Source organism: Nocardia australiensis (assembly GCF_020733705.1).
GTDB classification, from domain to species: domain Bacteria; phylum Actinomycetota; class Actinomycetes; order Mycobacteriales; family Mycobacteriaceae; genus Nocardia; species Nocardia australiensis.
In genome coordinates, this window is sequence record NZ_JAJFZM010000001.1 from 1897081 (window position 1) to 1954118 (window position 57038).

A 57038-nucleotide genomic window follows, 5' to 3' on the forward strand; every position below is an offset into this window, starting at 1 on the left:
CGCGGTACTCACCCGTAAAGGCACCCAGGACGCGACCGCCGATGATGGCGTTTTCGCCGATACCGCAAAGCTCGTCACCGAGGCGCTGCGCTGATTCGCGCGCTCAATCACGTTCGCGCAGTGTGGGATCGAGCCCATTGAGGATCAAATTCAGTTGCCGAACCGGTCGGCGGCGATCGCGGCCACTGATCCACCACTATCGGACGAAACCCCGCTCCGCCCCTGGCCATTTCGGTCAGGCGTGGAGTGGGGTTCGGTATTTTTACCGGCTGCGCCGGGGCCGCATCAGAGCAGGCCCCACCAATACAGCAGGCAAGCCAGCACCCAGACCACTACGGTGTCCATTTGCTGCTCCAATCTCCTTGGCGCCCTTGACGACCATCATCCCGCCAATCGCGGCAGTGCGGTGGCAACTCGACTCGTTCCGGCTGCTCACATAGCCTCTACCTGCACCTTTAACCCTACAAGATCTTCTTAAGGGCGTGGCAAGACCCCGGCCGCATTGTTTGTATCAACACCGGATCACACCGGAAACAAACTTCCCGGACTTGATGAGGACGCACTGACGATGATCGGCAAACTGACCACCGCCCTCGCACTGACCACCACCACCGCCGCCGTCATGTTCGGGGCGGGCGCCGCCGCGGCGGAGGCCACCGGTACCCCCGGCACCGCGCTCACCGGCCAGGCCACCTGCACCCATAAGAACGACCGGATCGAAATCGAGATCGCCGCTCCCGTCGTCTACGCGCAGGCCGGCTACCAGCCCGGCGAACACCAGTTGGTTCGCTACCGCACCGTTATCTACGATGCCGCGCAGGGCACGCTGGCGGGTGCGGGCGAGTGGGAAAAGGGCAAGGCCACCGACACTCAGCCCGCCGAGATGGACAGCACCGACATGAAGGTGCTGCGCAACGACCCGAACCGCTACCGGGTGGTTCAGCAGGTCGAGTGGCTGGCGCCGGATGGGGAGAACGCGGTCGCCAGGACCGACCTCTCCCCGTCGGGATATCTGATCAAGGACGGCCGCACCGTCCTGGGCACCTTCGAGTACTGCCAGTAGGCGGCGACGGGGGAGTAGGCCACCACCGGGGGTGGGAACCGGGCGCGACCTGTCTTCGAGGGGTTGGCAGGTCGTGTCCGGGGGTTGAAAGGCCGGCCGGGCCGGTCCACGAGGGGGACAGGTCCGGCCGGCTTTCGTTTTTTGGGGGCAGGCACTTCGGATGGCTCTTCCGGAAGCTGACCGGCGGACGAGGCATGCGCCGGTGCCGAAGGTAACCAATCGGTGCACGCCGACAAATCCCCGTCCCAGGTGTGGGCCGGGCCGGTGTACGACGTTGGCCGGCCCGGCCCTTTCATTGTCCGGCAGCGGTATCGATCACCGTGCGTTTGCGGAACCGATTGCCCGAGTGGCGGTTCCGTCGTCATGATCTCGAATCCGTTGTAAGCCGAATACCTTGGCTAACCGCTGCGGCTGGCGCACACTCGTAGTAGCAGTGTTCGCGGTGAGAGCGGGGGCCGATGAGAATCCAGCCACGGCAACAGCTTTTGGATGTCTGGCGCGCGGTATTGGCCGCCTGCTACCACGACGGGACCTGGTCCTGGGGTGGACGCGACGGGTCGAACTCGATCAGCGATACCGAGCAGATGCTGTGCCTGCTGTATCCGGCCACCGAGATCGAGGCGTTCGCCCTCGACAGCCCGGACGATATGGCTGAGGACATCAAGGCCGCGCTGGCGCCGCTGGGTGAGGAGACGCGGATCGGCGGGGTTATCGTCGGCGTGCTCGAGGATTACATAGCCCGCTACACCGGGGCCGACGGCGAGCCGACTTTCGCCGCGGGCGGCTATCTGCGCTCCGTCGATGATCGCGCATTGACACAGCGGCAGCTCGAACTCGAGGTTGTCGATTCGTACTCGATGTCGCTCACCCTGTGCATCGCGGCGCTGCGGTTTCTACGTTTGTTCCAGCGCTTCGTCGACGGGCAGGTCCGCAGGGAGGCCAAGCAGCTCTCCGAGCGTATCGACATCCTGCGCCCGCAGATCAGCAACCGGCTGACCGGCGCGATGACCGGTCTGGTCCGTAGCTTCGTTGTTCACACGCCGGAGCCGAAATCCGATGCGGGGCAGGCCATCCTCCGAATGGTCAACCAAACGGGCGCGCCCGACGATCAGGTGATCGCCGGGCTGGCCCGTCCGCTCGAACCGGTCCGAGTGGAGCTGGCCAATGATGTGAAGCTGGGCCAGACCACTGACATCGACCTCGCCGATGACCTGCTGCTTTTCGAATGTGGTTGGAGTTGGGGCGTCGACGCGAAGGCGTCGAAGATCGACTTCATCCAAACCAAGGCGAGTAGCCAGCCCGGATACGCCGCCTCGCGACCCGATTTGTATTTCACCATCGTCGCCCTCGACGGCATCAACGATCTGATTTCGCAACGTGCCCGCGAGCTGGAGTTGCTGACCAAAGAGCAGCAGCAACTGGCCGACGCGCTTCGGCTGCGCTGGAATCTGACCCAGCGCTACTGGTCGATCGTGGCCAGATACGGCACCGGCCGGTGGCCGTTGGAGGACATACCGTGGCGAACATCCGATGGTGAGGAATCCGACTACTACAGCCTCGCGGTGTCGGCAATGCTGCTCCAGGACCTGGTAACTCGGCAATCTACCGACGAATTGATCAGAGCGGTCGCGGTTTTCGACCAGTTGGGCAGGCGCGGGCGAATCATCAGCCGGGTCACCAGCGAGGATCCCGCAGGCACACTGCATTTTCCCGGTATTCGAATACCGCTGCCCGGCAGCGAGACCGTCGATGACGGACCGCCGCTGGTGTGGATCGTCCCGGACTTCGCGACGATGTTGTTCAAGCGCGCGCTGCAAGCGGCTCGCCTGTCCACCGATGTCGCTACTCGCGACCGGCTGATCGCGCTCGCGGAATCCGCGATGGACCATCTGGATGGGCGAACGCTGCACGGCGGTCATGCGGCCGGTCTGTGGGACGACGCGGCGCGGGTGTTCGGCGCCTCGATCCCCGGCGCCGCGCAGGCGAGTCGATCTGTGCCGCTGCAGGTCGAACCGTCCTGGTATCTCACCGAGCGGGTCGTGGAGTGCCTTGTCGCCGCGGACCGAACCTTCCGTGAACAGCCGCTGTCGCCGCCGTCGATGATCAGTCGTGCGGTGGAGTTGCTCAATGAGGCCGAGCATCTGCTCAACCAGGAGAAGCTGGAGGTCAGCGACGAGGACGTGTCGCCGAAACTGTCCGCGCTCAACCGCATCGAGCAGCGCCTGGATCGGGCGCGGCGAATGCTGAATGTCCGGCCCGGCACCGCGTTCAGCCTGGCCACCGATGCGCTGCGGGATCTCGACGAGCTGGCCTACGCCCGCCAGGACGCGACGAGGATTTACTGAGCATGATCGTGTTCTCGACCTCGGACAAAGGCGGCACCGGTAGGTCGGTGACCAGCTGCAACCTCGCCTATCGACTATGCCTGACCGGCAAGAACGTCGCGTATGTCGACTTCGATTTCGGCTCGCCGACCGCGGGTGCGCTATTCGAGATCAGCGCGGTAGAGCGCGGCGTGCCCTACGGAGGTATGCACTCCTACCTGCTCGGCCAGATCGGCAGTGCGACACGGTTTGACGTGCGTTCGGTGACCGATCGAATCGCGTTGCGCACCTTCGCCTCTCGATCCGGGAAGTTGGTGCTGTTCCCCGGTGACGAGGGCGGCGCCGAATTCCTCACTGTCGATGACGATGTGGTGCGGCGCTGCGCGGAACTGTTGCTGGCTCTGGAACAGGAATTCCGGGTCGTGATCGTCGACCTCAGCGCGGGACGCTCCGGTGCGCTGGATATCGCGTTGCGGGCGACCGCGAAGGAGCAGTTGCAGCGTCGAACGGTGCGCTGGCTCATCTTTCATCGATGGACGCGTCAGCATATTCTCGCGGCGAGCGGCCTGGTGCACGGACCGCACGGGTTGCTGCACACCGGCAAGGAATGCGGCCACGACGAGGCGGCTCTGCTCGAATCGATCCGCTATGTGCGCACCGCGGTGCCCGCGCCGGGGGAACAGGGGATTGCCGAACGTCCCGCGCAGGCGACCTGGTTGCTGGAACAGGACACCGCGCTCAAACGCCTCGCGTCGGCGAACCAACTCGGTGCGAGCACCGTGCTCGGCAAGACGCCGATCGAGCCGGTGCTGCAATGGCGCGAACAGGTAATCCTGGATTCGGATGTCAACGCTCATATCGCCAACGAGGCCACCGCCACCGCATATGTGGAACTGGCCCGCAGGCTAGTGGATGCCGCGACGTGGGAAAGGTTCTGATCTGTGCAGAACGCGATGGGTTACAGCGAGCAGACCGAGCACTCGCAGATCGCGAACGTTCCCTTATCGCACTTGTCGATCGAGGTCGGCCACTTCTATCTCAACGACATCATCAATGAGGCCGACCAGGTCAAGGCGGAGTTTCGCCGGATGGTTCCGTTGGTCGCGGCCTTCATCGAATCCGCGCGGGTCGAGTTCGGTCCCGAGGCCAGGGTCAGTACCTGCTATCTGGTCGATGATTATTTCCAGCCCGACACCGATCCGTCCGAAGTGCTCGGCAACCTGCTCGACGCCGCGGCGGATTCCGGGCTGATCATCGACTATTTGGCCCGGGAATCGGGGTGTTGGGAGACACCGAGTTTCGCCGACGGGGTGCCGCTTGGCGAACCGATTCGGCTGGCCGAGATGGTCGCTGCCAGGATTGTCGCGGAACCGACCCCGCCTTCCAACGGCCGTCGCCCGCCCACCGCCGAATCCGGCTGGCTGTGCAATGGCAGGCGTTCCTCGGATGACGAACCGGCACAGGCCATGCGGGTGCAGCCGTATCAGCCGCCCGAGGAATTCGGCCGCCGCGAACATTCGATCTTTCTCGACGTGCAGTTGTGGAGTCGGCGCACCGAAACGGTGAACGGGCGTCCCGAGACCCGCACCAGATGGTCGTGCCCGTTCCTCGCCTCGGTGTGGCAGTTGTTGCGGCTGGGGATGCTTCGTTACGAAGGGGCCGCGGTGGTGGCGCCGTATCAGTGGCACTCGGGCATGCGGTGGCCGAGACGGTGGCCGGAAGTACCTGCGGTGGTCCAGCTCAATCCGGATGCCGCACCGTTCGCGGCGTACAAGACACTATCGATGTTGCCGAAACGCTATCTGGGCATTGAACATTCGGTACGGCTGATTCTCGATCACATCGATCTCGATGACGATGTGGTCACCCAGATCATCGAATGCGGTGCGACCGACAGTGTGCCGGTGACAGTGCCGCGCAAGGTCACCGAGCGACTCGGCCACCTACTCTTCGACGGGTCATGAGATGGCGACACCGCTGGTCGCCCTTGGCGAGGTCCGCACCTGTCTTGTCCCTGCCTCCGCGGCCTTGAACCGCGCGGAGGTGGACAAGCTCCTGGCCCTGGTACCGGGTAGGCGAGTGCTGTGGCGGGCGCGCCCGGTCACGCTGGCGGCCTCGCCGACCACGGCAATCGGCGTCGACTGCGATCTATTGCTCGACGCCAGCGGCGAGCGCACCCAGCAGATCGTCGGCACCGTGGCCTCGCGTGCCGTGGTGTTCGGTGGTCGGGTACTGCAAAGTTCGGTGCACACCAGCGTTTTCCGGGCGAGCGAGCGCAGGCGGCAGACCTGGTCACACTATCTGAGCCGGGTCGGGGTGACCGAACTGATCGGCACCATCGGCGATCGGGGGCGCGTCTGCGAGGAGTTGACCGAGGGCTATCTGGCCGGCCCGGCGACCGCCGACACTCTTGATCTCGGTTCGATCAGCGATCGACTGCTCGCGAGGATTCGCGCGGACGAGCAGTTGGATCAGGATGCGCCGATCCAGGCGCGCACCACCCGGTTGCGCTGGACTGCGCAGATCGGTGGCACCGCAGGGCCCGCGCTGGCAATGCGGCTGGAGGACGAGACCGTCCGTTCGGTCCGCATGATCGTCCGAAGCGTCGACGATCTGCCTGCGGCACAGCGCTTCTGCGAGGACCTCGCGGCTCACGATTGGCTGCTGACCAGTACCGACGACGCGATCGATGAGGCCGATCGGTACCCGTCGGCCAGCCAGGACCAGATGGATATTCTCGCTCCGGTGCTCGCGCATCTCGCGCATCTGTGGATGCCGGGAGCACACACTCCGGCGTCGGTGCGCTCCCTGTGGAAGGAGTTGCAGAACGATCCGGGTTTCACCAGGCAGTGGACTTCGAAAGTTGGGCAGTTGCGAGACCGGATCAACGTGGCGACGCTGGATACCTTGCGCCACGCCAAGATAACCACCACCGATTGGTGAGCCGACTAGATCCGGAACCACCGGCGCACCAGCAGTGCGAAGAACACCGACAGCGACACGGTGCCGGCCCAGGGCTCGATGGCGAACAACACTTGACCGGCACTGTTCAGGTCGGCGATATCGCTCGCGCCGAGCGGGTTCAGATAGCTGGTCACGGTCATGTAGGTGATATCGGCCGCCGGGACGCCGGTCACCAGCACGATCGCCGTAGTGAACAGCACCAGTTGCGCGGCGATCCAGGCGAATAATCGGAATGGCCGATATCCGTAGCCGCACAATAGGTTCGAGATTGCCCGGCCGATCCGTCGGCGGCCGAGCGGCAATGCCATGCTTCGTGCCCGGGCTAGGGCGAGCCCGCATCGATCCTCGGCCTGGTCGTCCTCGTTCTGCCGGTGCAAGCGCATGGCCCGCCGATACGCCAGTGCCGCGTGTTCGGGCAGACCCGACCCGATCAGATCGCCGCCGAGCTTCTCATAGGTGTCGGCCAGCAACGTGCTCTGCGTGCTGCTGAGCCGGAGCGGGCCGCGCTGCTCGATCTCGGCGGCGAGCAGCGCGGTGAGCATCCGCGTCCGTAATCCGCCGTCCTCGTCATCGGGCGAATCCGGATCGGCGGTGTAGAGCCTGCGGAACACTAGGCTGTCGCCACGTCGTCGAAGCCCGGGTGGGTTGTATTCGACGAGCACCGTTTCGACATGGAGATTGAAGGAGTCGAGCATGACCTGCTCGGTGGGCCTGGTCCCGATGCGCTGTCGCGCCGGTTGGAAGTAGTGGTCGACTTCCTTGGCGTACACGCCCGCGTGCCGCTCGATCCGATTGATCATCGAATCCACGAATGGTGAATGCTCCGGTGGATCGAGCTCGAGCATGCGGTGTCCCCCGTGGATCGTGCGCGGCGCGTGAAAGTGCGCCGATCACAACGATACCGGTGTCAGCGGGTGAGGTCGCAGACCAGCAGATTGCGTGGTTCGTTCTCGCCGTAATAGTCGTCGTAGTGGCCGGCCAATACGAAACCGGCGTCCTCGTACAACCTGTTGGCGGTGTCGTTGGTCGGACGGACGGTGATGAAAACGCGGCGCGCGGATCCGTCCCGGCATCGGTCGAGCGCCATGCCCAGCAGCACGCGACCATAGCCACGGCCGCGACTGCCTGCCGTCAGCGCGAAGCCGACCAGCCAGGCGCGTTGCCCCAGTGTGACGGCTACCTGGACGTACCCCACCACATCGCCATCCTCCTCGACGACCAGCCAGTCCATGCCGTGTAAATCGAACAGCGTGCGTAGCACGTGATAGGGGTAGGCGTGTTCGCCGAATGCCTCGATCTCGATCGCCGCGATACCGACGAGGTCGGCCAGGGTCGCCGTGCGGAACTCGGCATTCGTCATCCGTGGTTGTGGCGTGCTCCCTGGCGCTGTGGCTTGGGTCATAAACGTCAGCCTATTCTGCCGTCGGACGGCCGCTGCTCAATACCTCGCCGATGGTTTCAAGTCTAAATCTCGGACCCGGATTTCGCCGCCTAGCTGCGACGTTCGGATCGAACATAGACACAATTGCAATTCTGTCTTATCGTCAGAACATGTTGCCCCAAGAGTCTCGTAACGCGCCATTTTTCGAACTTCGATCGGGCGCGACGTGGAAGTCGCCATGGGGGATGTATGCCGCACTGCGAGAACAAGATCCGGTGCATCACGTGGTGCCCGAATCGCGTCCGGAGCACGACTACTGGGTGCTGACCCGACACGAAGATGTGTACGCGGCGGTACGGGACACCGAGACGTTCTCCTCGAGCGACGGACTCACGGTGGAATACGGCGAGCTGGAACAGATCGGCCTCACCGACAATCCGCCGATGGTCATGCAGGACCCGCCGGTGCACACCGAGTTCCGCAGGCTGGTAGCGGCCGGGTTCACGCCACGGCAGGTCATCGAGGTCGAGCCGGTAGTGCGCCGGTTCGTTCGCGAACGGTTGGATCAGTTGGCCGAGCAAGGCGGCGGCGATATCGTCAAGCAGCTGTTCAAGCCGCTGCCGAGCATGGTCGTCGCGCACTACCTCGGGGTGCCCGAGCGCGATCGCGGGCGTTTCGACGGATGGACCGACGCGGTCGTCGCGGGCAGTATCGATGCGAGTAACACCCAGGCGCAGCAGGCTTCGTTCGAAATGCTGGGCTATTTCGGCGAACTCATCAAACGCCGCCGCGCCGACCCGGGCGATGACACGGTGTCACTGCTGGTGCAGTCGGGTATGGCGGCCGACGACACGGATGTGCGCGGCCTCGTGCAGATCCTCGCCTACACCTGGACGATGGTCGCCGGCGGAAACGATACGACCACCGGATTACTGGGTGGCGCAGTGCAATTGCTACAACAGCAACCCGATCAGCGGGCCGCGCTGGTCGCGTTCAAAGACCGGATCGGTGTCGCGGTCGAGGAACTCGCCCGGCTGACCTCGCCGGTCCAGGGTTTGGCGAGGACCACGACACGGGATGTGAAAATCGGCGACACCACCGTGCCCGCCGGGCGCAAGGTGCTGCTTGTCTACGGTTCGGCCAATCGCGATGATCGGGCTTACGGCCCCGACGCCGAGGTGCTCGACATCGATCGGAATCCGCAGCGGATAATGACTTTCGGCAACGGACCGCACCACTGCCTCGGCGCGGCCGCGGCCCGGATGCAGGCTCGAGTCGCACTGGAGGAGCTGTTGGATCGCTTTCCCACCTACCAAGTGGATATCGACGCCGTCGAGTACGCGTCAGGTCCGTACGTGCGCAGGCCGACGATGGTGCCGTTCCGGTGCGCGGCATGAACGGTGACTGGCTGGCCGAAGGCCGCGCGGAGCTGGCGGCCGAGCGCATCCTCGACGCGGTGCGCATGCTGTTTGTGGAGAAGGGCGCCAGCGCGGTCGGAATGGCGGAAGTGGCGGAGACCGCAGGTTGTTCCAGGGCGACGCTGTACCGCTACTTCGACAATCGACAGGCGCTGTATGTAGCGTTCGCAGGTCGCGAGGCGCGGCAATTGATCGAGCGGGTCTGGCTGAACCGATCGATCAATAGCGAGGCAGGCCGTGCCGACCAACTACTCGACGCGATAGCGTCGGTACTGGCGGAGGTGCGCAAGACGCCACATTTGGCGGTCTGGTTCGAGCCTGCCAACTCCGGAATCGTTGCCCAACTGTCGAATTCGTCGGATGTGATTGACGCGATCGGTGCGGGTTTCGTGGCCGGCTACCGTCCCGCCTTGACCGATTCCGCGGCACGGCTGCTGGGGCAGTGGATGATTCGGGTCGTGGTGTCGTTGCTTACGCTCCCCGGTGGTGGTGAGGACGAGGAACGCGCGATGCTGCGCAACTTCGTGATGCCGTTCCTGCTCGACGACACGACGACCATCGAGTGATCCGGCCATGAAAGTGCCTGGCGCAGTTCGAATGGTGGCTAGTTCTGTTGTCCGAGATAGGCTTTCCAGCCGCCGCATGTTCGGCTGATAACCGAACGACCATCGGACAATTCGATACTCGCCAATGCCATCAGTGCGGGCAGCGCCGTGCGGAAACGGCCGAGGCCGGCCGCCGAAGCTCACCGACGATGGGCGCACCGAGGCCGTCGCCGTGGCGAACCAGTCCGGGTTTCGGTGGCGCCGTGTCCAGGGCGGCGAGCCGGTAGGCGTCGGTGGTGCGGATTTCACCGGCGAACCTGGCTCCGAACTTCTCGAGCTGCCAATACAGCGGCTGGCCACGCAGGTGCACGCCGAAACGGCCACCTCGGTGCCCCCGTCCACCAGCGTCGGCGTGTCGACACCTGACAATGCGGGCGGCATCGATATTGGATACCAAAATGGCCTCCGGCCTGATTTCTCAGACCGAAGGCCATTTCGTTCGTCTCAACCAACGAGTCGGGGTGACAGGATTTGAACCTGCGACCTCTTCGTCCCGAACGAAGCGCGCTACCAAGCTGCGCCACACCCCGTTGCCGAGCCTGAGATAGCTTACAACAGCGCGAGTCCAGACGTTAAACCGGCAGGTCAATCAGCCTTGGTAGGGGCGGACGCTGGTGAAGATTCGCTGGGCGGTCGCCACGTCGACGGCATTGGGCACGCCAGTGTCGGCGGCGATGACCATGACAAGGCTGCCGTCCTCGGCCGGGGTCGCGTAGGTGTAGATCGAGTACTCCGTCGCGCACCCCGGTACGGCTGCGGCGATGGTTCCCCTGGTCTCGGCGAAGATGCCGCGCTGGGTGCCGTCGAGCGAGTTCAGCGGTTGCGCGGCGCCCGGCGTCGCTGTGGTGCTGTGGTAGGCGAGTATTGCTGTACGGGTGCCGATTTCGGTTGCGGCGGTTGCTGAATCGGTTGTTTTGGAGCCGGTGAGGAAGGACATGGTGCGCGTCGAGCCGGGGCAGTAGGATTTGCCTTCGCGCGCGACGCCCTTGCCGGTGATGGTGTCGGGTGGTGAACCGAAACTGTCGACGGAATCCTTGGGTGCCACGATCCAGTCGGCGGGCACGTCGTAAGCGGCGCCGCTGCCAGGGGCGACGACCACCTGATAACCGGCCACATGCGGGGTCTGCGCGGCGGTCGGCTCCGCGCCGCTGTTCGATAGCGCATGTGCGTTCGCTGAGGGGGTAAGCGCACTCACCAGATACGGCGAGGAATCCTGCGCGTGATTGTCATCGGAGCTGCCATTGGCGGCGATGACCGCCACTATGGCGCCGCCCGCGACGACCACCGCCGCCATTGCGGCGCCCAGCCGTGTTTTACCCCGGCCGCCACTCGGATTTCTGTGCACACTGGACAGGAATTGGTCGATTGATGGCGCCGTGATGTACTGACCGGAAGCCTGCTGCGAACCAAGGGTGGGTTGGGTGGGGGCGGCAACCCGCCCTTGGTGCTGCGCAACGGGATTCGGCTGCCATGGCAATGCCGCGCCGGGGTGTACGCGGTCGGTCGATTCGGTAGGCGGCCGCTGGTCCGGTGGTACTGGATGGCCGGTGCCCGATGACGCCTGCGTGCGGAAAGCTGGTTGCCACTGCGAGCTCGGGCCGGATGCTCCCGGCTGGATCGGTACGTTCGGCTGATCCAGCGCTGCGGGCCCCTCCAACACCTTCGGATCGTTGCGCCGGTCGTCGAATCCACTCACAGTTGTTCCCCTGCCTGACATTTCAGTCTCGGCAAGCGACCCTAGCGCGCAATTGCCTCCGAGGTCGAAACACCCTTCCCCGCATCGGCAATCGGCCGTTTCGGTGGGGCCGCGACCAGCGTCACCAGGGTTGCCTCCGGGCGGCAGCAGAAGCGGTACGGTGCCCACGGCGAGGTGCCGAGGCCAGCGGAGACATGAAGCTGGGTATGCGCACCCCACTTCGACGAACCCTTCACCCGCGCGCGGTCGATACCGCAGTTGGTCACCAGCGCGCCGTACCCGGGCAGGCACAGTTGGCCGCCATGGGTATGCCCGGCCATAACCAGGTCGTAGCCGTCCTCGGCGAACCGATCCAGCACCCGCGGCTCCGGTGAATGCGTGAGGCCGATGCTCAGGTCGGCCAGGGGGTTGGGCGAGCCCGCTACCGTGTCGTAGCGGTCGCGCTGCAGGTGCGGATCGTCGACGCCCGCGCTCGCGATTCGAATGCCGGCCACTTCGACGTCACGACGGATATGGGTCAGATCCAGCCAGCCGCGTTCGGTGAACGCCGCACGCAGGTCCTTCCAAGGCAGCGGCGCGCCGTACACCCGCCGATGGTCGGACTTGAAGTACTTCATCGGGTTCTTCGCCACCGGCGCGAAGTAGTCGTTGCTGCCGAAAACGAAAAGGCCCGGACGGGAAAGCAACCCACCCAGGGCCTGCACCACCGCAGGTACCGACTTCTGGTGCGACAGATTGTCTCCGGTATTGATCACCAGGTCCGGCTCCAGCCGGTCCAGCTCGCGCAGCCACTGCTGCTTGAGCTTCTGACCAGGCATCATGTGCAGATCGCTGATGTGTAGCACCCGCAGGGACGCCGAACCCGGCTGCAGAACCGGCATCGTCGCCTCACGCAAGACGAAGGCATTTCGTTCGATCAGCGAGGCGTAGCCGATTCCGGCGACCGCGGCCCCGGCGGCTCCCAACGCGGTTCGTCGGATGGCGGAGGTCGAGATTACGGGCATTTGCCCAGCATAGGTGACCCCGCTCAGGAACGCCGAGTGTGTTTACGCACAAGCGTCCGGATGTCCCGCCCGAAACCGGACCGCGCGGCAAATGTAGTGGGCCGAACCAGTGGAAGCGGCTACCGTGTGGCACATGTCGGAACTCAAATCGCAGCTGCGCGCGGATATGACCGCCGCGATGAAAGCTAAGGACAAGCTGCGCCTGGCCACCCTGCGGATGCTGCTGGCCGCCATCCAGAACGCGGAGGTCGCCGGCGCGCAGGCGCGTGAACTGTCCGACGCCGAGGTCATCGTCGTGCTGCAAAAAGAGGCGAAGAAGCGCAGCGAATCGGCCGAGGTCTACACCCAGGCCGGTCGCGGTGAATTGGCCGCGAACGAGCATGCTGAGGCACGGATCATCGACGAATACCTGCCGACCCAACTGTCGGACGCGGAGGTCGCCGATGTCGCCGACACAGCGATCGCGCGGGTCGCGGAGGAACTCGGGGAGCGGCCAGGCATGCGTCAGATGGGGCAGGTCATGAAGGTCGCGACCGGGATCGCCAAAGGCAAGGCCGACGGTTCGCGACTGTCCGCCGCCGTGAAAGCCCGCCTCTGACCCCCATCCTGTGGAAACACCGCCGCCCCGGACACACTGTGTCCGGGGCGGCGGTGTTTTTGGCTATCGACCGGGTATCGGGATCGGTATAGGAATCGGAGGCAGCCGCGGCGGCGGCGGTAGACCGGGGAATCCGGGCGGCGGCGGGGCGGGTGCCGGGCCCGGCGGTGGTGCGGCCCGTTCCGTTCCGTCGCTGATATAGATCGTGATCACCGAGCCCGGAATTGCTGATCCATTCGGCGCGGTCCCCATCACGGTGCCTTTGGCTTGCGAACCGACCCCGGTCACCGGCGAGACCTGGAAGCCCGCGGCCACCAGCTTGGAGGTCGCCTCACCCTGCGTCATGCCCGCTACGTCAGGAACTTGCGCGCCGTCCGAGCCGCGGACATATTTGTCGTCCAGTGGTGGCAGCCCCGGTGGCGGGAATTCGGACATTACCGGTTTGATCGCATTGAAGAACGTGCGCGCGGGTTCATTACCGCCGAACAAGTTTCCGTCGCCACAGGGACGCAGCGGGAACGAGCAGATCTCGCCGGGAGTCGGGCTATCACCGTAGACATAGGCGGCGGCGGCCAGCGCGTTGGTGAACCCGAGGAAGGCCGAGGACCTGTGGCTTTCAGTGGTACCCGTCTTCGCCGACATCGGGAAGTTCCAGCCGGCCGCCTGCGCCGCGCCCGCGGCGGTGCCGCTCACGTCGTCCTTGCTCATCGCGTTGGCGAGGGTGTTGGCCAGACCGGGATCGATGACCTGTTCACAAGCCTGCTGCGTCAGCGGCACCGTTTTGCCGGAGCGGTCGACGACTTCCTTGATCGGCGACGGCGGGCACCAGCGGCCACCGGAGCCGAGCGTGGCGGCGACATTCGACAGTTCCAGCGGGTTGATCGCGACCGGACCGAGGGTGAACGAACCCAAGTTCTGTTCCTTGATCATGTCCGCGAGGTTCTGGTTGCCGTGCCCGGAGCTGCCTGGCTCGGTGTAAGAGCGCATGCCGAGCCGGATTGCCATATCGACGGTCGGAGTGACGCCGACGGCCTGGATGAGCTTGACGAACGCGGTATTCGGCGAGGTGGCCAGCGCCTCGGTGACCGACATCGGCGACTTGTATTTGCCCGCGTTCTCCACGCAGTAGGTGGCGGCCGGGCAGCCGCGGGCGCCACCGTTACCCATGCCCCTCGCCTCGAACCGGCCGGGTACATCGAGTTGGGCGTCGATGCCCAAGCCCTTTTCCATGGCAGCGGCGGTGGTGAAGATCTTGAAAATAGAGCCCGCGCCGTCACCGACCATCGAATACGGCTGCGGTTGTACTGTCTCGTTCGCATCCCGGTTGAGGCCGTAGGTTCGACTGCTCGCCATCGCGAGCAGTGGATGCGAATCCTGTCCGGGGGCGACCACCGACATGACCTGCGCGACGTCCTCGAGGTTCGGGTTGGCCGCCTCCGATACCGACCGCTTCACCGAATCCTGTACGGCGGGGTCGAGGGTGGTCTTGATCAGGTAGCCGCCCTTGTCGATCTGCTCGCGGCTGATGCCCGCGTTGGCCAGATACTGCAGCGCGTAGTCGCAGAAGAAGCCGCGGTCGTTGGCCGCGATGCAGCCGCGCGGCAGGCCCTTGGGCTCCGGCAGCACACCGAGCGGTTCGGTCTTGGCCTTGCGAAATTCTTCGGCGCGGCTGGGGATGTTCTGGATCATCGTGTCGAGCACGGTGTTGCGCCGAGTCGTCACGCCTTCGGTGTTGGTATAGGGGTTCAGCTTGGAGCTGGACTGCACCATGCCGGCCAGCATCGCCGCCTGGGGCACGTTCAGGTCGGCAGCGTCGATACCGAAGTATGTCTGCGCCGCGTCCTGGATGCCGTAGGAGGAGTTGCCGAACGGGACGAGGTTGAGATACCTGGTGAGGACCTCGTCCTTGGTTAATTCCCGGTCCAGGGTGAGGGCCATCCGGATCTCGCGGATCTTGCGCGCCGGCGATGTCTCGATGGCGGCGCGGCGTTCGGCGTCGGTCTTGGCCACGACGAGCAGCTGGAAGTTCTTTACATACTGTTGGTCGAGCGTGGACGCGCCCTGCTGGACCTCACCGCTGCTCGTGTTGGTCAGGAACGCGCGCATCGTGCCCTGCCAGTCGACGCCCGCGTGCTCGGCGAAGCGCCTGTCCTCGATGGAGACGATCGCCAACTTCATATTGTTGGAGATCTTGTCGCTGGGGACCTCGAAGCGGCGCTGGTCGTAGAGCCAGGCAATCGGCGATCCGTTCGCGTCGACCATGGTCGAGACGGCGGGGGCGGTGCCCTCTACTAGTTCCGAGGACACGTTGTCGACGGCGTCGGCGGCACGGTTGGACACGAACCCGAAACCGCCTGCGAGCGGGAACAGCAGCCCCGCGATGAGCACTGCGGCCAGCGCGCAGCTGCCGGCCAGCCGCGCGAGCGTTTGTGTGATCGGCACGATGCCACCCTACGGGGTGTGCGTGCGGCGCTCGCCGTGGTGTTTGTCAGTCCGTCAGAAGTGACGATTCCAGAGCCTGAATGGGCGTGTCGTCGGACCGGTTCTGGCGTGTCGCCGAAAGGGCGACCTGCGTGTCGAGTCGACCGCCCGGTTCTCTATCACGGTTCGAGGGACGGTCGTACCAAAAAGTCTCGAGACGGTCTTGCGCTCGGGGTATACCTTTACCTAGATTGAGAGCTCAGTGTGATAGAGCTAACACTCAAAGTGGAATGTGGTGCGGTTCGCAGCGGGGTTTGGGTTTGCTGCGACGCTGACACGCGATTCTGGAGCGCCGTGACCGGTGTTCGGACTGCAAAGGGGCACACCAAATGCATATGACAACCCCCATCGCTCGATTGGACGTAGAGCAGGCCGAAGCAAGGATCGCCTGGGTTGCCCAGGCGCGATGCAAGGAAGTGGATCCAGATCAGCTGTTCGTTCGCGGCGCTGCCCAGCGCAAAGCGGCGACGATTTGCAGGCACTGCCCGGTGTTGATGCAGTGCGGAGCCGATGCGCTCGACAATCGGGTCGAGTTCGGTGTGTGGGGTGGGATGACCGAGCGGCAGCGGCGTGCACTGTTGAAGCAGCACCCCGAGGTGACGTCTTGGTCGGACTTCTTCCAAGCTCAGCGCCAGCATCAGGTGGCGATCTAGTCCCGTCGAATCCGAACCGAGCCCGTGGCAGCGGGCTCGGTTCGGCGTTTTACGGGCATATCAATCGGATATAACGACCGGCGCGGGCGTCGGGGTGCCGGTGAGTTGATCACCGACCACCTGTAGCGCCTCGAGGTCGGAGACTTCGAACGGCAGCGCGGTCACCGAGACGATCGGGACTCGCGGGTGCGCGCCGGTAAATCGGTGCAGCAGATGCTGTTCTCGCTTTGCGGTAGCGACGCGCTGAGCGTGGATCCGCAATACCGACGAGGTGATCGGGTCGGTCTCGGCCAACTGATCGGCGGCTGTCAGTGCGTGGTCGGCAGGCAACGAGCTCAGCGCCGGATGGGTTCGGTTCAATACCAATCCGGCCAGTGGCATGCTCTCGGTCGAGAGCCGGTCGACGAAGAACGACGCCTCTCGTAGTGCGTCCGGTTCGGCGGACGCGACCACGAGGAAATGCGTGCCCGGCCTGGACAACATCGCGTAGGTCCGGTCGGCGCGGTCCTGGAAGCCGCCGAACAGCGACTCCAGCGACTGCAGGAAATTCGACGCGTCCTTGAGCATCTGACCGCCGACGATGGTGGAAACTCCACGAACCGCCAGGCTCATCGCGCCGGTCACCAAGCGTGTGACGCCCCGGCCGGGGGCCATGATCACCCGGATCATCCTGCCGTTGAGGAAATTCCCCAGCCGCCTCGGCGCGTCGAGGAAGTCCAGCGCATTTCGCGACGGGGGAGTGTCGACCACGATCAGGTCCCACTCTTTGCGCGCGGCGAGCTGGCCGAGCTTTTCCATCGCCATGTACTCCTGCGTTCCGCCGAAGGAGGACGCGACGGTCTGATAGAAGGGGTTGGCGAAAATCTGCTCGGCCTTGTCCGGGCTGGTGTGCTCGAGCACCATGTCGTCGAAGGTGCGGCGCATATTGAGCATCATCGCGTGCAGTTCGCCGGTGACCTCGGGTCTGAGGGGGACCCGCTGTGGGGCGTTGTCCAACTCGGCGACGCCAAGTGACTGGGCCAGGCGGCGAGCCGGGTCTATGGTCAACACCACTACTTTGCGGCCTTGCTCGGCCGCGCGCAGCGCGATCGCCGCGGCGGTGGTCGTCTTACCGACGCCGCCGGAGCCGCAGCAGACAACGATGCGGGCGGTGCGATCCGCTATGATCTTCGAAATATCTAGTAGCGCAGCGACATTCGTGCTCGGCGTACTCATCGGACTCCCTGCGCGCTCAGCTGTTCGGCCAATTCGTAGAGACCACCGAGGTCCATCCCGTCGGTGAGGGCAGGCAGGTACATCCGGGACACATCCACCTTGGCGAGTTCACCCGCGCTGTCGTCCTGCGCTCGCAGGGTGGCCGAATGTTCGACGGTTTCGGTGATCAGACCCTGGAAGTCCTGGTCGGACAGCGAGATTCCGGCCTCGGCGAGCCCGGCGCGGATGGCGTCGGTGTCGATATCGCCCTCTGCGGCGCGATTGCGCACCTCGGCGGGCAGCAGCCCTTTGCTCGCCCGATTCACGATGACCGTGCCGATCCGCAGGTCGGCGGCCTCTAATTCGGCGATCGCGTCGGCGGTTTCCTGCACCGGCAGCGCCTCCAGCAGCGTGACCAGGTGAATCAGCGTCAGATCGGAATGCAGGAGTTTCGAGACGCCCTCGGCTTGCGAGGCGACCGGCCCGCCCTTGGCTACCTCCGCCATGGCCTTGGTGACATCGAGGAAGCTGGTAATTCGGCCGGTTGGCGGCGCGTCGACGACGATCTCGTCGTAGGCGAGCTTGCCGGACTTATCCGTGCGGACCGCGCATTCCTTGATCTTGCCGGTCAGTATCACGTCGCGCAGGCCGGGGGCGATGGTGGTGACGAACTCGATGGCGCCCATCCGGCGCATTGCCCGCCCGGCGAAGCCCAGGTTGTAGAACATATCCAGATATTCGAGAAAAGCGTGCTCGATATCGAGTGCGAGCGCGACCACCTCGCCGCCACCGTCCGCGGTGGCGATACGGGTTTCGGTGGGCGGCAGCGGCGGCAGATCGAACAGCTGCGCAATGGACTGCCTGCTCTCCACCTCGACCAGGAGTACTCGCCTGCCACCGGCGGCAAGCGCAAGCGCCAATGCCGCGGCCACCGTGGATTTCCCAGTCCCCCCTTTTCCGGAAACGTAGTGTAAGCGGGCCTTTTCCGCACGTGCCGGCCAACCCGTTTCTGGCCCCGGCTCCGCCGAAATGGGCACTGCTGTTGGTACTCCCACGATCGCGAGCCTATAACCCGGTCCGAGGTCGCGCCCGAGGGATAGGGTTACTGGTCTGTTTTTGAGCCCATCTGTGCCAGACAGTGAGATCCCGTGGTCGTCGAGCCGCAAGCGCGGTAGCTCGGACACCGCTATACGCTCACCGTTATGAGTGATGTGACCGTGTGGGAGTACGCAACCGTTCCGCTTTTGACGCACGCGACCAAGCAGATCCTCGATCAGTGGGGTTCCGACGGTTGGGAGCTGGTGACCGTGCTTCCAGGCCCGACCGGCGAACAGCATGTCGCCTACCTCAAGCGACCCAAGTAGAGAAGGGATATCAGCAGTGACTCAGTGGGAGAAGAATCTCGCCCAGCTCGGATTGACCCTGCCTCCGGTCGTGGCACCGGTCGCCGCGTATATCCCGGCGGTCCGTACCGGTTCGCTCGTCTACACCTCCGGTCAGCTGCCGTTCGTGGACGGTCAGCTGTCGGCGGTCGGCAAGGTCGGCGCGGAGGTGACCGTCGCGGCGGCCAAGGAAGCCGCGCAGCTGTGCGCGCTCAACGCCCTGGCCGCGGTGCATGACCTGGTCGGGCTCGACGCGGTGGTGCGGATCGTGAAGGTGGTCGGATTCGTCGCCTCCGCACCGGGTTTCGGTGACCAGCCGGTCGTGATCAACGGCGCCTCCGAGTTCCTCGGTACGGTATTCGGTGACGCGGGCGTGCACGCGCGTTCGGCCGTAGGCGTGTCCGAACTGCCCCGGAACACCCCGGTCGAGGTCGAACTCATCGCCGAGGTGCGCTAAACAGGTTCTCGGACACCGACTTCGATCGACTGGGGTAATCCGATGACGCTGACTCATCCCGCGTACGGGCAGCTGCGGCAGGTGACGCCGACCGCGTCCGTCCTGCTCGCCGACAATCCGGGGCAGATGACCCTGGATGGCACCAACACCTGGATTCTGCGCGCGCGGGGTGGGTCGGACTGTGTGGTTATCGATCCGGGCCCGAAGGACAAGACACACAGCGAGGCGATAGCCAGGGCCACCGAGGGCAATATCGCCCTTACGCTGGTCACCCATCGCCACCACGATCACACCGGTGGCGTCGACCACCTGGTCAAGCTCACCGGCACCCCCGTGCGGGCGGGGACACCGGAATTCCTGCGTGGTTCGGACGCGCCGCTGATCGATGGCGAGGTGATCGAAACTGCCGGATTGCGCATTACCGTCCTGGACACCCCCGGGCACACCAAGGACTCGGTGAGCTTCGTCCTCGATGACGCGGTACTGACCGGTGACACGATCCTCGGCAGCGGAACGACCGTACTGGATTCCAGCGACGGCGCGCTGGCGGACTACCTCGCCTCGTTGGACCGGCTGGTCGAGGCGGGTTCCGGGCGCGCACTACTACCCGCGCACGGACCGGACCATCCCGATCTCGAGCCGGTGGCCCGCTACTACATCGCACACCGTAAACAGCGTCTCGACCAGGTTCGCGAGGCACTGCGGGAGCTCGGACCCGATGCGGGCGCGATGGCGGTGGTGCGGAAGGTCTACGCCGACGTCGACAAGCGACTGTGGCTCGCAGCCCGCAGTTCGGTGCAGGCGCAGTTGGAATACCTGCGCGCCGAACAGGACCGATAGTCGCGCACAAACGCCCGCCCGGCGAACGCCGGGATCCAGTCGGAACGAATGCAGTCGTTACGACTCGATCCCGAGTTCCGCCAGGACAGGCGAAAGTCGTCCCGAACGATGGGGTCGGCTCAGCGCGCGCGCCGGGCCAGTCGCTCGGAATCGGAGATCAGCACGCTCTTGCCCTCCAGCCGCAGCCAGCCACGATGCGCGAAGTCAGCGAGTGCCTTGTTCACGGTCTCGCGGGAGGCGCCGACCAGCTGGGCGATCTCCTCCTGGGTGAGGTCGTGGGTGACCCGCAACGCGCCCGCCTCCTGGGTGCCGAACCGCTGTGCGAGCTGCAGCAGCGCCTTGGCGACCCGGCCTGGGACATCGGTGAAGATGAGATCGGCCAGGTTGTTGTTGGTACGACGCAGGCGACGTGCGAGAACGCGCAGCAGCTGCTCGGCGATCTCGGGACGCTGGTCGATCCAGGACTTGAGTGCTTCGCGGTCCATGGTGACGGCGCGAACCTCGGTCACGGTTGTGGCGGTCGACGTACGGGGGCCGGGGTCGAAGATCGACAATTCGCCGAACATATCCGACGGCCCCATGATGGTCAGCAGGTTCTCTCTGCCATCCGGGGAACGTCGGCCGATCTTCACCTTGCCCGACGTGATGATGTACAGCCTGTCGCCGGGTTCGCCCTCATTGAAGATGACATGGCCGCGTGGAAAGTCCACGGGCTGCAGTTGTTTGGCGAGAGCCGCGACCGCGGTGGGCTCTACGCCTTGGAAGATGCCTGCTCTGGCGAGGGCCTCGTCCACGAATGTGCTCCTTTGGGAAATGGCTCTGTCCTGGACCGAGCGAATCGGCCAACAGCGCATTCTACGCGGCATTGTGGCAGCGCAGTGACCGACACCACGTTACGAGTGGTTTGCCGGGCGTGCTGAAGCGGGGTGCGCCCGCGGGCTCAGCTGGCCCGGGCGACGTCCAGTTCTTCGGTACGTGACCGGCGCTTGCGCATCCTGGCCACGGCGGCGGGGAGACCGAGCTTCGTCAGCTCTTTCACTTCGGCGTTGCTTGCGTTGTCCAGGTACTGCTGAACCTCTTCGTCGGGTTCGAGAAGTTTGCGGAGCCGATTCTCGACCCTCTCCATGACCAGTGCGAATAGCATCAGCACCACTGGGAAGAGCACCACAGCGAGTCCTTGCATACCGAGGAGTAAACACGGTCTAGGTCTCAGATGGAACACGGCAGTTCATCTGAACGGGCACCGTTGCTCGGTGGTTCCGTATGGTGGACGAGTGCGTGTCTCTCCCTCTACAGCCGCCGTCGATGGCTCTTCGCCCGCCGCTGCGGCCACCGACGCGCAACCCCCCACAGTCGCCGCTCCCAAGCGCAAATCCCGAGCGCGACAAGCGGAAACCCAGCTAGGCCTGACCCGAAGGGCCCGCCGGATGAACCGCATGCTCGCGGTGGCGTTCCCGGATGCGCACTGCGAACTCGACTTCACGACATCGCTCGAATTAGCGGTCGCCACAATACTTTCCGCACAGTGCACCGACGAGCGGGTGAATCTCACCACGCCCGCGCTGTTCGCCAAGTACCCGGATGCCCGTGCTTATGCTGCGGCCAACCGCGCCGAGCTGGAGGAATACATTCGGCCGACGGGGTTCTTCCGCAACAAGACGAGCTCGTTGATCGGGCTCGGGCAGGCCCTTGTCGAACGGTACGACGGTGAATTGCCTCACACTCTGGACGAATTGGTGAAATTGCCGGGCATCGGCCGTAAGACCGCCAACGTGATTCTCGGCAATGCCTTCGATGTGCCGGGTATCACGGTCGACACCCACTTCGGTCGCCTGGTGCGCCGCTGGGGCTGGACCACCGAGGAAGATCCGGTGAAGGTCGAGCACATCGTTGGCAATCTCATCGAACGCAAAGACTGGACGATGCTGTCGCATCGGGTGATCTTTCACGGACGCCGGGTCTGCCATGCCCGTAAGCCGGCTTGCGGCGTCTGTGTACTGGCCAAGGACTGCCCCTCATTCGGGATCGGGCCCACCGATCCGGACACCGCCGCGAAGCTGGTGAAGGGTCCGGAGGCGGAGCATCTGCTCGAGCTGGTGGGCCGGTGACGCAGGTCCCTGTCGCTGTGCGCTGGGCGCTGGCGGGGTTGATCATCGTGATGGCGTCGGCGGTTGCGCTGTGGCCGCGCGGCGGTGACGATTCCACCGCCGGTGGCGGACAGCGGCAGTCGCGGCCGAGTGCGCTGGTGACCGATCAGTTGCGCGCCGAAGCTGGACTGTCCGCGTGTCCGCAACCCGCGGCGAACGCGGTCGGGAACGGGCCGCTGGCCGGGATCAGCCTCAGCTGCCTGGCCGACGGTAAGCCCGTCGACCTGGCCGCGGCCCTCGCCGGCAAACCCGCGTTGCTGAATCTGTGGGCGTATTGGTGCAGGCCGTGTGCCAACGAGTTGCCGTATCTGCAGGAGTACACGCAACGAGCGGGCAACGCGATTACGGTGCTGACCGTGCATAGCGATCCGGAGGAGGCGAAGGCGCTCGCGCTGCTCGCCGATCTGAAGGTGACGCTGCCCGGCGTGCTCGACGGCGCGACCACCGTGCGAAACGCGGTCGGCGCGCCCGCCGTGTTGCCGGTATCGGTGCTGCTGCGCGCGGATGGATCCGTGGCCGAGGTGGTCGTGCGCGCTTTCAACGGAGTCGAGGACATCGCCGACACCGTCGCGGCGGAATTGGGAGTAGCGGCATGACAACGGCCGTACCGGAGAACATCCCGCAGTGGCTGCGCCGCGCAAGCGAATCGGGTACCGATACCACCGACACACTGACGCTGGCGCGAGCACTGCGCCGGGCGATGACGATCAAAGGCACGCCACGACAGGCGGCGGTGCTTGTGCTGTTCAGCGGCTCGCCGCAGTCGGATCCGAACTCGCCAGGTGGATTGCCCGTCGATGCGGACGTATTGCTCACCCAGCGGTCTTCCACCATGCGTCAGCATCGAGGTCAGGTCGCCTTCCCCGGCGGCGAGGTCGAATCCAGTGATACCGGACCCATCGATACCGCTCTGCGGGAAGCCTGCGAGGAGACCGGTGTGGCGCGCGAGGGCGTGGAACCGTTCGCGGTGCTGCCGAAATTATTCGTTCCGCCATCGCGATTCGATGTGACCCCGGTCGTTGCCTACTGGCGGACCCCGAGGCAGGTCGGAGTCGTGAATCACGGCGAGACCGAAAGAGTCGTGCGGGTGCCGCTGGCCGAGCTACTCGATCCTGCCAATCGCTTTATGGTGCGTGGCAGCGTCGGTTATATGAGCCCCGCCTTCCAGGTGGACGGCATGCTGGTCTGGGGACTGACTGGCGGCATTCTCGCTGGATTGTTCAAAGCCGCTGGCTGGGAACGGGATTGGGATCACGGTGACATTCGTGATCTGGAGACGTCGCTTGCCGCAGTAGGGATGACTTTATGAGCTCATCGGCCTGGCTCGATATCGCGGTCGTGCTCCTGGCTTTGCTGGCCGCCTCATCGGGTTGGCGGTCGGGCGCGGTCGCGTCCGCACTGGCCTTCCTCGGTGTGGTGCTCGGCGCGGTCGCGGGGATTCTGATCGCACCGCACATTCTGATCCATGTCGACGAGGGCCGTGGCCGGGTGCTCACCGGAGTGCTGCTGATCGTGGTGCTGGTAATTGTCGGTGAGGTCGCGGGAATGGTGCTCGGCCGGGCCGCCCGCAGTGGCATGCGGCATTCGCTCACCCGCAGCGTCGACAGTGTGGTCGGTGCGTTGTTGCAGGCGGTCGCGGTGCTGGTCACCGCGTGGCTGCTCGCGTTGCCGCTGGCCTCGACGTCCCAACCGGCCATCGCAACCGCGATCAATGGATCTCGGGTACTCGCCGACGTCAACAACATCGCGCCGAACTGGCTGCGCCGGGTTCCGAACGAATTCTCCAAGCTGCTCAATACCTCAGGGCTGCCGGATGTCATCGGACCGTTCGGCCGCGCGCCGATCGCGGCCGTCGAACCTCCGGACGCCAGCGTGCTCACCAGTCCGGTCGCGGCCGCATTGCAACAGAGCGTGCTGCGAATCCGCGGTGTGGCGCCGAGTTGCCAGCGGGCGCTGGAGGGTTCGGGCTTCGTGATTGCACCCGAGCGAGTGATGACCAACGCGCACGTGGTCGCGGGCACTACCAGCGTCAAGGTCGACACGGCTCGTGGCCCGTTGGACGCGACCGTGGTGTTGTTCGATCCGTCCACGGACGTCGCGGTGCTCGCGGTGCCCGATCTCACCGCTCCGGTGGTGCCGCAGGCTCCCTCGCCCGCGCGTTCAGGTGACAGCGCCATCGTCCTCGGCTACCCGGGCGGTGGACCATACACGGCCAGCGCGGCCCGGGTACGCGAGACGCTGGACTTGACCGGGCCGACGATCTACCGCAACGGCACCGTGGAACGTGAGGTGTACACCGTGCGCGGCCAGGTTCGGGCAGGCAATTCCGGTGGGCCGCTGGTGGATACCGAGGGTGAAGTGCTCGGCGTCGTATTCGGTGCCGCCGTTACCGACGACGACACCGGCTACGTCCTCACCCTCGGCGAGGTCCGCGCCCAACTCGACAGCGCGTCCGCCGAGAACGCACCGGTCGACACCGGGGCCTGCGTACTGAACTGATGTCGGCCCTGGTTAGGCGAGGAGTTTGGCCAGCTCGGTGGTGACGGCCGTTGGGTTTTCCTGGTGGGCAAAGTGCCCGGCATCGGGAATCGTGGCAAGGCGCCGCCGTGGTGACCACTCCTGACCGCGGTGGAAGGTGCGGCGCAGCAGGTAGTTGTCGAGCTCGCCGCGCAACGCGAGCACCGGGATATCGATCGGGTCGCGCATGGTGGCCATGAAACGCCTGCCGTCCGGTCTCCATTGGCTGCGGAAGGCCCAACGCTGGTACTCCAGCGCGCAGTGCGCCGTCCCCGGTATCTGGATGGCCGAGCGCATGTTCCGGGCGGTGTCGACGAATTCGGCAGTGCCCGACCATGATCTGCTCACCCGCTGGCGCAGCAGCCGCTCGACCTCGAAGCCGTCGTGCGCGGTAAGTAGGCTCTCGGGGTAGCGCGGCAGCTGGTAGCGCAGGAAGTTGGGCAGCCAGGTGCGACGCTGGGGGCCGTCGCGCAATACCGCGCTCTTGAGTGCGGCCGGATGCGGTGAACTCACCAGCGCGATCGAACGCACGAGTCGCGGATGCAGTACCGCGGTCGTCCAGCAGACCAGTCCGCCCTCGGCGTGTCCGACCAGGCTGGCCTCGGTGTAGCCGAGGGCACGGATGAGTCCGGCGGCGTCACCCGCCAGCGTCCAGCCGTCATAGCCGCGCGGTGGCTTGTCGCTGTCGCCATAGCCGCGCAGGTCAACCGCCACCGCGCGGTAACCCAGTTCGGCCAGGCCGGTCAGCTGGTGTCGCCACGACCACCAGAAGTCGGCGAAACCGTGCAACAGCACCACCAACGGAGCATCCGTGCGGTCGGGGGTGGCCTCGACGACATGAAATCTAATGCCGTTGGCATGAACGTCCCGATGCGTCCATGGTCCGTCAAAACGGACGCTGGACGGATCCGGAAACAGGTTCGACGACACGCCGACCGAGCCTAGCGGTCGGCGCGCTCAACTGCCCATTCGCCTGGCTGACGTTATTTGCTCGGCTTGTCGAGCGCGAGGGGTTCCTCATGCGAGGCGCCGAACCCGCTCGGGAGCACGGTGCGAGCCTGCTTGAGCGAATCGATCGTCTTCTCGGGTGCGCGCAGCTTCCGCACCCGCAGATAGCCGAGCCCGGCCAGCGCCACCGTCGCGACGATCATCAGCGCGAACACGATCAGGAACGCCGCCCAGCGAGCCAGCCAGATATCCAGCAGTTCACCGAGGAAGAAGAAAAAGAAAAAGGTGCTGAACAGCAGAACGGTCAGCGCAAGGATGAAGTAGACGCTGCCCTGCAGCCCCTTCTTGATCTCGCCGGTCACCTCGGCCTTGGCCAGTTCCACCTCGGCGCGCACCAGCATCGACATCTGTTCGGTCGCGTCGCGGACCAGGCTGCCGAAGCTGGCCGACCCGGCGGGGTTGGCGTCGGTGAGCGGAATCGAGGTGACTGTCCGGCCGGGATCGTGCGATGCGGATCGGTCGCGCCGTCCGTCGTTTCCGTTACCGGCGTCTGTGAAACTCACTTGGTCGACCCTTCTCCCTGTCCCGGCACTGCCTCGGCTCCGTTCAATACGCGGCGCTCTCGGTGCCCTTCGTGGTCACGCAGGCTACCGCCTCCGGGCACGTCGCTCACGCCGCTCCGTTCTGTCGTTGTAACGCACCTGCATCGTGACGCGCCTGATGGACACGCCCACGCCGCAACAGTAGCGCCGAACCGGCCAGCGACGCCGTCATTGATGTCACCAACACCGCGGCCTTCGCCAATTCGACGGTGGTGTCGTCGCCGACACCCGCCAATGCGAGTTCTGCCACGAGAAGGCTAACCGTGAAGCCGATCGCGCCGAGCACCGACAGGGCGAACATGTCACGGTAGCCGAGATTCGCCGGGCGCTTGGCGATGCCGAACCTGATTGCCACCCAGCTGATCCCGAAGATTCCGATAGTTTTACCGAGTAGCAGCCCGAGAATGATGGCCAGCGAAAGCCTATCGGTGAACAATTGCCCGAAGACCTTGCCGTCCAACGGAACTCCGGATGCGAACAATGCGAAAAGCGGCACGCACAGTCCCGCCGAGATCGGCTGGATAAGATGCTCGAGCCGGGTGGCGGGCGCCTCGTCCTCGCCGGGATCGGTTTTCACTCGGGTCAGCAGACCGAGCCCGACACCGGCCAGGGTCGGATGGATACCCGCCTCGTGCAGGGCATACCAGGCAATCAGCGCCAATGGCATATAGACGAACGGCGAACTGATCCGCCGGTGCTGCGCCAGCGCCCATCCGGCGAAACATCCCACCGCGGCAAGCAGCCACAGCACCGAAAGGGTTGTGGTGAACAGCACGGCGATGAGGATGATCGCGAGCAGGTCGTCGACCACCGCGAGGCTCAATAGGAACACCCGCGCGCTAGCCGGAATCCGGGACCCGGTCATGGCGAGCACCGCTAGCGCGAAAGCGATATCGGTAGCCACCGGAATGGCCCAGCCGCGATCCATCCCCTCGACACCGAATCCGACGGCCAGTGCGATCAACGCCGGGGTGACGACGCCGCCGACAGCGGCGATGATCGGGAGCGCGGCCCGTCTGGGGTCAGCGAGTTCGCCGACGACGAGTTCACGTTTGAGTTCGAGTCCGGCGACGAAGAAGAAGATGGCCAGCAGTCCATCCTTGGTCCAGTCGGCCAGCGTCAGGTCAAGGTGCAGCGGTGCGATTGGCAGTACCGTCTCGGTCATCGTGACGTAGCTCGCGCCCCACGGCGAATTCACCCACAGCAACGCCGTGGCTGCCGCTATGAGAAGCATTGCGCCGCCGACTGTTTCGGTGCGCAAATAGCGTGTCAATTCCGAGTGCATTCGGGTGATCACGGGAAACCTTCCGGCGGGTTGGTCAAGGCCGCGGACGCGTAATCCCGCCGATTCGGCTATCGAGTACACGACCGCATGCCGACCAGGCTTCCCGGCACACCTTGCGCAATTCTAACGGGTACGGCCGGCGACGAATGAGGGCACCGGCCGTACGCCGCTGTGCCCAGGGCCGTGGATCAGGCCCGGCTGGCCCGAATCGCCTCGAAGACATTCGGGTCGACCAAGGTCGAGGTATCGCCCAGTTCCCGGCCCTCCGCGACGTCGCGCAGCAGTCGGCGCATGATCTTGCCGCTGCGGGTCTTGGGCAGCTCGGGCACCACATGGATTTCGCGTGGCCGGGCGATCGGGCTGATCTCGCGCGACACCTCCGCCTTCAACGCGTCGACCAGCGGTGCGCCGGAGTCGGTGGCCTCGGCGGTGAGGATGACGAACGCGACAATGCCCTGACCGGTGGTGTCGTCGCTGGCGCCGACCACTGCCGCTTCGGCGACATCGGAGTGCCCGACCAGCGCCGACTCGACCTCGGCGGTCGAGATCCGGTGCCCGGAGACGTTCATGACATCGTCGACCCGGCCGAGCACCCACAGGTCGCCATCGGCGTCGAGCTTCGCGCCGTCGCCGGCGAAATACCAGCCCTGATCGGCGTAACGCTCCCAATAGGTGGCCCGGTAGCGCTCCATATCTCCCCAGATGCCGCGCAACATCGCCGGCCACGGCTTGTCCAGGACCAGATATCCGACGGCCGCGGTATCGGCCACCTCGACCGGCTTGCCCTCCTCGTCGACGACCTTCGCCGAGATGCCGGGCAGCGCGGCCATGGCGGCGCCCGGCTTGGCGGCGGTAACGCCGGGCAGGGGCGAGATCATGATGGCGCCGGTCTCGGTCTGCCACCAGGTATCCACGATCGGTGCGCTGCCCGCGCCGATTACCTCACGGAACCAGCGCCAGGCTTCCGGGTTGATAGGCTCACCCACCGATCCGAGCAGTCGGATGCTTGACAGATCGTGCGCCCCGGGGATCTCCCGGCCCCATTTCATGAACGTCCGCACCAGGGTGGGAGCGGTGTAGTAGATGGTGACACCGTATTTTTCGACGATCTGCCAGTGCCGGTGCTCATCGGGGAAGTTCGGGGTGCCCTCGTAGACGACCTGGGTGGCGCGGTTGGCCAGTGGCCCGTAGACGATGTAGCTGTGCCCGGTTACCCAGCCGATATCCGCGGTGCACCAGTAGACGTCGTCGCCTGCCTTGTGGTCGAACACATTGTGATGGGTATAGGCGGCTTGGGTCAGGTAGCCGCCCGAGGTGTGCAGGATGCCCTTGGGCTTTCCGGTGGTGCCGGAGGTGTAAAGGATGAACAGCGGATGTTCGGCATCGAAGGGCTGCGGCTGATGTTCGGCAGCCGCGTTCGCGACCGTTTCGTGCCACCACACGTCGCGGCCCTCGGTCCAGGGCACCTCTACGTTGGTGCGCCGCACGACCAGCACATGCTCGACGCTGTGCGGCACATCGCCTTTGGCGTAGAGCGCCTCGTCCACGGCCTCCTTGAGCGGCGCGGATTTACCGCGTCGCCACTGTCCGTCGGTGGTGATGATCAGGCGCGCGGAGGCGTCGTCGACGCGTTGGCGCAGTGCGGTGGGGGAGAACCCCGCGAAGACCACCGAGTGGGTAAGGCCGAGGCGCGCGCAGGCCAGCATCGATACGATCGCCTCGGGCACCATCGGCATATAGATGGCGACCCGATCACCGGCCTCGAGGCCGAGTTCGGTGAGATAGTTCGCTGCCCTGGATACTTCGGCGAGTAGGTCGTTGTAGGTGATGTCGCGGGAGTCGCCCGGTTCGCCTTCCCAGTGGATGGCTATCTGATCGCCGTGGCCGTCGAGCACGTGCCGGTCGACGCAGTTGTAGGCGACGTTGAGTTTGCCGTCGGCGAACCACTTGGCGACCGGCGCGTCGCTCCAATCGAGGACCTGCGTCCATGGCTGATCCCAATGCAGCCGCCCGGCCTGTTCGGCCCAGAAACCGTCGCGATCCGACTCCGCCCGCTGATACAGCGAGGCGTCCGCGTTGGCCGCGGCCGCGAACGCGGGCAACGGCGGATACGAGTCCCGGTGGTCGGCGGTGGTATCGGTCATCTCGCCTCTTCTTTCACGTGAGCTGCGGCGCTCGATTCGACGCGCCCGGGGGCCACTTCGACTGTAATCATCTGTGACCGACGCCCCGCCGGGGCCCGTCGGGTGTATCCGTGAGGTTTCGATCCCGTCACCGGTGTGGGTTACCGGTCGGATCGACTGACAAACCGGCCCAGCGCTGGTTATGGTCTTCTTCAACCTCTTCAAGTCCGGTACGACCCGCACGGCGGCATTGTTCCGGCGAATAAGCGTTTTCGGCACCAACTTTCGGGTGTTTCGGCAATGTTGCCGGATTGGTAACAAGTGGACCGAACCTCATTCAATCCGGTGACAACGCGCGTCCAAATGGCTACTGTCCCAGGCATTCCAAGGGGATCTAATCGAGGTTCGCGGGGAAGTGATCTCCTGCGTACCGCACAGATCCTCTTTGCCTGTCTCGAAATCGGGAGAACGCGTTGAGATTCAACAGAGCTACAGCGTTGACTGCGGCAGTCCTGCTGGCCACAAGCCTTGGACTGTCCGCTTGTTCGTCGAGCGATAGCGCCGACGCCGACATCGTCACGACCAATGGCGGTGAGCCGCAGAACCCGTTGGTACCGACCAATACCAACGAGAACATGGGTGGCCGGGTTTTGGACCGGATGTTCGCCGGTCTGAAGTATTACGACGGCAAAGGCGTCGCTCACGACGAGATGGCCGAGTCGATCAAGACGACCGACCGTAAAAACTACACGATTACGATCAAGCCCGGCTGGAAGTTCACCGACGGCACCACCGTAATGGCCAAGTCCTTCGTCGATGCCTGGAACTACGGCGCCCTCGCCACCAATGCGCAGCTGCAGAGCTACGTGTTCACCCCGATCGTCGGCTTCAAGGAAGTCTCGGCGGAAAACCCGACGGCACAGACGATGTCAGGCCTGAAGGTGGTCGACGACCGGACCTTCACCGTCGAGCTCGAGCAACCGTCCATCGACTTCGAGACCGAACTCGGTTATACGCCTTTCTATCCGCTGCCTGATGCGGCGTTCAAGGACATGAAGGCATTCGGGGAGAACCCGATCGGCAACGGCCCCTACAAGTTCGACAAGTGGGAGCACAACGTCAAGATCGACCTGCTGCCCAACCCGGATTACCAGGGCGGACGCCCGGCCAAGAACAAGGGCCTGCGGTTCGTGATGTACCAGTCGTTCGATACCGCCTACTCGGATCTGCAGGCGGGCAATCTCGACGCTCTCGACACCATTCCCGACAGCGCGCTGAGTTCCTACGAGAACGACCTCGGTGATCGCGCGATCCTCGCGCCGACCGCGCAGAACCAGCACATCGGCGTACAGACCAATGTGCCGCACTTCGCGGGCGAGGAGGGATTGCTGCGACGCCGGGCGATCTCGATGGCGATCAACCGAGAGCAGATCTGCGAGACCATCTTCAACGGCACCAAGACTCCCGCGCGCGACTTCACCGCGAGCACCCTGCCCGGTTTCAATGGAAACCTCCCGGGCGCCGAGGTTCTGAAGTACAACCCGGAGGAGGCCAAGAAGCTGTGGGCACAGGCCGATGCCATGTCGCCGTGGTCGGGCCGCTACGAGATCGCCTACAACTCCGACGGCGGCCACCAGGCATGGATCGAGGCCGTGGCCAACAGTGTGAAGAACACCCTCGGTATCGACGCGGTAGGAACGCCGTACCCGACCTTCAAGAACATCCGAGACCTGGTGAACGCCAAGTCCATCGGCAAGGCGTTCCGGTATGGCTGGCAGGGCGACTACCCGACCATGCTGCAGTTCCTGACCTCGCAGTACTACAGCTACTCCGACACCAATAACGTCAACTACAACAACCCCGAGTTCGACCACCTGCTCGACGCCGCCCTGGCCGCGCCGACCCTCGACGAGTCCTACAAGATCGTCGCGCAGGCGCAGGCTCTGCTGATCAAGGACATGGCCGACATCCCGGTCCTCGACTATCTGGCCGCCGCGGGTCGCTCGGACAAGGTGCGCAAGGCCGATCTCGCGTGGAACGGTCTGTTCGACTTCGAGAACATCGAGAAGTAGCCGCTTCGGCGGGCCGCGGGCGTCATGAGTTGACGACCGCGGCCCGCCGCTCACCCAGGAGACGAAATGGCCTGGTATATCTTGCGGCGCCTGCTCCAAATGATTCCCGTCTTTCTCGGGGCGACGTTGCTCATCTATGCGCTGGTGTTCCTAGTTCCCGGCGACCCGATCCAAGCACTGGCCGGTGATAAGCCGATGACGCCCGCGGTTGAGGCGCAATTGCGTGCGCGATACCACCTCGACCGCCCGTTCTTCATGCAATACCTGCTGTATCTGAAGGGCATCTTCACGCTCGATTTCGGCACGGCGTTCTCGGGGCGGCCGGTGCGCGACGAACTCGCGAGAGCGTTCCCGATCACGATCAAGCTCGCGTTCATGGCTGTGCTGATCGAAGGTGTCTTCGGGATTGTGTTCGGCCTGATCGCGGGCCTGCGCAAGGGGAAACTGTTCGACTCGACGCTGCTGGTGCTCAGCCTGATCATCATCGCCGTCCCGATCTTCGTGATCGGTTTCCTCGCCCAATTCGTGCTGGGCGTGAAATGGGGAATCGCGCCCGTGACCGTCACCGGGAAGGCGAGTTTCACCGAATTGCTCGTTCCGGCGTTCGTGCTCGGTGCGCTGTCGTTCGCCTATGTACTGCGGCTGACTCGAAATTCGGTGGCGGAGAACATGTCCGCCGACTATGTGCGGACCGCGACCGCGAAGGGGCTGGGCAGGCCACGAGTGGTCACGGTGCATATTCTGCGCAACTCGATGATCCCGGTGATCACGTTCCTCGGTGCGGACCTCGGTGCGCTGATCGGTGGTGCCGTCGTCACCGAGGGCATTTTCAATATTCCAGGTGTAGGCGGAACGATGTATCAGGCGATCACCCGTGGTGAACCGCCGACGGTGGTCTCCTTCGTGACGGTGCTCATCGTGATCTTCCTGATCTCGAACCTGATCGTCGACCTGCTCTACGCCGCACTCGATCCGAGGATTCGATATGCCTGACCTCGATAAAGTGACCCTGGACCGGCAGCCGCACTTCGTCGCGCCACCAGATGAGGTGGAGGTCCTCGCGACCGACCAGGTCGACGAATCCGGTTCGCCGACCAGCATCTGGCAGGATGCGTGGCGGCAGTTGCGCCGCAACCCGATATTCATCGTCGCCGCGCTGCTGATCGTGTTCGTCGTCATTGTGGTGGTGTTCCCTGGCCTGTTCACCGATCAGGATCCGCGTTATTGCAACGGCGATTTCAGCATGGATCCGCGCGGTTCGGGGCACCCGTTCGGTTTCGACAAGCAGGGTTGTGACGTCTATACCCGGACCGTGTACGGCGCGCGTGCCTCGGTCATGGCCGGGTTGGGCGCGACAACACTGTTCCTGCTGGTCGGCGGCACCCTCGGCGCGCTCGCCGGCTTCTATGGCGGGCCACTGGATTCGGTGGTGTCGCGGGTCGCGGAGATCTTCTACGCGATTCCACTGATGCTGGCGGCGATCGTGATCATGCAGTTGCTGGATTCGCGAACCATTTGGACCGTCATCCTGATACTGGCGGCGTTTACCTGGCCACAGGCCGCGCGCATTGCGCGAAGCGCGGTGATCGAGGCGAAGAACAGCGAGTATGTCACGGCCGCAAAGGCTTTGGGTGTGTCACGAATACGGACGCTGCTGCGCCATGTGCTGCCGAACTCGGCCGGACCGCTGATCGTTGTCACCACTATTTGGCTCGGCGCCTTTATTGTCACCGAGGCGACGCTGTCGTATCTCGGTGTCGGACTGCCGCGCACAGTGGTGTCCTGGGGCTCCGATATCAACACCAATCAGCATGAGCTACGTGGTGGGTCGCCGATTTTGTTCTATCCCGCAACGGCTTTGGCGCTCACCGTGCTGAGCTTCATCCTGTTGGGCGACGCGGTGCGGGACGCGCTCGATCCAAAAGCCAGGAAGAGGTGACCGCGGCGATGTCGGATCAGCCACTGCTCGAGATCGAGGATCTCAATGTCTCTTTCAGTTCCGAGGGCAAGAAGGTTGCCGCCGTCCGCGATGTCAGCCTGTCGGTGTATCCCGGCCAGACGGTCGCGATCGTCGGGGAATCGGGATCCGGGAAAACCACGACCGCTCACAGCATTATCGATCTGCTACCCGGTACCGGGAAGGTGACCTCCGGCTCGATCCTGTTCGACGGAAAAGATCTCGCGGCGGCGTCGAAAAAAGACATCGTCGCGGTCCGGGGCAGTGGGATCGGTCTGGTTCCGCAGGACCCGATGTCGAACCTGAATCCGGTATGGAAGATCGGATTCCAGATTCGGGAAACCCTGGAGGCCAACGGAATAGCGAAGGGCAATGACGCCAGGAAACGGGCCGTGGAACTGCTGGAGGAGGCGGGGATGTCCGACGCGCAGCGCCGCGTCAACCAGTATCCGCACGAATTCTCCGGTGGTATGCGCCAACGCGCGCTCATCGCGATCGGGCTGGCCTGCCGTCCCAAGCTATTGATCGCCGACGAACCGACCTCGGCACTCGACGTCACCGTGCAGCGGCAGATCCTGGACCATCTCGACGATCTCACCGACGAGCTCGGAACCGCGGTGCTGCTGATTACGCACGATCTCGGTCTCGCGGCCGAGCGTGCGGAGCATCTGGTGGTGATGTATCGCGGCCGGGTTGTGGAATCCGGTCCCGCCCTGCGGATTCTGCGCGAACCGCAACACCTTTACACCAAGCGGTTGGTGAACTCGGCGCCCTCGCTCGCCTCGCAGCGATTGTCGTCGGTCCGCGAACGCGTCGAGATCCGCAAACAGGCCGTGCAGGTCGCCGGGGATGCGGCGGCCGCGGCCGCAGATTCCGCGACCGTCCCCGACGACGTGGTCGTCGCGCAGAACCTGACCAAGGCGTTCAAGATTCGCGGCAGTACACCATGGAAGTCCACAGACTTCATAGCCGTCGACGATGTGTCGTTCCGCCTTGCGCGCGGCACGACGACTGCGATTGTCGGCGAATCCGGATCGGGCAAATCCACTGTCGCGCAGATGGTTCTCGGCCTGCTCGAACCGACAGCGGGATCGGTCACCTTCGACGGCAAGGAGGTAGCGAAGCTGGATCGTAAGGGCGCCTTCGCCTTCCGTCGCCGAGTGCAGCCGATCTTCCAGGATCCCTACGGATCACTGGATCCGATGTATTCGATCTATCGAACCATCGAGGAGCCGCTGCGGACGCACAGGATCGGCAGTGCCAAGGAACGCGAAGCTACGGTTCGTGAACTGCTGGACAAGGTTTCACTGCCCGCGACCGTCATGCGCCGCTATCCCAACGAACTGTCGGGCGGGCAACGCCAGCGCGTCGCCGTGGCACGCGCGCTCGCGTTGTCGCCGGAGGTCGTGGTCTGCGATGAGGCCGTCTCTGCGCTCGATGTCCTGGTACAGGCGCAAATCCTCAAGCTGCTCAACGACTTACAGGCCGAGCTCGGGCTGTCCTACCTGTTCATCACTCACGACCTGGCAGTGGTCCGTCAGATCGCGGACAACGTCCTGGTGATGCAGAGCGGGCAGGTAGTCGAGGCCGCCACCACCAACGAGGTCTTCGACAACCCACGAGAGGAGTACACGCGCAAGCTGCTCGACGCAATCCCCGGCCGTGATCTCCTCACCGCCTGAGGCTCTGATCTCCCCGCAGCCCGAGGACGATGCTCGCAACTCCTGGCTGCGGGGGACGAAAGCGGCTCGCCACGGTGCAAAGTAGCCTCGTATACCGTGACCGATCCGCTACAACCACTGGTCGATCTGCCCGGAGTGCGCGATGCCGCCGACCGGGCCCGCGACGCGCTCGCCGACGTGCACAGGCACAAGGCGAACCGGCGCGGATGGCCGACCACCGCCGCCGAGGCAGCCGTGCGCGCTGCCCGGTCCTCCGCGGCGATCGACGGGGGCACCACCGATCTACCCGCCGTCGACGGTCGGGTGGACGACCCGATTCTGGCCGGCTCGTTGCGGGTCGGGCAGGCCCTTGACGGCGACGCACTGCGGAATCTGGTCGGCACCTGGCAACGAGCACCGTTGCAGGCACTGGCTCGACTGCATCTATTGGCCGCGGCCGACCTGGTCGCCGACGAGTCGTCGCTCGGCCGCCCACGCGGCGAGGCGGGTGTCGCCGAACGGCTCGACATGCTGGTGCAGACCGTGCTCGGATCCACCGCGCCCGCGCCGGTCATCGCGGCGGTGGTGCACGGCGAGCTGTTGACATTGCGGCCATTCGGGACGGCCGACGGCGTAGTGGCACGGGCGGCATCCAGATTGGTCGCGGCCTCCAGTGGTCTCGACCCGCATAGCCTCGGCGTGCCGGAGGTGTTCTGGCTGCGCCGCCGCCAGGCCTACCTCGATGCGGCGGCCGGGTTCGGTGCGGGGGATCCCGACGCGGTCGGTGGCTGGGTACTGCTGTGCTGCGGGGCATTCGAGGACGGAGCTCGGGAGGCCACGTCTATCGCGGACTCAGCATCGGGTTAGCGGATTGACACACTAAAGCGGGCGGCGTGTCGTCTGAACGACCTCACCGCCCGCGAGCACGGATCACCGGGTTACCAAGCGTGCTAGGTGGGTTGTGTTCTGCGGCCTCGGCGACAATCCGGACTCCGGCGGTTCATCCCCGCAACCTGTGCGAGGCGCTCGCCGTCGACAATCCGCATTTCGCAGGCCCACAACGCTTTTGCCCTTACGCGGCGCGCTCCGCGTGGGTGCCTGGTGACCGTGCTGGGAAGGGTAGGTCGGGAGACTGAACCTTCTCTTCTGGCTCCGCCTTGGCCTTCCGGCCTTCCGTAATTACCTTTCTACACTGTGACTGCCCTCACATCAAGGGCCGGAAAAGCCCTCGATACACGGCGTGTCGGTCGGCGTTTCATGGTTCAATTCCTGGCCGCTACACCCTCCGTTTGCCGCCGGCGATGCTCCCGCGCGCATCCCTACGGCGCGCGTCAATGAGTCGGGATTCAGCGCTTGCGGCGCAGCAATCGATAGCTCAGCGCACCGGCCACGATCGCGCTCAAGGCGACGGCGGCGGTCGCGGCCACGGTGGTCGATGACGGAGCCTGGAAGCGTGCCCACAGCGATACCGGATTGGAGAACGTCAAAATCGGCCAGCCGCGTGCGGTCGCTTCTTTGCGGAGATTGCGATCGGGGTTCACCGCTGTTGGATGGCCCACCGCGCCGAGCATCGGCAGATCGGTCACCGAATCGGAGTACGCGTAACACCTCGGTAGGTCGTAACCCTCAGTGGCGGCGAGCTTTTCGATGGCGGTCACCTTGCTCTTGCCATAGCAGTAGAACTCGACCTCGCCGGTGTAGTGACCATTCTCGACGACCACCCTGGTCGCCGCCGTATGCGAGGCGCCGAGCGCCTCGGCGATCGGGCCGACGATTTCCTCACCCGACGCCGACACGATCACCACATCGTGGCCGCGGATCTTGTGGTCAGCGATAAGGTCGGCCGCCTCGGCGTAGATCAGTGGGTCGACCAGTTCGTGCAGTGTCTCCGCCACAATGGATTTCACCTGCTCCACGTCCCAGCCCGCACACATCGCGGTCAAGTGGGCGCGCATCCGTTCCATCTGATCATGGTCGGCGCCCGACAGCAGAAACAGGAAGTGGGCGTAACTGCTCTCCAGCACGGCGCGGCGGTTCAGCAAGCCCTGCGCGTAGAACGGCTTGCTGAATACGTACGTGCTGGACTTCGCGATCACCGTTTTGTCGAGATCGAAGAAGGCGGCGACACGTCCGCCCCTAGCAGTCGGTTGGCCAGGAAGCCCGGTTCGGTCGCTCTCGGCGGTCACCTGTTCAGAATAGGCGGTGGCCTCGCCTTCGCTCGGGCCAAGCGCGGGTCTGTTGGCGGTCTGTCGTCCGGCTGTGTCTGATTGTGCGGTGGCCTCGCCTTCGCTCGGGCCAAGCGCGGGTCTGTTGGCGGTCTGTCGTCCGGCTGTGTCTGATTGTGCGGTGGCCTCGCCTTCGCTCGGGCCAAGCGCGGGTCTGTTGGCGGTCTGTCGTCCGGCTGTGTCTGATTGTGCGGTGGCCTCGCCTTCGCTTGGGTCGAGCGCGGGTCTTTTGGCGGTTCTAGGCTCGAATGGCAGGCGTCAGTGACGGTGGTGGGCGAGACTCGCGGCGAACCTATGCGGCGAGTTTGCCCCGCAGACGCCGGGCCGGTGACGGCCACAAAGTTCTCCGGCGGCAGACTTGCGTTGTCGCCGGGGCTTGGGTGTAGTATTGCTGACACCTGGACTTGTTCCAGGCGCGTTCAGCCCGACCCCCCGGGGCTGAACCCGACGGCCCCAGCCTCCTCCCCCCCCGGCTGGGGCCGTCCTCTATTCAGGGACGGTTCGATCTTCCACCCGGGTTTATCCACAGGCGCGAAGTTATCCACATTCCGCACATTGCCTCTGTTGCCCAGCTTTCATGTGGACCACGCTGACCTGCATGGATATCGAAGCTGCGCTGTCGATTACGACGCCACCGGCACTTGTCCTCATCCGGGACGCCGGCCTGCGTGACGAAGTTCGTCGCGTCGCGGCCGCCGCTGAGCGCGGTCTCGACGAACGCGAATTACCCGTCGGCAGGCACGCCTGGACCGGTGCGCCGATGGTGATTCTCGACACCGCGGCGGCGTGGCAGTGCACAGAGACCGGTTATCTACGGCGTGTTGGGGTCGTTCTCGTGACCGACGGCGAACCCGGATTGTCCGATTGGCAGGCGGCGGCATCGGTCGGAGCGGAACGGCTGGTGGCCCTGCCGGGTGCCGCTGTCGGGCTTATCGAGAAGTTTGCTGAGTACGGCGAAAGCCACGTCGGCGATGGTGCGGTCGTCGCGTTCGCGGGCGCGGGCGGTGGTGCGGGCGCCTCGACACTTGCCGCGGCAACCGCGCTGCGATCGGCCTCGGAACGGTTCCGGCGCGACACCGTCCTTGTCGATGGCGCACCACTCGGCGGCGGCCTCGACCTGCTGCTAGGTATCGAGACCTCGGCCGGACCGCGCTGGCCGGATCTCGTGATCGAGGACGGCCGGGTGTCGGCGGCAGCGCTGCACAGCGCACTGCCCGCAGCGGCGGCCGGGCTGTCGGTGCTGTCCTGCGGGCGGGGCGGTGCCGGGCGCTTGCCGAGCATGATCGGCGCCGCCGCGATGCATGCTGTTGTCGAAGCAGGCCGCGCCGCAGGCGATTTGGTGGTGTGCGATGTCTCAGGCGAACGCGGCCCGCACGCCGACCGAATGCTCGACGCGGCCGACCTGGTGGTGCTCGTCGTGCCCGCTCGGCTGCGGGCGGTGGCTGCGGCCGAATCCGTCGCGGCGTATATCCGGCAGCGAAACCCCAACCAGGGCTTGGTAGTACGTGGCCCGGCTCCCGGCGGCCTACGTGGCACCGAGGTCGCCGAAGTCCTCGATCTTCCGCTCCTAGCCTCCGTTCGAGCCCAAGCTGGTCTTGCCGCCCGCCTCGAGCGTGGTGGCCTCACCAACTGCCATCGTGGGCCTCTCCGTGATGCGGCGGATGCTGTGCTCGCGGTGCTGACCGCACCGATGGGGCAGGGGCCGCAATGACCGCCGAGGTGAATTCCGAACTGGTGCAGCATTTTCTGGGTCGACCCGCTGCGGTGCGTCATGGGGAGAGCAGGGCGGTGGGGCGGCGTGTGGTCGGCGAACACGTCTATGTCGTAGATCACCGTCATCGGGCCGCAGGCGGGCAGGTTCCATGCCGAGGCGCCGCGACGCGCCCTGGCCTCGGTCGGCTCCCACTTCGAGGCGCTGAGCGGAACCATCGGAACCACGATTGTGCGTCGGCCGGTAGGGCTGCCGCGAGATTGTCGACCTCGGCCGCGCCTGCCGCTTCGTCGGGCGGCGACGAAGGCTGTCATGAACTCCGAACCTGCCGATCGGGCCGCCGTCACTCTGCTGGATCGAAGTATCGGCGTGGTCGAGTGGTGGCGGATCTATCGGTGATACCCGAACTGCCGCAACAGGTTCGGTACCCGGTGGATACGCCGGTATCCCGCCACACAGACAGGACGGTGGCAGTCGCGGGCCGATCGGAAACGCTCGGGCGGATGGACCGGGATCGAGGCGACGCTCGGATCGAAATCGCCATCTCGGCCGTGCCCCTGAAAGGACGCAGGCGATGAGTGCGTTGGTGACGTCGGAATTGTTGGATCGAGTACGGGAGCGGCTGGCCGGCGGGCTCGGGGATCCGGACCCCGCGCAGGTGGCCGCCGCTATTCGTGCCGAGGCCGGCGGCGTCCTCGGTGACACCGATCTGCTGCGGACGCTGCGGCTGCTGCAGACCGAGATGACCGGCGCGGGTGTGCTTGAACCGCTCTTACAGGATCCACGCGTCGCCGATGTATTGGTGACGGGGCCGGACGCGGTGTGGATCGATCGCGGTGAAGGGCTGCTCAAGACCTCGGTCACCTTTCCCGATGACGCAGCGGTACGCAGGTTGGCGCAGCGGCTGGCGCTCTCCGCGGGCCGACGGCTCGATGACGCGCAGCCCTGGGTCGATGGACGGCTCTCAGGCAGAGAGGCGGCGCTGGGGGATGCCTTCGGGGTGCGGCTGCACGCGGTGCTGGCCCCGGTGGCGCACGGCGGTACCTGTGTGTCACTGCGTGTGCTGCGACCGGCCACCCAGGGGTTGGACGCGCTTGCCGCTGCCGGGGCGGTGCCCGCAGACGCGAAACTGCTGCTGGAACGCATTATTCAGGCCAGACTGGCCTTCCTGGTGGTCGGCGGAACCGGTGCGGGCAAGACGACACTGCTGTCTGGATTGCTCGCCAAGGTCGGTCCCGCCGAACGCATCATCTGCGTCGAGGATGCGGCCGAACTCGCGCCGCCACATCCGCACGTCGTGCGGTTGGTGGCACGCACCGCGAACGTCGAGGGCGTTGGCGCGGTGACCGTGCGCGACCTGGTACGTCAGGCACTGCGAATGCGCCCGGATCGAATAGTGGTCGGCGAGGTGCGCGGCGCGGAGGTCGTCGACCTGCTCACCGCGCTGAACACCGGGCACGATGGGGGAGCGGGGACGGTGCACGCGAACTCACCGCAGGAGGTTCCTGCGCGACTGGAAGCGCTCGCGGCCCTCGGCGGCATGGACCGGGCCGCACTGCACAGTCAGCTCGCCGCCGCAGTGCAGGTTGTGCTGCATGTGCATCGCCGCGCGGATGGTTCGCGCGGACTGCGCGAAATCGGGTTGGTGCAACGCGGCGAGAGCGCGCGCGTGCGCATCGTCGCGGCCTGGCGGGCCGACGACGGACCGGCGGCCGCCGCCGCTGATCTCGCGCACTTGCTGACCGAACGGCTCGGCCGATGATCGCCACAATGATCTGCCTCGCATGCGCGCTGCTGATCGCCCCGGCTTCGAGATCGCGACGCCGCTTCGTCCAGTTGTTCGGCGCGGTGCGAGACGTGCGGAAGCCGCAGCGAGACACCATAATTCGCGGATCCAGTGGGGTTGGTGTAGCGCTGCTGGCAGTGCTCGGCGTCGGCCCGCTGGTTGCGGGGGTATTGGTGGCGGCGACTGTCGGCATTCGGGTTCGCCGAGCTCGCCGTGACCGGCGCCATGGCAGTGAGTGCGCGAACCTGCTCGACGCGGTCGAGGCGGTCATCGGCGAACTGCGGGTAGGCGCGCACCCGAGTGCCGCGGCCGCGGTTGCGGCCCGCGAGTCGCGAGGTGAAGCCGCCCAGGCATTCGCCGTATGCGCGGCCCGAAGCAGGCTGGGCGGTTCTGGCGCCGACGGTCTGCAAAACCCCGACGCGGTCGTCGCCGCAGAACTGAACGGACTCGCCGATGCCTGGCGAGTTGCCGATTATCACGGGCTCGCCCTCGCCGAACTCCTGTCGGCTTCTCGTGCGGATCTATTGGGCCGCATCCGTTTTCGTGGTCGAACCGCTGCCGCGCTGGCCGGTGCTCGCGCCACTGCCACCGTGTTGGCGGCCCTACCGCTGCTCGGTATTGCCCTCGGTCAACTTATGGGTGCCGCGCCGCTGGCCGTGCTGTTCACCTCATCCGCAGGCACCGTGCTGCTCCCGCTGGGCGCCGGCCTGGGCTGCGTGGGCTTGCTCTGGACCGACGCGATCACACGAAAGGTCGTCATATGAATCGCTTCAGCACCTGCCGACCTCTCGGGCACCTCCCACAAGGTGTTCAGGCGAATCCGCATCGCATGTGCGTACCGCCCGGCCACCGAGGCACACCTCCGAGGGCTACGGATAGATGTGTGCTGGTGGGGGACCGTTGGCTGTGGACGCAGACGGCTGCGTCGAAGGCGCTCTCATGATTGGGCTCAGTGCGCGGAGTTGCTTCGAGTCCCGATGCGACCGCATCGGGACACGCTCGCGTGACAAAGCCCGGTATGTGCGACACGAATGTTCTTGGCGGGCAAGACGCTGTCGCGGTTGTCGCGGGTCAGGTGGGTGCGGGAGCGGCATCGCTCGAGGACGGAGGGGTTCATGAAGGGGGCCGGGCTTGTTGGGGATCATGGGTTGGCCGGTGTTGTTGTTGGCGGGTGCGCTCGTCGTGCTGCCCGGCCGAGTGGCGGTGAGTCGACGGTTGCGCACATTTCGCAAGGGCGGACCGGCGCCGGTGCGAGGCGACAGCCGGTGCGCGAGTGGCGACCCGTTGGCAGTCGCGTCGGTGTTCGATCTACTCGCTGCCTGCCTGCGGGCGGGTCTGCCGATGGCGGGCGCGGCACGGGCAGTGGCGCCCGGAGCACCCAGGGGGCTCGGCGATTCCTTACGCCACGCCGCCGATCTGCTGGCATTGGGAGCCGATGCGACAACCGCGTGGGAGCGGGCAGCGCACGACGCCGTGGGCAAACCGGGTGCGGAGGAGGTCGAGTCACTGGCGCGGATGGCGCGGCGCTCGGCGCGTTCGGGGGCATCGCTGGCAGTGGCGGTCGGCGAGTTGGCCGAACAGCATCGCGGGGCAGTAGAGGATGTGGCCGCCGCACGCGCCGAGCGGGCTGGAGTCCTGATCAGCGGTCCGCTCGGCCTGTGCTTCCTGCCGGCCTTCATCTGTCTCGGCATTGTGCCGGTTGTGATCGGCCTGGCGGGCCGGGTGCTCGGTGGCGGGCTCCTGTGATCGCCCGCGCCGCCCCGCCGGGACAAGACCGTCCGCGCGGATCGTCCACGCGGGCCGAAGAGAGAGGGGAAACCGGTGCGAATCGACACGATGACAGATCGGGTGCTGCATCGAGTAGACACCGTAGTCATGGAGCTGCGGTCGCGGCTATGGCGTGCGGTAGTCGCGGAGGAGGGGATGAGCACGGCGGAGTACGCGATCGGGACGATCGCCGCTGCGGCGTTCGGCGCCGTTCTATATGGCGTGGTGACCGGCGACAGCATCGTGAATGCCTTGACGAAGATCATCGATCGGGCGCTCAACACCACGGTGTAGCAGTCCCAGTTGGGGCGGTAAAAGGCCGGAGTGCAAAGGATCTCGATGGTGAGCGGGGTTCGGTAACAGTCGAAGCGGCGATCGCGTTCGCGGCGATCGCCGTTGTGGTCGTGCTGTGTATCGGTGCGTTGCTCGCGGCGTCGACGCAGGTGCGCTGCGTCGACGCCGCTCGCGAGGCAGCCCGACTCGCCGCACGCGGTGACCAGTCGAACGCGGTGGCGGCGGCCCAACGGGTTGCTCCGCCCGCCGCCGACATCACAGTACGCAGCGAGGGGAGTCAGGTGGTGGCCGTCGTGTCCGCCGGCGTACCGCTACTGCCGCTGCTGGTTCTGCGTGCCGACGTCGTCGCCATTCGTGAGCCCGGAGTCGCGCAGTGAGGATGCGGAACACCCAAACGCCAGACGTTCGTGGATGGCGACGGGAAGAAGGAGCGGCGACGGTCCTGGCGTGCCTGGCGTTGGTGGGGTTGATCGGAGTGACATTGCTGCTCGGTCAGGTTGGGCTGGTGGTTGTGACTCGGCATCGAGTACAGGCCGTAGCCGACCTGGGGGCGTTGGCCGCGGCCGGTTCACTCGAGCAGGGCCCGGAGGCCGGGTGCGCGCGCGCCGATGAGGTCGCGCGTCGTATGCGCGTGCGGATTCGGGAGTGCGAAGTCGCGCAGTGGGATGTAACTGTCACAGCGGAAGGAAATGTACCAATAGGTCTGTTCAGTAACCGAGTCGTTCAAGCTGTTGCTCGTGCGGGTCCTGTCGAAGAACGGGGTGCGTGACCCATGCGTACACACACTGACTAGTGATAGTCCGAGTCGGGGTAATTCATTATTCCCGCACTCTCATAATTACAGTCGTATATCAATTCTCGCGGGTTGCTGGGAAAGTAAATGAATAAATGCGCATGTCGGCAGCTGAGTGCTGTGGCAATAACCCAGTTAACGTGAATTTATTCCTCTTTATTAGAGTGGTGACACTCCGCAGTATCCAATACGGTCCGGTCGGTATTCCCTGCTGACCGGTCGTAAAAATGGACAATCGGTCACGCTTGGAGAACAGCGCCGTCACAGGTCGGCTCAGCCCTTCACCTGGAGATATGCGTCGGGCTGTGCGTTCAGCTCGGCGAGAACGGCCGTGAGTAGCCGCTGTGCACCCTCCTTGTCCAAAGGGTGATTGCCGTTACCGCACTTCGGCGATTGAACGCAGGACGGGCACCCTGCCGAGCACGCGCAGGATTCGATGACCGCGAGAGTCGCCGACAACCAGCGCCGAAGCTGCGCGAAACCGCGTTCGGCGAAGCCAGCTCCGCCGGGTTGGCCGTCGTAGACGAAGACCGTCGGTAGTCCGGTGTCCGGATGCTCTGCTGTGGAGACGCCGCCGATATCCCAGCGGTCACAGCTCGCTACCAGCGGTAGTAGGCCGATTGCCGCATGCTCGGCGGCATGTAGCGCGCCCGGCGCGCGTTGTGGATCGACGCCCGCCGAGGACAGCAGTTCGGGTGTCACGGTGTACAGCACCGCGCGGGTCGGCAAGGTCTGCGCGGGGAGGTCGAGCTCGATCAGATCCAGGACTTCGCCGGTCAGCAGGGTGCGCAAATAGCCGATGACCTGGCCGGTCACCCGAACCTGGGCCAACGCGGTGGTTACCCGGCCGTGCCGGCATTCCTCGGTCACCGCGTCGATCTCGATCGAGGTGACCTGCCTGGCGCTGGTGGTCCAGCCAGGCTCGGCACCGTGGACGAAGGCGACGCCCTCGTCGAGATCCAGTTCGTCCACGACGTAGCTATCGCCTTGATGCAGGTGAACCGCACCTTGGTGCAGTGTCGCGGGGGCACGCCCGGCATCGGCCGTGCCGAGCAGTCTGCCGGTCTCGCTGTCGACGATTGCAACTGGCGTGCCGATTCCGCCGCGCACGTCTACGGCGTCGTGCGGCTGCGTCTCCGCGGTCACATACCAGCGGGCACCACCTTTCGCACCGGCGATGGCCCGGCGGCGAATCAGCCCCTGACCTGCGAGATCGGTAAGCATCTCGCGGGCGTCGAAGGCATCGACCTCGGCGTCTGTGAGCGGCAGTTCCAGTGCCGCGCACAGCAGCTGAGGGCCGAGCACATACGGATTGTGTGGGTCGGTGATAGTCGCCTCGACCGGCTTGTCCAGCAGTGCCTCGGGGTGATGGACGAGGAAGGTGTCCAGCGGATCGTCCCTGGCCACCAGCAGTACCAGCGATCCCTGCGTGCGTCGTCCCGCTCGTCCTGCCTGCTGCCAAAATGAGGCGACGGTCCCGGGGAATCCGGAGATCACGACCGCGTCGAGGCCGGCGATATCGACCCCGAGTTCTAATGCATTGGTCGTCGCGGCGCCGAGTAGCGCACCGCTGGCGAGTGCGGCCTCGAGGTCGCGCCGGTCCTCTGCCAGATAGCCTGCCCGATACGCTGCGACCCGCTCGCCGAGCCTCGGATCGACCTCGGTCAGCAGCCTGCTGGTCTCCAAGGCGGTCAGCTCGGCAGCGCGGCGAGATCGGACGAAGGTCAGCGTCCGCGCACCCTCGACCACCAGATCGGCCATGATCCTGGCCGCCTCCGAGGTGGCCGAGCGCCGCACCGGCGCCCCATTTTCCCCCGTCACAGCGGTGAGTAGCGGGGGCTCCCACAGTGCGACAGTGCGCGGCCCCTGCGGCGACCCGTCCTCAGTGACCGCGATGCACGGGGCACCGATCAATCGGGACGCGGCGGCTGCCGGCTCGGCGGTAGTGGCCGAGCACAGCACGAATGTCGGATCGGCGCCGTAGTGCGCGGCGATCCGCCGCAGCCTGCGCAATACCAAGGCGACATGCGAGCCGAAGACGCCGCGATAGGCGTGGCATTCGTCCACCACCACGTAACGCAGCCTGCGCAGCATCCTGGCCCAACGCTGGTGGGAGCGCAAAATGCCGACGTGCAGCATGTCGGGGTTGGTGAAGATCCAGCGGCTGTTGGCCCGCACCCATTGCCGGATCTCGGCGGGAGTGTCGCCGTCATATGTGGCCGGATGAATATCGCGGAGCGCGCCCTCATGTGTCAGGTCGCTTACCGCGCGCAGTTGATCGGCGCCCAAGGCTTTGGTCGGCGCGAGATAAAGGGCGGTGGCTCGTGGATCCGAATTCAGCGCGGTCAGTCCCGCTAGCTGGTATCCCAGCGACTTGCCGGATGCTGTGCCGGTGCTGACGACGACATGCCTGCCGCTGGCCGCGAGTTCGGCGGTCCTGGTCTGGTGGGTCCACGGGGCGTGGATGCCGGTAGCGCGCAATGCCTCGACAACCTCAGGTGCTACCCAATCAGGCCAGGTAGTGGTGGCTGCCGCACGAGCGGGAAGCTCGACTACATGGGTAAGTCGAGGGTCGTCATCGAGAACTCCGGTTAGGACACGATTAAGCAACGATCCCCCGTAACTCGGGAGGTTGCTGACGCGAGGTTCGGCGGTCGGCTCCGTTGGATTCATGACTTCGGCACCGCGACACGCGCGGAAAGTGTGAAACGTCTTCGCTCGAGAAGGCTCACCTGCCATTTCGATACCAAATAGCGACCTGGGTCACAGGCGGTTTGCCAGATGCTCACTCGGTTATCAAGAGGCAAACGAACCGCAAGTCTGGATTTCGGCAATGTGTCCCTCACCTGCGCATTCGCAAGATCAACTTTTTTGCAAATTGTCGGTAACTCGACTGTTGAATTGCTCGAAGACATGGTTCACTGGTTCCTGGTCGCAAGCTTCTGTGTTCGAGGGACGGATCCAAAGTCCCAACCGTCAGCAGGATCGATGTTGCGAACGGTGTACTTGGTGCTTTCCTGCAGGGGGAACCAACAGTACAACGGTCGGAACGGACCCGGTGGGCGAACCTACTTGTCCGCCGTTCCGGTAAGAAAAGAGAAGGAACAGAATGGCACAGGGAACTGTGAAGTGGTTCAACGCGGAGAAGGGGTTCGGCTTCATCGCGCCCGAGGACGGCTCCGCTGACGTCTTCGTCCACTACTCCGAGATCCAGGGGTCCGGCTTCCGTACCCTCGAAGAGAACCAGAAGGTCGAGTTCGAGGTCGGTCAGGGTACTAAGGGCCCACAGGCCACCGGAGTTCGCGCGCTCAGCTGAGCACGCCGACGATCTACCCGCTTGTCCCTCACCCCCGTTCACGGAGGTGAGGGACAAGCTATATCTGGGGTAGGGCAGCGGGCGCGCACAACCCGTTGCACGCCAACGTCATTCAGTCTGTCGACGCGATTCACGCTCGTCGGTCCGCATTCGTGACCAGCGAGGAGCGAGGCCGCGAACACGCCGTCGCGCAGGGTGCGTCGATTGAACAGGGCATACTGATCGGCAATGACGCGCGTACGCTCTGTGGTTCGGGTCGCAAGCACTCGACCACACACAGCGTCAAGGTATAAACGTGTCTGGTGGCGTTAGAAAGCTGTCGCCGCCGCTTGCCTCAGCCGCGCAGTGTCGCAACAGCGTCGCGCGGGTCGACAGGAAAGGTGTATTCGCCGGTGGCAACACGAGACCGCGGTGCAGCCGACCAGGGCCGTCCCCTGCGTCGTCTCGTGATCGTCGAGTCCCCGACCAAGGCCCGCAAGATCGCGCCCTATCTGGGCCGCAATTACACGGTCGAGGCGTCGGTCGGTCATATCCGGGATCTGCCGCGCGGTGCGGCGGACGTACCCGCCAAATACAAGGGGCAGTCCTGGGCGCGCCTCGGCGTCGACGTCGACCACGACTTCGAGCCGATCTATGTGGTGAGCCCCGATAAGAAGGCCAAGGTATCCGAGCTCAAGAGTCTGCTGCAGGACGCCGACGAGCTCTACCTCGCCACCGACCCCGACCGTGAGGGCGAGGCCATCGCCTGGCACCTGCTCGAGACTTTGAAGCCGAAGGTCCCGGTGCGGCGGATGGTGTTCCATGAGATCACCGAGCCGGCGATTCTCGCGGCCGCCGCGGACACCCGCGATCTGGACAACGATCTGGTCGACGCGCAGGAAACCCGGCGCATCCTGGACCGGTTGTACGGCTACGAGGTCAGCCCGGTGCTGTGGAAGAAGGTCATGCCGCGACTGTCGGCGGGCCGGGTGCAGTCGGTCGCCACCCGGGTGATCGTGCAGCGTGAGCGGGAGCGGATGGCATTCCGCTCCGCCGAGTATTGGGATATCGCCGCGAAGCTGGACGCGGGCGGGGAGAACAGTGACGCCACCAACCCCCGGACCTTCGGCGCGCGACTGGTCACTGTCGCGGGCGCCAGGGTGGCCACCGGTCGGGATTTCGGTTCCGATGGGCAGCTGAAGGGCACCGAGGTCGTCGTGCTGGACGAGGCGTACGCGCGCCGACTCGCTGCCGCGCTCGAGGGGGCGGACCTGATGGTTTCCTCCGCGGAGGCCAAGCCGTACAGCCGCAAGCCGTATCCGCCGTTCATGACCTCGACGTTGCAGCAGGAGGCGGGCCGCAAGCTTCGGTTCACCTCCGAGCGGACGATGCGGGTGGCGCAACGGCTATACGAAAACGGTTACATCACGTACATGCGTACCGACTCGACTACGTTGTCGGAGTCGGCGATCGCCGCGGCGCGCTCGCAGGCGACTCAGCTGTATGGCGCCGAGTACGTTCATCCCACGCCGCGTCAGTACACGCGCAAGGTGAAGAACGCGCAGGAGGCGCATGAGGCGATCCGCCCGTCCGGCGATACCTTCTCGACTCCGGGGCAGTTGCATGCGCGACTGGACAACGACGAGTTCCGGCTCTACGAGCTGATCTGGCAGCGTACTGTCGCCTCGCAGATGGCCGATGCCAGGGGCACCACGCTCACGCTGCGGATCACCGGCGTCGCGACCACCGGCGAGGAGTGTGTGTTCTCGGCCTCGGGTCGCACCATTACCTTCCCCGGGTTCCTGAAGGCATATGTCGAGAGTGTGGACGAGGAGGCGGGCGGTCAATCCGATGACGCCGAATCCCGGCTGCCCGCGCTCGACGAGGGCCAGGCTGTCACCGCCGCGGAGTTGAATCCCGATGGGCACAGCACCAATCCGCCCGCGCGATACACCGAGGCGTCGTTGATCAAGACGCTCGAAGAGCTCGGCATCGGGCGCCCGTCGACCTATTCGTCGATCATCAAGACGATTCTGGATCGCGGCTATGTCTACAAGCGCGGTAGTGCGCTGGTGCCGTCGTGGGTGGCGTTCGCCGTGGTCGGTCTGTTGGAGGCGTATTTCGGCAGGCTGGTGGACTTCGACTTCACCGCGGCGATGGAAGACGACCTCGACGCGATTGCCGGAGGACGTGAGCAGCGCGGAAACTGGTTGTCCAGCTTCTATTTCGGTGGCGATCACGGTGCCGACGGGTCGGTCGCGCGATCGGGTGGGCTGAAGAGAATGGTCGGCGATCGACTCGATGACATCGACGCTCGCGAGGTCAACTCGATCAAGCTTTTCGCCGACGAGGACGACCGTGATGTTGTGGTCCGGGTCGGCCGTTTCGGGCCGTACCTGGAGCGGATGGTCACCAATCCCGATGACCCCGAAGGCAATTCGATTTCACAGCGGGCCAATCTGCCCGACGATCTGCCGCCGGATGAGCTGACTCCAGAGGTCGCCGAGAAGCTGTTCTCGACTCCGCAGGAGGGGCGTTCGCTGGGCACCGATCCGGTCACCGGGCACGAAGTCGTCGCCAAGGAAGGACGTTTCGGCCCGTACGTCACCGAGGTCCTGCCGGAGTCGCCCGCCGAGGAGACTCCCGCGCCTGCCAAGAAGACTGCGAAGAAGGCCGCAACGCCGAAGCCGCGGACCGGATCATTGTTCAAGTCAATGGATTTGGCGACCATCACGCTCGACGATGCGCTCAAGCTGTTGTCGCTGCCGCGACTTGTCGGTATGGATCCCGCCAGCAACGAGGAAATCACCGCGCAGAACGGGCGTTACGGCCCATATCTGAAGAAGGGAACGGACTCTCGTTCGCTGACCGACGAGGATCAGCTCTTCACGGTGACTCTCGACGAGGCATTGAAGATCTACGCCGAGCCCAAGCGGCGCGGTAGGCAAGCCGCCAGTGCGGCGCCGTTGCGCGAGCTCGGAAAAGATTCGGCCACGGACAAGCCGATGGTGATCAAGGATGGGCGGTTCGGCCCGTACGTCACCGACGGTGAGACCAACGCCAGCCTGCGCAAGGGCGACGAGGTCGAGTCGATCACCGACGAACGGGCTTCGGAGCTGCTCGCCGATCGACGAGCACGTGGACCGGTGAAGAAGAAGGCCGCGGCGAAGAAAGCGCCGGCCAAGAAGACCGCGGCAAAGAAGGCCACGGCGGCGAAGAAGGCCACGGCGACCAAGACTGCGGCGAAGAAAACGGCCGCTAAAAAGTCTGCCGCCAAGAAGTCCTGAGCGTGCCCGCGGCGCCCGATCGCTCGGCGCCGCAGCCTCGCGACGGTGCCGTAGCCTCGGTCCGAATTGTTTATTGACCGTGAAAGGGGCTGTCATGGCGACCGAGCAGGAACGTGAAGATCTCATTGCCGTACTTGATCAACAGCGTGAGCTTTTCCTGATCGCGGTGCGAGGCATCAACGATGAGCAGGCGCGGCAACGCACCACGGTGAGTGAGCTGACACTCGGTGGATTGCTGCATCACCTGGTCAGTTGCGAACGGCACTGGGTCAGTGTGATCAAGGAGCGCGACGAGACCGCCGAGCAGGATATATCGGCATTCGAAGGCGAATACACCATGGGACCCGACGAAACGGTGGCCGGTCTGCTCGCGGCGTGGGAGGAGACGGCTGCGGACACCGCGAACCTCATACGCACTGAAGAGAGCCTCGATACCTCCATCCCCACCCCGACCACTCCATGGACTCCGGAGCGAGTGTGGTGGTCGGTGCGTTTCACCCTGCTGCACATTCTGCGCGAGATCTCCCACCACAGTGGCCACGCCGACATCCTGCGTGAGGCGCTCGATGGTGCGAACACCACATATCAGCGTGCGTGATTCGACCGGGCGGACATACTGGCGTCCCCGAGGATCTGTATCCGTCGCTGTCATGGCGACCGACGCCGTGCTCCGCGGAACTCGCTGTCGATCGTAATCGCCGCTGTGCGTTTGCGGATGTCGGTCAAGACGCTTCGCTTTCGCATTTTGACTCGGCACTGATGGGTTGCGGCGTGTTGCTTTCGGCGGTACCTACCGACATCGCGGCGCGAATAGACCGTGAGCGGGGGACGTCCGTCGCGACGGTTCCGGGTCGCCGAATCCGCACCGAGCCGCCCGGGCGATCGTGTCGGTGAGGGTGGCTAAGGTGTACGGCGTGGTGGGTGTCTTCGATCGGCTGGTCGGCCAGGACGTGGTCGAGTCCGAGTTGACGGCTGCCGCGATCGCGGCGCGTGGGGGCGGTGTTTCCGGCGCCATGACGCATTCGTGGTTGTTTACCGGGCCGCCGGGTTCTGGGAGATCTGTTGCGGCGCTGTGCTTTGCGGCGGCGTTGCAGTGCACCGACGAGGGGACTCCCGGGTGTGGGCGTTGCCATGCGTGCACGACGACGATGGCGGGAACACACGGTGACGTGCGCCGGGTGATTCCGGAGGGGTTGAGCATCAGCACCAAGGAAATGCGCGAGATTGTGCAGATCGCCTCGCGGCGACCGAGCACCGGTCGTTGGCAGGTGGTGCTGATCGAGGATGCGGACCGATTGACCGAGGCGGCGGGCAATGTGTTGCTGAAGGTGGTCGAGGAGCCGCCGGATCGCACGGTCTTTCTGCTTTGCGCGCCATCGGTGGACCCCGAAGACATCTCGGTGACGCTGCGGTCGCGGTGTCGTCATGTGCATTTGGTGACGCCGTCGGTGCCCGCCATCGCACAGGTGTTGCGCGACCGCGACCAACTCGACGAAAAGACGGCCATCTGGGCGGCTTCGATCAGCGGCGGGCACATCGGCCGGGCACGGCGTCTGGCCACCGATGCGGAGGCGCGAGCGCGCCGCCAGCGGGCCTTGGCATTGGTGTCGGCCGTCGCGCGCCCTGGTGCCGCGTACGCGGCCGCCGACGAACTGGTCAAGTCCGCGGATGACGAGGCCAAACAGATGAGCGCGGCCCGCGACGAACGCGAACGCGACGAATTGGCGACCGCGCTCGGCGCCGGCGGCACCGGCAAGGGCGCCGCGGGCGCGACCCGAGGCTCGGCCGGAGTATTGAAAGACCTGGAGCGCAGGCAGAAGTCTCGTGCCACCCGAACCGGCCGCGACGCCCTCGACCGTTCACTCATCGACGTCGCGGGCGTCTATCGCGATGCCCTCGCGGTCCGCTTCGGTGCGGCCCGTCGAGACTCAGGAGTCGCACTCACCCACCCCGACATGTCCGAACAGATTCACGACCTGGCCGATCGAGTCCGCCCCGACGGCCTGCTCCGCTCGATCGAAGCCGTCCTGGCCTGCCGCGAAGCCCTCGACCTCAACGTCAAGCCCCGCTTCGCCCTCGCCGCAATGATCGCCACCCTCATGACCGCACAGTCCGTGTGACCACCGGTTTTCGCAATCCGCCCCGAAGGCGATAGACTCGCGACGCCGAAAGGCACGCCGCCTTAGCTCAGTCGGTAGAGCGCTTCACTCGTAATGAAAAGGTCGCGAGTTCGATTCTCGCAGGCGGCTCCATGCACCTAATCGAGGCCGGTTTCTCGTCTGCTTGCAGATGCTTGATCCGGCCGACTGCGCCAAGGTCGCAACTAATTCTGTCCAGGTGAGTTCCGCTCAGCCACGGATGCTGACCGCCTTGTCTAGCGCGTCACCGGCAGTGGTGTGCACTCGCCCATGAGCCAGGTAGCGTCGCTGGATCGACATGGCCGGAGGACATCTGCCGTTATCCGAGCAGACTGCTCAGCGTCATTCAGGATCGGTGCCGCGGCACCCCGGAAGCTGTGAGCTGTCACGTCATCGGGGATACCAGCGCATCACGAACCTGCGGCCACTCATGGCCGATGTTCTGTGGATCGCGCAACATCCACACGGTCAAGGGGACACCAGATCAAGCACATCGGTGCCTGTCGGAGGCGCCGATGGTTTTCGCGCAGCCAGTCTGCCGCCGACGCTGCAACATCTCGACCGCGAGCTCCGGTAGGGCAATGGCGCCCTGCCGGAGCATTCGCCGAAAACCGGGCGGGTATGGCGTAGTCGCTGGAGGGCGGGGAGTTCGTTGTTGTTTCAGCGCAACAGGTTCGAGGTGATCCGCGACAATCGGTCGGCTGCTTCGAGGTCGAACGGCTCACCGTCAACCTCGACGGTGTTGTCCTGCATGAACGCGGCAAGCGGTGTGGACGGTGGGTGGTCGAGGTGGCGCAGGATTCGGACGAGAGCGACCGCGACCGGCTGTCCCCGCTCGCGCATGCCTGCGACCACTTCGGCGCTGGCGGCGTCGTATTCGCCGGTGAAACCGGTCGCTGTCAATCCGGGGTGCAGCAGAACGTAGCGAATCCGACTGTGGGGGTAGCGGCGGGTGAAGGCCACACCGAGTAGATCGCTGAGTTTCCCGCACTGTCGCATGACCGCGTCGGGGCTGTAGCCGCGCTCGAATTGGAGATCGTCCCAGCGGATGAGCGACAGGCTGCCTCCCGGGCCGGCCAAGTCGAGGATCACCGGTGCGTCGGCTTGATCCAGAAGTGGCGCGAGGCCGTGCCCGAGTAGATATCGACTCAGATAGAACAGCGCGAAGTTGGCCTCGAAGCCTTCGCTCGTAACGGACCGGGTCGCTCGGAAGTATCGGGCGCCCAGTACGAGAGCATCCACGACTTGGTAGGTCGCCGTGATCCGGTCTATCACTCTGTGGTTCTCGACAACCAGGCTCAGATCTGCCTGGATGAACTCGATGCGCTGGTCGGCGTCGAGTTCGGCGGCGGCATCCAGGACTGCCCGCCCCTTCCGCGCGCTCGTTCCGATGACGATAACCCGATCGCCGCGACGCAAGTATGTCAGCGCGAGCGCCCTTCCCATGCCATCGGTTCCACCGGTGATAACCACAGTCTTCACGGGACCTCCACTCAAGTATTCGGACTCGTAAGTACATAAAACTAGACTTGTGAGTCTATATATACCGATGAGCCCAGGCAAATAGCCTTCCCAGTGCAAACTGGCCAGGCTTACTACTACGATGAACTGATGAATGTCGCGGCTATATCGTCTCGACCGCGATCGGCCGCATCTCGTGGACGCATCGACAAACAGCAAGCTGTCCTGGCGGCGGCGTTTACCGTGTTCGCTCGTAGCGGGTACGCACAGGCCAGAGTCGATGAGATCGCTGCCGAGGCGAAAGTTGCCAAGGCCACCGTCTACAACCACTTCGGCGACAAGCAGACCCTGTTTCGTCAAGCTGTGCAGGAACTTTCGGATCTCGCGCTCGCCGCCAATCTGGCCGCGGTCGAGGAGTTGGCGGCCCCAGGCGACGACGTGGTAGCCACCCTGAAGGGAGCCGGATTACGGCTGGCCACGTGCTACTGCTCCGAACAATCCCGAGCTCTGCGGCGGCTGCTCAGCGCGGAAGCCACACAGTTTCCCGATCTGCTCGACATCGTCGACGAGGTCTCGAATCGGGTCATTCGGGCGCTCGCGGACCGGCTCGCCCGTCTCTCGCTGGCCGGGACCCTCCGCATCGACGATCCGGACATGGCGGCCACCCAATTAGCCGTGCTGCTGACCGGACCGGTGGATATGCGGTCTCGTTTCAACACCTGCGCGGTTCCTGAACCCGAACTGATCACAATCACCGACGCGGCAGTCACTACATTCCTCGCGGCATTCGGTGGATGCACCGAGCCGCCCGTTTTCCGCCACACTGCCGCGCCGCGTGCGACTTAACAGCGATAAGTGGCAGTGTTTTCGCGCTGTCGACCCAAATGCGTTCGCGGTGAACGCTGTACTTCTAGCTGATGATTCCGGCAAGCGGGGTCCCGACGGCTTTACTGTGCTTCAGCACCCCAGGCCCACAGTGCTTCGAGTACCGGGATCAGCGCTCGGCCGCGGCCGGTGAAACCGTATTGCACACGCGGCGGCCATCCGGCCGTGCGATCACGGTGCAGCACACCGGCTTTGGTGAGGTGTCCCAAGCGGTCGGAGAGCACCTTGTCCGACAGTGCGGGTAAGGCCGTCGACAGCTCGCTGTAGGTCAGGTCGGCGTGCAGGAATTGGGCGAGAATGAGAGCGGTCCAGCGGCCACGAAGAACGTCCAGGGTGGTGTCGACCGGGCAGTCGGGCTTGTGCTGCTGGACGGGGCTCGGACAGCCGTGCGCCAGGATCGAGTCGCCGTATCCAACTGTTTGGTAAGCCACGAGTCGGCCTCCTACCGTCATCCGCTACAGGTAACGAGCGGAGTAGAACATGCGAGTTCATCATCTCAATTGCGGGTCGATGCGGGAGATCGAGGGTCCGGTCGGCGAGAGGTCGGCGGCGGTGTGCCATTGCCTGCTCGTCGAGACCGAGCAGGGATTGGTACTGGTGGATACCGGCATCGGACTACATGACATCGCCGACCCACCGCGCACACTGGGCAGCGACTTCGTGTCCTGGGCGCGCCCTGTACTCGACCCCGCGGAGACCGCGATACGGCAGGTCGAGGCGCTGGGCTACGACGTCGGCGACGTGCGGGACATCGTTATGACGCACCTGCATCTCGATCATGCGGGTGCCCTCGCGGACTTCCCGGAGGCGACGGTGCACGTCAGTGCCACCGAGCTGAAGACAGCGACTACTGCCGATCGATATCCGCATCAGCAGTGGGCGCACGGACCACGTTGGGCCGCATACGATTTCGACGAAGGCGACATCTGGAACGGTTTCGAAAACGTCCGCCCGGCCGAGGGCCTGCCATCGGAGATCCTGCTCGTCCCCCTGCCCGGCCATACCGACGGGCACCTGGGCGTCGCGGTGGCCTGCGAGTCGGGCTGGCTGCTGCACGCCGGCGACTCGTACTACTACCACGGCGAACTCGCCTCGGCACCGGCACCGGCACCCGACATGCTCGAAGCGCTGCAGTCGTCCACCGAGACCGATCGTGAGCTACGGCTGGCCAATGTGCGGCAGCTCAGTTCCTTAGCGGCATCAGGTGTCCGGGTGTTCTGCGCACACGACCCGTGGGAATTCCGCGACGCGCTGCGCGGATGACTACGTAGCGGCACGGCACCCTGACCTGGACTGGCCGTTGGAAGCGTTACTTTGAGGAGGCCGGTGAATGGACCGGGGATAGGTCCGATGTTGTAGTCCGGGGCCTACGGACGGTGACGGCAAGCACAGCGCGGGATACGTAATGGTTGCGCCTACGGCCATTGGGGTTGCTCCTGGACCGGGCATCGTCGGCGGGTCCAGGAGAACGATTTTCCGGTCAGCCCGCGACGGCGGTTCGACCATCCGCGCGTTGGGCGACCAGCTCGAGTTCGGCGTTGAAGCGTTCGCCGGCTTCGATATTGCCGAGGTGGCCGGTCGGCCAGATGTGATAGTTGGCGAGATAGCCGGTGCGCGTGAGGGTTTCGACGATTGGGTGGGACATGCGTTCGGGGAGTAGCCGGTCGTGGCTGCCCGCGATCACGGTGGTGGGGACGGTGAGATGCGCTGCGGCGTCGCCGAGTTCGAGATCGGCCAGTACCGCGGCATGGCGGCCGCGGGTCAGCGGGCGGCATGAGCGCACGATGCCGAGGGCGAAATCGACCTCGTCGGCGGTGGCGTTCTTGGTCATCACGCGGTCCTTGAACACTGTGCTCACCGGCCAGCCGCCGGGTAGCGGAATCGGTGTGGCCAGGACACTTTCGGCGACAAGGGCGGGCATGCGGATGGGTGAACCGAAGAGGGTGACCGGCTGGTTCGAGACGGTTAGTGGCTTGTTGAGCAGCGGGAGCAGGTCGGTGTCGTACCTGACGTTGCCCGAGGCG

General features: G+C 65.0%; 54 protein-coding genes and 2 tRNA genes (2 of these 56 only partly in view). 36 read left to right on the forward strand and 20 right to left on the reverse strand.

The features are described 5' to 3' along the window. The 6 genes from bla to LKE06_RS08560 all read left to right on the forward strand — a co-directional run. Window positions 1–94, forward strand: the 3' end of a protein-coding gene (gene bla / locus LKE06_RS08535) for a class A beta-lactamase (RefSeq protein WP_227998063.1). It extends 824 nt beyond the left edge of the window; the window shows 94 of its 918 coding nt (coding positions 825–918); its start codon lies off the left edge, out of view; its stop codon occupies window positions 92–94. Window positions 95–568: 474 nt separating this feature from the next. Further along, window positions 569–1063 carry a hypothetical protein gene (locus LKE06_RS08540; protein WP_227998064.1) on the forward strand — a complete coding sequence of 165 codons (495 nt, stop codon included), beginning with the start codon at window positions 569–571 and terminating at the stop codon, window positions 1061–1063. 458 nt (window positions 1064–1521) lie between these two features. Next, window positions 1522–3408, forward strand: a complete 1887-nt coding sequence (locus LKE06_RS08545; protein ID WP_227998065.1) for an SCO2524 family protein — start codon at window positions 1522–1524, stop codon at window positions 3406–3408. Between the two features lie 2 nt (window positions 3409–3410). Then, on the forward strand, window positions 3411–4325 hold the full coding sequence (locus LKE06_RS08550) for an SCO2523 family variant P-loop protein (RefSeq protein WP_227998066.1): 915 nt from the start codon (window positions 3411–3413) through the stop codon (window positions 4323–4325). A gap of 3 nt (window positions 4326–4328) precedes the next feature. Continuing rightward, window positions 4329–5351 (forward strand): SCO2522 family protein, encoded by a 1023-nt coding sequence (locus tag LKE06_RS08555; protein ID WP_227998067.1) that lies wholly within the window; start codon window positions 4329–4331, stop codon window positions 5349–5351. A 1-nt stretch (window position 5352) separates the two neighbouring features. After that, window positions 5353–6330, forward strand: a complete 978-nt coding sequence (locus LKE06_RS08560; protein ID WP_227998068.1) for an SCO2521 family protein — start codon at window positions 5353–5355, stop codon at window positions 6328–6330. A gap of 5 nt (window positions 6331–6335) precedes the next feature. Here the strand turns inward: LKE06_RS08560 and LKE06_RS08565 are convergent, their stop codons facing one another. Both LKE06_RS08565 and LKE06_RS08570 read right to left on the reverse strand, forming a co-directional pair. Continuing rightward, window positions 6336–7196, reverse strand: coding sequence for a hypothetical protein (locus LKE06_RS08565; protein ID WP_227998069.1), 861 nt, complete (start codon window positions 7194–7196; stop codon window positions 6336–6338). Between the two features lie 62 nt (window positions 7197–7258). Beyond that, window positions 7259–7753, reverse strand: coding sequence for a GNAT family N-acetyltransferase (locus LKE06_RS08570; protein ID WP_227998070.1), 495 nt, complete (start codon window positions 7751–7753; stop codon window positions 7259–7261). Between the two features lie 149 nt (window positions 7754–7902). Between LKE06_RS08570 and LKE06_RS08575 the strand changes: the two genes are divergently transcribed. Together LKE06_RS08575 and LKE06_RS08580 are read left to right on the forward strand one after the other, a co-directional pair. Next, the gene (locus LKE06_RS08575; RefSeq protein ID WP_227998071.1) at window positions 7903–9129 is read left to right on the forward strand and encodes a cytochrome P450; all 1227 of its coding nucleotides are present in this window, start codon (window positions 7903–7905) and stop codon (window positions 9127–9129) included. Beyond that, on the forward strand, window positions 9126–9716 hold the full coding sequence (locus LKE06_RS08580; protein WP_227998072.1) for a TetR/AcrR family transcriptional regulator: 591 nt from the start codon (window positions 9126–9128) through the stop codon (window positions 9714–9716). Before LKE06_RS08575 ends, LKE06_RS08580 begins: the two co-directional genes overlap by 4 nt. A gap of 130 nt (window positions 9717–9846) precedes the next feature. Here LKE06_RS08580 and LKE06_RS33100 read toward each other — a convergent pair whose 3' ends face one another. The 4 genes from LKE06_RS33100 to LKE06_RS08600 all read right to left on the reverse strand — a co-directional run bounded on the left by LKE06_RS33100 (window position 9847) and on the right by LKE06_RS08600 (window position 12455). Continuing rightward, window positions 9847–10065 (reverse strand): allophanate hydrolase-related protein, encoded by a 219-nt coding sequence (locus tag LKE06_RS33100; protein WP_372477303.1) that lies wholly within the window; start codon window positions 10063–10065, stop codon window positions 9847–9849. A 146-nt stretch (window positions 10066–10211) separates the two neighbouring features. Further along, a tRNA-Pro gene (locus LKE06_RS08590) sits at window positions 10212–10285 on the reverse strand. A gap of 59 nt (window positions 10286–10344) precedes the next feature. After that, window positions 10345–11451 (reverse strand): DUF8017 domain-containing protein, encoded by a 1107-nt coding sequence (locus tag LKE06_RS08595; RefSeq protein ID WP_227998073.1) that lies wholly within the window; start codon window positions 11449–11451, stop codon window positions 10345–10347. A gap of 41 nt (window positions 11452–11492) precedes the next feature. After that, window positions 11493–12455, reverse strand: coding sequence for a metallophosphoesterase (locus LKE06_RS08600; RefSeq protein WP_227998075.1), 963 nt, complete (start codon window positions 12453–12455; stop codon window positions 11493–11495). 133 nt (window positions 12456–12588) lie between these two features. On the opposite strand from LKE06_RS08600, the gene LKE06_RS08605 reads away from it, so the two are divergent. Next, entirely contained in the window at window positions 12589–13053 is a 465-nt protein-coding gene (locus LKE06_RS08605) for a GatB/YqeY domain-containing protein (RefSeq protein WP_227998076.1), read from the forward strand. Window positions 13054–13116: 63 nt separating this feature from the next. Here the strand turns inward: LKE06_RS08605 and LKE06_RS08610 are convergent, their stop codons facing one another. Continuing rightward, window positions 13117–15495, reverse strand: a complete 2379-nt coding sequence (locus tag LKE06_RS08610; protein WP_227998077.1) for a penicillin-binding protein — start codon at window positions 15493–15495, stop codon at window positions 13117–13119. 368 nt (window positions 15496–15863) lie between these two features. Between LKE06_RS08610 and LKE06_RS08615 the strand changes: the two genes are divergently transcribed. Continuing rightward, the gene (locus LKE06_RS08615; RefSeq protein ID WP_305082794.1) at window positions 15864–16187 is read left to right on the forward strand and encodes a WhiB family transcriptional regulator; all 324 of its coding nucleotides are present in this window, start codon (window positions 15864–15866) and stop codon (window positions 16185–16187) included. Window positions 16188–16247: 60 nt separating this feature from the next. Here LKE06_RS08615 and bagB read toward each other — a convergent pair whose 3' ends face one another. Beyond that, window positions 16248–17402, reverse strand: a complete 1155-nt coding sequence (bagB, locus tag LKE06_RS08620; protein WP_227998079.1) for an ATPase BagB — start codon at window positions 17400–17402, stop codon at window positions 16248–16250. Next, window positions 17399–18418, reverse strand: coding sequence for an ATPase BagA (bagA, locus tag LKE06_RS08625; RefSeq protein WP_227999348.1), 1020 nt, complete (start codon window positions 18416–18418; stop codon window positions 17399–17401). Before bagA ends, bagB begins: the two co-directional genes overlap by 4 nt. A 165-nt stretch (window positions 18419–18583) precedes the next feature. Between bagA and sp36 the strand changes: the two genes are divergently transcribed. The 3 genes from sp36 to LKE06_RS08640 are packed head-to-tail and all read left to right on the forward strand — an operon-like array spanning window position 18584 to window position 20060. Then, window positions 18584–18745 carry a Sp36 family protein gene (gene sp36, locus LKE06_RS08630; RefSeq protein WP_227998080.1) on the forward strand — a complete coding sequence of 54 codons (162 nt, stop codon included), beginning with the start codon at window positions 18584–18586 and terminating at the stop codon, window positions 18743–18745. After that, complete coding sequence (locus LKE06_RS08635; protein WP_255648474.1) at window positions 18717–19220, forward strand: RidA family protein; 504 nt, start codon at window positions 18717–18719, stop codon at window positions 19218–19220. The genes sp36 and LKE06_RS08635 overlap by 29 nt, the downstream gene beginning before the upstream one ends. A gap of 42 nt (window positions 19221–19262) precedes the next feature. After that, a complete protein-coding gene (locus LKE06_RS08640; protein ID WP_227998081.1) occupies window positions 19263–20060 on the forward strand; it encodes an MBL fold metallo-hydrolase in 798 nt (265 codons plus the stop codon). A gap of 119 nt (window positions 20061–20179) precedes the next feature. Here LKE06_RS08640 and LKE06_RS08645 read toward each other — a convergent pair whose 3' ends face one another. After that, on the reverse strand, window positions 20180–20854 hold the full coding sequence (locus LKE06_RS08645; protein ID WP_014348619.1) for a Crp/Fnr family transcriptional regulator: 675 nt from the start codon (window positions 20852–20854) through the stop codon (window positions 20180–20182). 146 nt (window positions 20855–21000) lie between these two features. Further along, window positions 21001–21228: a hypothetical protein gene (locus LKE06_RS08650; protein WP_227998082.1), complete on the reverse strand. Its 228-nt coding sequence runs from the start codon at window positions 21226–21228 to the stop codon at window positions 21001–21003. 238 nt (window positions 21229–21466) lie between these two features. Here LKE06_RS08650 and nth point away from each other — a divergent pair, with 238 nt between their 5' ends. The 4 genes from nth to LKE06_RS08670 are packed head-to-tail and all read left to right on the forward strand — an operon-like array spanning window position 21467 to window position 24706. Continuing rightward, window positions 21467–22168 carry an endonuclease III gene (gene nth / locus LKE06_RS08655; protein WP_227999350.1) on the forward strand — a complete coding sequence of 234 codons (702 nt, stop codon included), beginning with the start codon at window positions 21467–21469 and terminating at the stop codon, window positions 22166–22168. A 50-nt stretch (window positions 22169–22218) separates the two neighbouring features. After that, window positions 22219–22803, forward strand: a complete 585-nt coding sequence (locus LKE06_RS08660; protein WP_227999351.1) for a TlpA family protein disulfide reductase — start codon at window positions 22219–22221, stop codon at window positions 22801–22803. Then, window positions 22800–23516 carry an NUDIX hydrolase gene (locus tag LKE06_RS08665; RefSeq protein WP_227998084.1) on the forward strand — a complete coding sequence of 239 codons (717 nt, stop codon included), beginning with the start codon at window positions 22800–22802 and terminating at the stop codon, window positions 23514–23516. Before LKE06_RS08660 ends, LKE06_RS08665 begins: the two co-directional genes overlap by 4 nt. Next, on the forward strand, window positions 23513–24706 hold the full coding sequence (locus tag LKE06_RS08670; protein WP_227998085.1) for a MarP family serine protease: 1194 nt from the start codon (window positions 23513–23515) through the stop codon (window positions 24704–24706). Before LKE06_RS08665 ends, LKE06_RS08670 begins: the two co-directional genes overlap by 4 nt. Before the next feature lie 12 nt (window positions 24707–24718). Here the strand turns inward: LKE06_RS08670 and LKE06_RS08675 are convergent, their stop codons facing one another. The 4 genes from LKE06_RS08675 to acs form a co-directional block, all read right to left on the reverse strand. After that, on the reverse strand, window positions 24719–25654 hold the full coding sequence (locus LKE06_RS08675) for an alpha/beta fold hydrolase (RefSeq protein ID WP_227998086.1): 936 nt from the start codon (window positions 25652–25654) through the stop codon (window positions 24719–24721). 53 nt (window positions 25655–25707) lie between these two features. After that, window positions 25708–26235: a phage holin family protein gene (locus LKE06_RS08680; protein ID WP_372477304.1), complete on the reverse strand. Its 528-nt coding sequence runs from the start codon at window positions 26233–26235 to the stop codon at window positions 25708–25710. A gap of 106 nt (window positions 26236–26341) precedes the next feature. Then, a complete protein-coding gene (gene nhaA, locus LKE06_RS08685; protein ID WP_372477305.1) occupies window positions 26342–27571 on the reverse strand; it encodes a Na+/H+ antiporter NhaA in 1230 nt (409 codons plus the stop codon). Between the two features lie 176 nt (window positions 27572–27747). Continuing rightward, entirely contained in the window at window positions 27748–29703 is a 1956-nt protein-coding gene (gene acs / locus LKE06_RS08690) for an acetate--CoA ligase (RefSeq protein WP_227998087.1), read from the reverse strand. Window positions 29704–30179: 476 nt separating this feature from the next. Between acs and LKE06_RS08695 the strand changes: the two genes are divergently transcribed. The 5 genes from LKE06_RS08695 to LKE06_RS08715 all read left to right on the forward strand — a co-directional run bounded on the left by LKE06_RS08695 (window position 30180) and on the right by LKE06_RS08715 (window position 36239). Continuing rightward, complete coding sequence (locus LKE06_RS08695) at window positions 30180–31754, forward strand: peptide ABC transporter substrate-binding protein (RefSeq protein WP_227998088.1); 1575 nt, start codon at window positions 30180–30182, stop codon at window positions 31752–31754. Window positions 31755–31820: 66 nt separating this feature from the next. Then, window positions 31821–32747 (forward strand): ABC transporter permease, encoded by a 927-nt coding sequence (locus LKE06_RS08700; RefSeq protein WP_227998091.1) that lies wholly within the window; start codon window positions 31821–31823, stop codon window positions 32745–32747. Beyond that, complete coding sequence (locus LKE06_RS08705) at window positions 32740–33693, forward strand: ABC transporter permease (protein WP_227998092.1); 954 nt, start codon at window positions 32740–32742, stop codon at window positions 33691–33693. The genes LKE06_RS08700 and LKE06_RS08705 overlap by 8 nt, the downstream gene beginning before the upstream one ends. Window positions 33694–33701: 8 nt before the next feature. Beyond that, window positions 33702–35393, forward strand: a complete 1692-nt coding sequence (locus LKE06_RS08710) for a dipeptide ABC transporter ATP-binding protein (RefSeq protein ID WP_227998094.1) — start codon at window positions 33702–33704, stop codon at window positions 35391–35393. A 96-nt stretch (window positions 35394–35489) separates the two neighbouring features. Beyond that, on the forward strand, window positions 35490–36239 hold the full coding sequence (locus tag LKE06_RS08715; protein WP_227998095.1) for a Fic family protein: 750 nt from the start codon (window positions 35490–35492) through the stop codon (window positions 36237–36239). 479 nt (window positions 36240–36718) lie between these two features. Here LKE06_RS08715 and LKE06_RS08720 read toward each other — a convergent pair whose 3' ends face one another. Next, window positions 36719–37558, reverse strand: a complete 840-nt coding sequence (locus LKE06_RS08720) for an HAD family hydrolase (RefSeq protein ID WP_227998096.1) — start codon at window positions 37556–37558, stop codon at window positions 36719–36721. Between the two features lie 637 nt (window positions 37559–38195). On the opposite strand from LKE06_RS08720, the gene ssd reads away from it, so the two are divergent. The 7 genes from ssd (at window position 38196) to LKE06_RS08755 (ending at window position 43924) form a co-directional block, all read left to right on the forward strand. Then, window positions 38196–39308, forward strand: a complete 1113-nt coding sequence (gene ssd, locus LKE06_RS08725; RefSeq protein WP_227998098.1) for a septum site-determining protein Ssd — start codon at window positions 38196–38198, stop codon at window positions 39306–39308. A gap of 574 nt (window positions 39309–39882) precedes the next feature. After that, complete coding sequence (locus tag LKE06_RS08730) at window positions 39883–41070, forward strand: TadA family conjugal transfer-associated ATPase (RefSeq protein ID WP_227998099.1); 1188 nt, start codon at window positions 39883–39885, stop codon at window positions 41068–41070. Then, window positions 41067–41858 carry a type II secretion system F family protein gene (locus LKE06_RS08735; protein WP_227998101.1) on the forward strand — a complete coding sequence of 264 codons (792 nt, stop codon included), beginning with the start codon at window positions 41067–41069 and terminating at the stop codon, window positions 41856–41858. Before LKE06_RS08730 ends, LKE06_RS08735 begins: the two co-directional genes overlap by 4 nt. Window positions 41859–42237: 379 nt before the next feature. Beyond that, window positions 42238–42840 carry a type II secretion system F family protein gene (locus LKE06_RS08740; protein ID WP_227999354.1) on the forward strand — a complete coding sequence of 201 codons (603 nt, stop codon included), beginning with the start codon at window positions 42238–42240 and terminating at the stop codon, window positions 42838–42840. Window positions 42841–42969: 129 nt separating this feature from the next. Then, window positions 42970–43155 carry a DUF4244 domain-containing protein gene (locus LKE06_RS08745; protein WP_227999355.1) on the forward strand — a complete coding sequence of 62 codons (186 nt, stop codon included), beginning with the start codon at window positions 42970–42972 and terminating at the stop codon, window positions 43153–43155. An 80-nt stretch (window positions 43156–43235) separates the two neighbouring features. Beyond that, window positions 43236–43532, forward strand: coding sequence for a TadE family type IV pilus minor pilin (locus LKE06_RS08750; protein ID WP_227999356.1), 297 nt, complete (start codon window positions 43236–43238; stop codon window positions 43530–43532). 2 nt (window positions 43533–43534) lie between these two features. Further along, window positions 43535–43924, forward strand: coding sequence for an Rv3654c family TadE-like protein (locus tag LKE06_RS08755; protein ID WP_227998103.1), 390 nt, complete (start codon window positions 43535–43537; stop codon window positions 43922–43924). A 297-nt stretch (window positions 43925–44221) separates the two neighbouring features. Here LKE06_RS08755 and sftH read toward each other — a convergent pair whose 3' ends face one another. Continuing rightward, on the reverse strand, window positions 44222–46621 hold the full coding sequence (gene sftH, locus LKE06_RS08760) for a DEAD/DEAH box helicase (protein WP_227998104.1): 2400 nt from the start codon (window positions 46619–46621) through the stop codon (window positions 44222–44224). Between the two features lie 436 nt (window positions 46622–47057). Between sftH and LKE06_RS08765 the strand changes: the two genes are divergently transcribed. From LKE06_RS08765 to LKE06_RS08785, 5 genes are all read left to right on the forward strand, one after another. Beyond that, window positions 47058–47264, forward strand: coding sequence for a cold-shock protein (locus tag LKE06_RS08765; protein WP_011206895.1), 207 nt, complete (start codon window positions 47058–47060; stop codon window positions 47262–47264). Between the two features lie 446 nt (window positions 47265–47710). After that, complete coding sequence (gene topA / locus LKE06_RS08770) at window positions 47711–50530, forward strand: type I DNA topoisomerase (RefSeq protein WP_227999357.1); 2820 nt, start codon at window positions 47711–47713, stop codon at window positions 50528–50530. Between the two features lie 94 nt (window positions 50531–50624). Beyond that, entirely contained in the window at window positions 50625–51128 is a 504-nt protein-coding gene (locus LKE06_RS08775) for a mycothiol transferase (protein ID WP_227998106.1), read from the forward strand. Window positions 51129–51447: 319 nt separating this feature from the next. Next, window positions 51448–52650, forward strand: a complete 1203-nt coding sequence (locus LKE06_RS08780; RefSeq protein ID WP_372477356.1) for a DNA polymerase III subunit delta' — start codon at window positions 51448–51450, stop codon at window positions 52648–52650. A gap of 56 nt (window positions 52651–52706) precedes the next feature. Further along, window positions 52707–52782: transfer RNA gene (locus LKE06_RS08785), tRNA-Thr, on the forward strand. Between the two features lie 546 nt (window positions 52783–53328). Here LKE06_RS08785 and LKE06_RS08790 read toward each other — a convergent pair. Continuing rightward, window positions 53329–54150: an SDR family NAD(P)-dependent oxidoreductase gene (locus LKE06_RS08790; protein ID WP_227998107.1), complete on the reverse strand. Its 822-nt coding sequence runs from the start codon at window positions 54148–54150 to the stop codon at window positions 53329–53331. Window positions 54151–54279: 129 nt separating this feature from the next. Here LKE06_RS08790 and LKE06_RS08795 point away from each other — a divergent pair, with 129 nt between their 5' ends. Further along, window positions 54280–54975 (forward strand): TetR/AcrR family transcriptional regulator, encoded by a 696-nt coding sequence (locus tag LKE06_RS08795; RefSeq protein WP_227998108.1) that lies wholly within the window; start codon window positions 54280–54282, stop codon window positions 54973–54975. 101 nt (window positions 54976–55076) lie between these two features. Here LKE06_RS08795 and LKE06_RS08800 read toward each other — a convergent pair whose 3' ends face one another. Next, window positions 55077–55445 carry a winged helix-turn-helix transcriptional regulator gene (locus tag LKE06_RS08800; protein WP_227998110.1) on the reverse strand — a complete coding sequence of 123 codons (369 nt, stop codon included), beginning with the start codon at window positions 55443–55445 and terminating at the stop codon, window positions 55077–55079. A 49-nt stretch (window positions 55446–55494) separates the two neighbouring features. On the opposite strand from LKE06_RS08800, the gene LKE06_RS08805 reads away from it, so the two are divergent. Beyond that, window positions 55495–56277 (forward strand): MBL fold metallo-hydrolase, encoded by a 783-nt coding sequence (locus LKE06_RS08805; protein ID WP_227998111.1) that lies wholly within the window; start codon window positions 55495–55497, stop codon window positions 56275–56277. 217 nt (window positions 56278–56494) lie between these two features. Here LKE06_RS08805 and LKE06_RS08810 read toward each other — a convergent pair whose 3' ends face one another. Further along, window positions 56495–57038: the 3' portion of an alpha/beta fold hydrolase gene (locus LKE06_RS08810; RefSeq protein ID WP_227998112.1), read on the reverse strand. The gene runs 509 nt beyond the window's last position; the window shows 544 of its 1053 coding nt (coding positions 510–1053); the start codon falls outside the window, past its right edge; its stop codon occupies window positions 56495–56497.

Excerpts from the sequence above, each read along its gene's own strand:
- LKE06_RS08540 (WP_227998064.1), top strand. The coding sequence starts at position 569 with ATGATCGGCAAACTGACCACCGCCCTCGCACTGACCACCACCACCGCC.
- LKE06_RS08545 (WP_227998065.1), top strand. The coding sequence starts at position 1,522 with ATGAGAATCCAGCCACGGCAACAGCTTTTGGATGTCTGGCGCGCGGTA.
- LKE06_RS08550 (WP_227998066.1), top strand. The coding sequence starts at position 3,411 with ATGATCGTGTTCTCGACCTCGGACAAAGGCGGCACCGGTAGGTCGGTG.
- LKE06_RS08560 (WP_227998068.1), top strand. The coding sequence starts at position 5,353 with ATGGCGACACCGCTGGTCGCCCTTGGCGAGGTCCGCACCTGTCTTGTC.
- LKE06_RS08565 (WP_227998069.1), bottom strand. The coding sequence starts at position 7,196 with ATGCTCGAGCTCGATCCACCGGAGCATTCACCATTCGTGGATTCGATG.
- LKE06_RS08570 (WP_227998070.1), bottom strand. The coding sequence starts at position 7,753 with ATGACCCAAGCCACAGCGCCAGGGAGCACGCCACAACCACGGATGACG.
- LKE06_RS08575 (WP_227998071.1), top strand. The coding sequence starts at position 7,903 with ATGTTGCCCCAAGAGTCTCGTAACGCGCCATTTTTCGAACTTCGATCG.
- LKE06_RS08580 (WP_227998072.1), top strand. The coding sequence starts at position 9,126 with ATGAACGGTGACTGGCTGGCCGAAGGCCGCGCGGAGCTGGCGGCCGAG.
- LKE06_RS08600 (WP_227998075.1), bottom strand. The coding sequence starts at position 12,455 with ATGCCCGTAATCTCGACCTCCGCCATCCGACGAACCGCGTTGGGAGCC.
- LKE06_RS08605 (WP_227998076.1), top strand. The coding sequence starts at position 12,589 with ATGTCGGAACTCAAATCGCAGCTGCGCGCGGATATGACCGCCGCGATG.
- LKE06_RS08615 (WP_305082794.1), top strand. The coding sequence starts at position 15,864 with ATGCATATGACAACCCCCATCGCTCGATTGGACGTAGAGCAGGCCGAA.
- bagB (WP_227998079.1), bottom strand. The coding sequence starts at position 17,402 with ATGAGTACGCCGAGCACGAATGTCGCTGCGCTACTAGATATTTCGAAG.
- sp36 (WP_227998080.1), top strand. The coding sequence starts at position 18,584 with ATGAGTGATGTGACCGTGTGGGAGTACGCAACCGTTCCGCTTTTGACG.
- LKE06_RS08635 (WP_255648474.1), top strand. The coding sequence starts at position 18,717 with ATGTCGCCTACCTCAAGCGACCCAAGTAGAGAAGGGATATCAGCAGTG.
- LKE06_RS08640 (WP_227998081.1), top strand. The coding sequence starts at position 19,263 with ATGACGCTGACTCATCCCGCGTACGGGCAGCTGCGGCAGGTGACGCCG.
- LKE06_RS08660 (WP_227999351.1), top strand. The coding sequence starts at position 22,219 with ATGGCGTCGGCGGTTGCGCTGTGGCCGCGCGGCGGTGACGATTCCACC.
- LKE06_RS08665 (WP_227998084.1), top strand. The coding sequence starts at position 22,800 with ATGACAACGGCCGTACCGGAGAACATCCCGCAGTGGCTGCGCCGCGCA.
- LKE06_RS08670 (WP_227998085.1), top strand. The coding sequence starts at position 23,513 with ATGAGCTCATCGGCCTGGCTCGATATCGCGGTCGTGCTCCTGGCTTTG.
- acs (WP_227998087.1), bottom strand. The coding sequence starts at position 29,703 with ATGACCGATACCACCGCCGACCACCGGGACTCGTATCCGCCGTTGCCC.
- LKE06_RS08700 (WP_227998091.1), top strand. The coding sequence starts at position 31,821 with ATGGCCTGGTATATCTTGCGGCGCCTGCTCCAAATGATTCCCGTCTTT.
- LKE06_RS08705 (WP_227998092.1), top strand. The coding sequence starts at position 32,740 with ATGCCTGACCTCGATAAAGTGACCCTGGACCGGCAGCCGCACTTCGTC.
- LKE06_RS08710 (WP_227998094.1), top strand. The coding sequence starts at position 33,702 with ATGTCGGATCAGCCACTGCTCGAGATCGAGGATCTCAATGTCTCTTTC.
- ssd (WP_227998098.1), top strand. The coding sequence starts at position 38,196 with ATGGATATCGAAGCTGCGCTGTCGATTACGACGCCACCGGCACTTGTC.
- LKE06_RS08730 (WP_227998099.1), top strand. The coding sequence starts at position 39,883 with ATGAGTGCGTTGGTGACGTCGGAATTGTTGGATCGAGTACGGGAGCGG.
- LKE06_RS08735 (WP_227998101.1), top strand. The coding sequence starts at position 41,067 with ATGATCGCCACAATGATCTGCCTCGCATGCGCGCTGCTGATCGCCCCG.
- LKE06_RS08740 (WP_227999354.1), top strand. The coding sequence starts at position 42,238 with ATGGGTTGGCCGGTGTTGTTGTTGGCGGGTGCGCTCGTCGTGCTGCCC.
- LKE06_RS08745 (WP_227999355.1), top strand. The coding sequence starts at position 42,970 with ATGGAGCTGCGGTCGCGGCTATGGCGTGCGGTAGTCGCGGAGGAGGGG.
- LKE06_RS08755 (WP_227998103.1), top strand. The coding sequence starts at position 43,535 with ATGCGGAACACCCAAACGCCAGACGTTCGTGGATGGCGACGGGAAGAA.
- sftH (WP_227998104.1), bottom strand. The coding sequence starts at position 46,621 with ATGAATCCAACGGAGCCGACCGCCGAACCTCGCGTCAGCAACCTCCCG.
- LKE06_RS08765 (WP_011206895.1), top strand. The coding sequence starts at position 47,058 with ATGGCACAGGGAACTGTGAAGTGGTTCAACGCGGAGAAGGGGTTCGGC.
- LKE06_RS08775 (WP_227998106.1), top strand. The coding sequence starts at position 50,625 with ATGGCGACCGAGCAGGAACGTGAAGATCTCATTGCCGTACTTGATCAA.
- LKE06_RS08795 (WP_227998108.1), top strand. The coding sequence starts at position 54,280 with ATGAATGTCGCGGCTATATCGTCTCGACCGCGATCGGCCGCATCTCGT.
- LKE06_RS08805 (WP_227998111.1), top strand. The coding sequence starts at position 55,495 with ATGCGAGTTCATCATCTCAATTGCGGGTCGATGCGGGAGATCGAGGGT.